Source organism: Corynebacterium sp. AOP40-9SA-29 (genome assembly GCF_052377405.1).
Taxonomy (GTDB): domain Bacteria; phylum Actinomycetota; class Actinomycetes; order Mycobacteriales; family Mycobacteriaceae; genus Corynebacterium.
Map to the genome: position 1 here is coordinate 226,863 of NZ_JBQSWR010000003.1, position 57,136 is coordinate 283,998.

Sequence of the window (57,136 nt, forward strand, 5' to 3'; positions counted from 1 at the left end):
GAGGACGCGGTGGCCAAGGCCGCCGAGATCGGGCTGCCGGTGATGGTCAAGGCCTCCAGCGGTGGCGGTGGCATTGGTATGCAGGCCTGCACCACCACCGAGGAGGTCGCCGGGGCCTTCGAAGCGGTGGAGAAGATCGCCGCGAAGAACTTCGGCTCCGGTGGGGTGTTCCTGGAACGTCTCGTGCGCCCGGCCCGCCACGTGGAAGTCCAGGTCTTTGGAGACGGTGCCGGCAAGGTTGCTGTCATCGGTGACCGTGACTGCTCGCTGCAGCGTCGCAATCAGAAGGTCATCGAGGAGGCCCCGGCGCCTGACCTCCCGGAGGAGGTGCGCCGCAGCATCCACGAGGCCGCACGGTCCCTGGCCGCCTCGGTGAACTACCGCTCCGCCGGCACCGTGGAGTTCATCTACGATCCTTCTCGCCAGGAGGCCTACTTCCTGGAGATGAATACCCGCCTGCAGGTCGAGCACCCCGTCACCGAGGAGGTCTACGGAGTGGACCTGGTCGACTGGATGCTCACTCTGGCACAGGGCCGGCTCAGCACCCAGGTCTTCGACAATGATCCGCAACCTACCGGCTGGGCGGTGGAGGCCCGCGTCTACGCCGAGGACCCGGCCAAGAACTGCGAACCCAGTCCCGGACTGGTCACCAATGCGGTCTTCCCGGAGCCCGGCGATGGTGTGCGCATCGACGGCTGGGTGGAGACCGGTCTGGAGATCCCGCACTTCTACGATCCGATGATCGCCAAGGTTATCGCCCACGGGGACGATCGCGACAGCGCCCTGGACCTGCTGCACAGCGCCCTGGGAGACACCCGCATCGACGGGGTTACCACCAACCTCGGGCTGCTGCGCCAGCTAACCGATAGCGCTACCAGTACCAGCGCCGACGACACAGACCCCGCCGCGCAGGTGCGCGCCGCGGCTCACTCCACGCTCACCCTGGCCACCACCGCCGACCCGGATCCGCGGATCGACGTCGTCGCCCCTGGCATGCTCACCACCGTGCAGGACTGGCCCGGACGCAAGGGCTACTGGCAGGTCGGCGTCCCGCCGTCGGGCCCGATGGACGACCTGTCCCTGCGCGAGGCCAACAAGGCCGTCGGCAACGCCGAGGGCGCCCCGGCGTTGGAGTGCACCTCGTCCGGCCCCACCCTGCGCTTCTCCGACCCCACCGTCGTCTGCCTCACTGGCGCGCCGGTCGACTGCACCGTCGACGGGGAACCCGTGGAGCAGTGGACGCCGGTCACCGTGGATGCCGGGCAGACCCTGCGCATCGGCACCGCCTCGGACGCCGGCCTGCGCGTCTACCTCGCCGTGCGCGGCGGATTCGACGTCCCCGACTACCTCGGCTCGGCGTCCACCTTCACTCTCGGTAACTTCGGCGGCCACGCCGGACGCGCCCTGCGCGCAGGGGACGTCCTGCGTCCGGCTCCCGTCGCCGCCGACGCTCCGGCACCGGCGGCGGTGCCCGCCGATCGGCGTCCGCACATCGCCACGCACTGGCGCATCGCGGTGACGGAGGGGCCGCACGAGGCCCCGGAGTTCTTCACCCGAGAGGACATCGACACCCTCTACGCCACCGACTACGCCGTCCACCACAACTCCGCGCGTACCGGGATCCGGCTGATCGGCCCGCGCCCCACCTGGGCCCGCGAGGACGGTGGCGAGGCGGGGCTGCACCCGTCGAATATCCACGACAACGCCTACGCCGTCGGTGCCCTGGACTTCACCGGCGACACTCCGATCATCCTTGGCCCCGACGGTCCCAGCCTCGGCGGATTCGTCTGTCCCGCTGTCGTCGCCAGCGGTGACCTGTGGAAGCTCGGGCAGCTGCGTCCCGGCGACACCCTGCGTTTCGTGCCGGTGCGAGAGTCGGATGCGGCGGGCACGGTGGCGTACTGCGCCGCGCCAGACGGTCCGGCTAGCGACGGCGGCGATGGCGGCGGCGACGGTGACCATGGCGTGCTCGCCCACGACGAGGCCACCGACGGTCGGCCGTCCGTGACCTACCGGCGTGCCGGTGACACCAACCTGCTCGTCGAATTCGGGGACATGGTCCTCGACATCGGGCTGCGCATGCGGGTGCACGCCCTGATGACCGAGATCGAGCAGCGCGATACCGCAGGGACGATCGACGGCGTGATCGACCTGACCCCGGGCATCCGGTCATTGCAGATCCATGTGGATCCGGCCGTCGTGCTGCCTGCCGACCTGGTGGCCACGGTGCGCGCCATCGAGGAGGTCATCCCGGACACCGAGGAACTCGAGGTTCCGTCGCGTCGGGTTCGCCTGCCGTTGTCGTGGGACGACCCGCAAACCCGCCTGGCCATCGAGCGCTACATGAACGGTGTGCGCGACGACGCCCCCTGGTGCCCCTGGAACATCGAGTTCATCCGCCGGATGAATGGGCTGGAGTCCGTTGAGGACGTCTACGACACCGTCTTCGACGCCAGCTACCTGGTGCTCGGCCTCGGTGATGTGTATCTCGGTGCCCCGGTGGCCACCCCGCTGGACCCCCGGCATCGCCTGGTCACCACTAAGTACAACCCGGCACGCACCTGGACCCCGGAGAACGCCGTGGGCATCGGTGGTGCCTACCTGTGCATCTACGGCATGGAGGGGCCGGGCGGCTACCAGTTCGTGGGCCGCACCACCCAGGTGTGGAACCGCTACCGCACCGGCGGGCTCTTCCAGGATCCTGGTACGCCCTGGGCACTGCGGTTCTTCGACCGTATCGAGTGGTACCCGGTCTCCCACGAGGAACTGATGCACATGCGCGCCGAGACCGATGCCGGACGAGGCATCGTCGACACCGAAGACGGCACCTTCTCGTATGCGGAGTACCGGCGCTTTCTCGACGAGAACGCCGACTCCATCGCCGACTTCCGTGCCACCCAGGCCACCGCCTTCGACGAGGAGAAGGAGCGCTGGCGCGCCTCCGGCGAGTTCGAGGTTCGCGATGAACCGGAGGTCATCGACGAGGCGGCGGAGATCGAGCTGCCCTCGGGTTCCGACGGAGTGTACGCGCCCCTGCCGTCGACCCTGTGGCAGCTTGTTGTCGCCGAGGGTGACACGGTCAAGGCCGGTGACCGGCTGGCCTCCTTGGAGGCGATGAAGATGGAGACCCCTGTGCTCGCCGCGACCGATGGGACCGTCTCCGGTGTCTTCGCCGGGGTGGGGGAACAGGTCGGGCAGGGCCAGGTGCTGGTGAGCATCAGTCCTGCGTGATTTGGTCTTGCGTGAGCGCGCCCACCGCGGTGCGGGCGACGGCGTGGGCCAGGGTGCGGGCCGCATCCTCGTCCGGGGGAGCAGACGAGGATTCCGCCCGCAGCCGGATCACCGACTCGACCATGTAGAAGGGCAGGTCAAGGTGTGCGTCCGGCAGGAGCGGTGCTGTGTGTGCTGAGGGCGCCGTCGCACCGCCGATGACCACGAGGCGGGCGAGGCTGCGGTAGCTCTCGCGTAGTTCCTGGCGCAGCGCGTGGAACTTCTCGAAGTAGTCATCCCGGATCTCCGGGGCCCCGTAGAGCGTCGCGAGGTTCCATTTGTCCGTTAACAGCAGGTAGGCGTCCTCGGACGCCAGGTGAAGCAGGGTGTCGGTGGGGGAGCCCGTGGGGGACTCGGATTCAGCATCCAGCAGCGAGCGTGACAGCTGCACCGAGGGCTCGACAGTCTGCAGCAACAAGGCCAGCAGCATCCCCTTCTTTCCGGGGAAGTAGTGGTAAATCGTGGCCTGTCGGATGCCGGCGGCTTCGGCGAGCTGTCGGGTGCTCACTGACCCGTAGCCCTCGGTGGTGAACAGTTCGGCCGCGGCGTCGAGCAGCTCGGCACCGGTGTCCGCGCCGTCCCAGCGTGGCGCGGAGGCACGCGGGCGCCCGGGCTTGCGCTGGGCAGGCTGGTCAGGCTGTGCAGTTTGTGCAGACGGTGCAACCGGGTCAGGCACGTCGGGGCTCCTCGTCGTTCAGGTCATCGGTGGCCGGGACACCGCCACACATCAACAATGATCCAACATACGTCGCAGGAGCGGGGCCCACGGCTCAGGGTCGGGAAAGCCCGGAACCTGCAACGACTCCGCCGAGGTGGCGTACCACTCGCCCGGCTGCACCGTGGACAACGCGCCGGGGGCGGTCAGCGACATCAGCACGGCCATGGCGGTGCGGCCGTTGCCGTCGCGGAATGGGTGGCACCACAGGTACTCCGCCAGGAAGCTGCACAGCGGATCCAGCGGGACACGTCCGGTAGCGGCGACCTGCTCCCGGCAGACCGCAAGGTCGGCGGCCGCTTTCTCCAGATGGTGGCTGATCGAAGGGACGGAGGCGAAGGCGATGCCCTGGCTCGACAGGTTCACGAAGCGCAGCTGCCCGGCCCACCCGAAGACGTCGCCGAACAGGGTGGCGTGCAGCCCCAGGAGCCCGTCGGACGTATCGACGGTCCTACCAGTAGCACCGGCAGCCATACGCAGGGCGCACAGTCGGCCGGTGAGGTCGTGGACCAGCGCCGGGGAGGTCAGCCCAGGCAGGTTGCGCAGTACCTGGTGGGCCGGTGCCTGGTAGGCGGGAGTTCCCAGCAGCCGGCGCCACCGTGGGACCCGCGGGAGGTCGAGGTCACGGTCGGCGTGCTGCACGGCCGCGATCTCTGCCGCCACCGCATCGTCCACGTCTGTGTAGCCTTCGTGAACCTGCCGCAGCACATCCACAAACGGCTCCGGGAAGATGCACCCCTCGATGCGTTGCGCGGTCAGGATGTCGTCGAGTCGCGCCGGGTTCACCGCTCACCGCCGGGGGCATCGACGCTGAAGGCCGAGATGGAGAGAAGGTAGCGCAGCGTCCGGACGGTGTGGCGCACGGTGGTGGCCGCCCCGCGCAGACGCCGCGCGGCGTCGTCCGGCAGCGCGGTCACCGTGATGCGTCCGAAGCGTTGGAAGACCTGGGTATCGGCGATGCCCAGATCCAGGTCGACCCGGAGCGCCACGGCATCGGCGAAAGCATCCTGCAGGTGCCGTGCGGTGGCGGGTTCCAGGTAGCGGGACTCCGCCGCGGCGAGGCGGGCCGCAGTCGAGGTCTCGGAGGACCCGGAGGCCAGAGCGGCCCACCGGGCGATCTTCACGATAGGGGTGAGCACTTCGGCCTTGAGGTCCACGGAGTTCTTGCGCCACAGACCGGTCAACCGGGGCGGGCAGGTGGAGACCGCGTCGCGCAGCATATCGGCCAGCATGGGGGAGTTGCTGAAGCCGTCCGCCGCGGCGGTGACGGTGCCGTCGCCGGGGACCGGCGGGGTGGCGTCGGCGAGGAGGCCGAGGCGCACCACCGCGGAATCGGCGTCCGGGCGGGCCATCCACCGGCGGGCGTCCTGCCGCCAGTTCTCTGCGGAGACAGGCAGGACGCCGCCGGTGGGGCGCACGCCGTTGGCGTCCGCGCGCACTCCCGCGGCGAGCAGTGCGTCGAAACCGGGGCTTGAGCCTGGGGCCAGGCGGATCACGTCCAGGTCGGAGGAGAAGATGGCTTCGCCGCGTCCGACGGAACCGGTGGCGGCGAGGTTGTCGTCCAGCCGGGCGCGGAGCCCCTGCGACCACTCGGCGGTGACCTCGAGTGCATCACGGCCCTGGGTGCGCTCGGTGTGCAGCCGGTCGACTAACGCGCGGAGGTGGTCATCGCGCAGAAGACTGTGCCGACGGCGGTGCGAGGGACGGGCCATGTCCGACATTGTGCCACCGCAGCCGCCACCGGAAGGCACCGGAAACCGAGATCCAACCTCGCAGACATCCAGGGGAAACATCCGACCCCTTGAATAGCTATCAAACGACAGAAACCCGATGCGAGGACTCCACGACTATGTCGACACACACCGCCACATCATCACCGCCGCCTGAACCGGCCTCGAACACCGCCAGCACCGCAAGCACCACCACCGAAGCTGCCAACTCCGACGCCGACGACCTGGGCTCCCTCGGCTATGACCAACAACTGCACCGCAACCTGGGCAGGTTCGCCTCTTTCGCCGCCGGATTCAGTTTCGTCTCGATCCTGACCACCATCTTCCAGCTCTTCGGACTGGGATTCGGATTCGGCGGCCCTGCCTTCTTCTGGACCTGGATCGTGGTCTTCATCGGCCAGTACATGGTCGCCCTGTGCTTCGCGGAACTCTCCGCACGCTACCCGGTCTCCGGGGCCATCTACCAGTGGTCACGGCGCATGGGCGGCGAGATCCTGGGCTGGTTCGGTGGCTGGTTCATGATCCTCGCCCAGGTCGTCACCGCCTCGGCGGCGGCGATCGCCATGCAGGTCGTCCTGCCGAACATCTGGGCCGGCTTCCAGGTCATCGGCGATGACCCGGCGCTCGCCTCGCCGTCCGGGGCGTCCAACGCCGTCCTGCTCGGCGCGATCCTGCTGGTCGTGACCACCACCATCAACTGCCTTGGCGTGCGGTGGATGAGCTACGTGACCACCATCGGGGTGATCTGCGAACTCGTCGGCGTCGTCGCGATCATCGGCGTACTGTTCACCCACGCCAACCGCGGCCCGGACGTGGTCTTCGACACCGGAGTCTCCGGTGGGGACGGCTATATCTGGGCATGGATCGCCTCCGGCCTGATGGCCGCCTACGTGATGGTCGGCTTCGGCAGCGCCGGCGAACTCGCCGAGGAGACGAAGAACCCGCGCCGGGTCGCACCGAAGACGATCCGCCAGGCGCTGACCCTGTCCGCACTTGGTGGTGGGCTGCTGATCATCGGGGCGTTGATGGCGGCACCGTCGTTGACCGACGGCCAACTCGCTGAACAGGGCCTACCGTACGTCCTCAACGCAGTGCTCTCCTCGCCGTGGGGCACCGTGCTGCTCATCGACGTGGCGATCGCGGTGCTGATCTGCACCCTGGCGATCCAGACCGCGGCATCGCGTCTGATGTTCTCCATGGCCCGTGACGGCCGGCTGCCGGCCTCCGAGCGCCTCGCGCACGTGAACCCGACGACCGGCACGCCGATCCTGCCGTCCATCCTGGTCGGCATCGGCTGCATGCTGGTGCTGCTGGTCAACGTGGGTAACGACGCCATCTTCGCCACCCTCACCAGCGTATGCATCATCTTGATCTACCTCGCCTACCTCATGGTCACCGCTCCGCTGCTGATCCAGCGGCTGAAGGGATGGCCGGCCAAGCGCGGACGGGAGACCGATGCGGAAGGCCGCCCCCTGTTCACCCTGGGCAAGGCCGGGTTCGTGGTCAACACCCTTGCCGTGGGATACGGGATGCTGATGGTGGTGAACCTCTCCTGGCCGCGCGCGGAGATCTACAACCCCTCCGGTGACATGCCCCTGATGCAGTGGGCAGGGCCGATCGCGGTGCTGGTCTGCATCCTGGCCGGACTCGCGGCCTTCCCCTGGAAGAAATCCCACCCGCGACCGGTGACGGTCGGAGAGTGAGCCTGATGAACGACGCACGAAACTTTCGCTCCCGCGATGAGGCGCACCGCGTCCTCGACGCCACCTATGAGGCACTGCAGGACGGTGTCGCGCCCGCCGCCTTCATCTCGCTGCTGAGTCGGGACGAGGCCGAACAGGCGCTGGACGCCGCCTTCGACGCCGTTCCCCACGGTCATCTCACCGGCATGATTCTGGCGGTCAAGGACAATATCGACGTGGCCGGCTTCGACACCACCGCAGCCTGCCCCGGCTTCGCCCACCGCCCGAACGCGGACGCGGACGTAGACACCGACGCGGACTGCGTCGCGGCGCTGCGGGCGTCCGGCGCGGTCGTTATCGGAAAGACCAACCTGGACCAGTTCGCCACCGGGCTCGTCGGCACCCGCTCGCCCTACGGCGCAGTCAGCGACGTGGCGGTGCCGGAGCGCATCTCCGGGGGATCGTCGTCGGGTTCGGCCGTTGCCGTGGCCGCCGGACTGGTGGACGCGGCCCTGGGCACCGACACCGCCGGTTCCGGCCGTGTACCTGCCGGACTCCAGGGGATTGTCGGCATCAAGCCGACCCTGGGGATCGTGTCGACCACCGGTGTTGTTCCGGCCTGCGAAAGCTACGACTGCGTGACGGTGTTCGCCCGGACGGAGGCGACCGCCGAGTCAGTCATGGAGGTCATGGCATCCACCGGTTCGCGCGCATGGCCGGCGGACGTGCGGTTCACCGCACCGCTGACACCGGTGGTCGGTGTTCCCGCCGAACTGCCGGCGCTGTCGGCGTCCTGGCGTGAGGCGTTCGACGCCGCGGTGGAACACCTGCGTGCGGCGGGGTGCGAGATCCGGGTTGTGGACCTGAACCCGGCGCTCGAGGCCGCCCGAATGCTGTACGACTCCGCGCTGGTCGCCGAGCGCGCCGAAGCGATAGGGGACGTGATCGCCGGGTTTGGACCAGAGGCCGAGGTGGATCCGACGGTCGGTGACATCGTCGCGAACGCCGGACGGTGGAGCGGGGTCGAGGTTCTTCGTGCCCGCCGGCAGTTGGACGCCCAGGCGCAGGTGGCGATGCGGGAGTGGGACGGCGTGGACGTGCTCCTGGTGCCGACCGCCCCCTTCCATCCGACGATCGCCGCGGTCCAGGCCGACCCGATTGGGGTGAACTCGGCGATGGGGACGTACACGAACTTCTGCAACCTCATGGACCTGAGCGCGGTGGCGGTGCCGTGGACGACGGTGATGGACAGTGGTCGTCCGCAGGACGGCGCCAGTGCCGGGCAGGCGGCCAACTTTGGTGTGACCGTCCTTGCTCGCGCATTCGAGGACGGGGTGGCTGCCGGTGTTGCTTCTCTGTTCGCTGGTGGGGAGGGTGATGGTCAGGGTGATGGTTCGCAGGCCGAGGCGCAGGCGCAGGTGCAGGCGCGGTCGTGGACGGCAGCGGTAGGTGCGCAGGCGACGATACCGTTGATCGTGTTTGGTGCTCACCTGCGCGGGCAGCCGTTGAACCGGGAATTGCGTTCCTTGGGTGCCTCATTCGTCGGTGACGTGGAGACCACCAGTGACTACCGCCTGTTTGCCCTGGATACTGTGCCGCCGAAGCCGGGGTTGACCGGCCCGGTGCAGCAGGGTGGTTCCGGCGAGGCCGGCGAGGCCGGCGCGCGGATCGCGGGGGAGGAGTGGCTGATCTCGCCAGCAGGGCTCGGCCGCTTCCTGGACGCACTCCCGGCGCCGATGGCCCTTGGTCAGGTGACGTTGGCTGATGGCCGGTCGGTCACCGGTTTCACCTGTCAGCCCGCCGCGGTGGAGGGGGCGGCGGACATCTCTGAGTTCGGCGGGTGGCGCGGGTATCTGGCGCGGAAGTGAGCGTCCGGCAGTGCTGTTCTCTTTGCCGCCGGAGCGCTATCCGTCAGAGTTCTGGAGTGCCACGGCACCTGCGTAGTGAAGGGAGCCGGTGAGAATGTCGTGCGGGAGGTACGGGTCGTCCGCCGGCGGCGGGTCGATGGCGTCGCATGCGGCCTTCAGCGCAATGGTCCATAACCCTTGCAGGCGCGGGCCAGCGGCGTGCGCATCTTCGATGATGGCGGGGCTGACCGTGCGATATACGGTCTGCCCATGTTCCTGGTCGCGATGTACGTCCTGATAGCCGAGCGCTGCCGTCAATTGCCGACCAGCCACCGCGGGATCCACGATCCTTTGCGGCGCGGGCGAGAAGGCGAAGGCCCGCTCAAAGGCCTGCCTCGCAAGGCCCGTGAGTTCGTCGAGTAGGGGACCATCGCTCGGCGACACATCGTTCTGCCATCGGTTGAGGAGGTCTTCGATGCGGGTGTAGAAGTCGGAGTACTCGTGGGGTACAGAATCAGTCTGAGAGGGGTGTTCGCTGGGCACCGCGGCTCCTTGATCATGTCGGGGGCTGTTTGGTGCTTACGTGCACTCAGTATTTTAGGGGACGCTGAGCCCCTGCGCGTCACGGTTTCTTGGAACCGTGCACCGCATGTGCCGGATGCTGGACCGCACCTGTTCGCGGTCGGCGCGGTCGGCAGGATGCTTGCGATGGTGTTCGCAATGATCCTGGGAGCGTTCTAAGAAGCATAGTTCGGTGAAGGTAGGATTAGCCCCGACCGACGACGTTTCACAAGCAGTGTCATGAGGATTCTTCCGTGCCTATCGCTCCAGAGCCCGACCGCGGGCCCACTTTCGACCAGACCCCGTCCGACAATTACGGTGGGCCACCCGAGCAGGACCATTGGGGGAGGAACGCCCCGTCATCGATGCCGGCACCGGGGCAGGCAGCCGAGCCGCGTCGGTTCGGTACCGGCGCTCTGATCGCGACTGGCGCGGCGTCCTTGGTCGTCGGCGTGGTGGCAACGTCGCTGGCTTTCACCCTCGTCGGGGCCCTCGGTTCTTCGGATGACGCCGCGGACAACCTGGCCTCGTCGCCTACCTCCGAGACCTTGGAGGACAACCTGGACGACCAGTTCTCTGGGGGAGGGGCCCAGGACGACGGGCAGGACGGAGGCATGTCGGACGACGTCATCGGCGTCGGCGATGGCTTCACCGTGACCACGTGGGACGGCATCGAGGTCGATACCTATGTCCACGAGTTCAGCGTTGACGAGGCGTGCAAGTACGGTCAGCCACGCTGGGAGCCGGAGAAGGCCGCGGAGTCGCGCATCGTGCAGCTCACCATTGACGTCGAGAACCTCGGCGACGACCGCTACTTCACCGATCAACTCACCGCGCTCTCGGACGAGGGTTACACCCAACCGGTGGAGTCGGCGTACATGTACTGCAATGAGCCGGACGACGGTGCCAACCGGTGGGGCGGCAGGGACAGGATCGAGCCTGGCGAAAAGAAGCTGCTCTACGGAGCCTTTGAGGTGCAGCCGGACGCGGATCAGCTGGTGCTTGTCTCCACCGGCAATGGCAAGATCCTGCTGGACATTCCGGGTACCTCGGGTGCCGATGACGATTCCGGCGAGGCAGATGGCTCCCCGGATCCGAATACCACTGCCGGGTAGTCCTCACTGCTTTCCGAGGAGGTGGGGTCGGTCCCTATATGTCGTGCCACACCGGAGCGGCCACACTGTCAGCTACGCACTCTAGAACCGGAAGAGTCACCGTACTTCCGTCGACGACGCCGGGCGGTCGCGCTGCGAAAGCCAAGCCGCGGTCGTTACACTCACCTGTGTTGAAGGAGACGACAGGACCGGGCCGCAACCGCCTACAGGAAGAGGAATATCAACGTGATCATCGAGGACATCGGAGCCGCAACCTCTCTGGTACTTCACCACCCGCACTTTTTCGATGCCAGCTACTGGCGTGGTTGGTCGGAGCGTACGAACTGCAACATCATCGCCGTCGATGCTCCTCACCACGGGGACAACGACACCGACCAGAGCTACCGTGACTTCGCCGTCGACACTGTCGCCGCGGCGCGCGAGGTGACCCGACCCCGCTGATCGTCGCCGGCGTCTCCCAGGGTGGCGTCATCGCCCAGGAATCCGCAGACCAGGACGGCGTGATCGGTGTCATCGGCATCAGCACCACCCGGGACGTCGCCCCTGCCGAAGAGATCGAATCGATGAACCAGCTCCTGGAGATTTGGGGCGAGGATGGCCCCGGCGACGAGGTCGCCGCCATGATCGCGGCGAACTCGGCCAACGGCATCGAGCCGTCCACCGCAGCCACCCGCGACGTGATCGCCAAATTCCCCAAGCGGCGTCTCCAGCGCAGCGTGCCCCTGCTGCTGAACCGGCGGGGCAACCTGGACCTTCCCGTGCCAGCGCAGTTCATCCACGGGACCGAAGACCAGACCTACAGTCACGAGGCATTGGCGGGGCACGGCGTGGACCTGGTGACCATTGAGGGCGGTAGCCACTCCGTCACGCTGCAGCGTCCGGACGAGGTCGCCGGGCTCATCAGGACGTTCGCACGGAGCCTTTGAGGTGCAGCCGGACGCAGACCAGCTCGTGCTCGTCTCAACCGGCAACGGCAAGGTCCTGTTGGACATCCCGGAGCCGAGTACCTCCGACGAGTAATCCGGAGCACTGCATACGGGGGAGTGGAGGCGTGAGCCCACGGGGGAAAGAATCGCGGTGAAACTAACCGGGCGCCTGCGCCGCCCGGTGGCGTAGCACCGTGGAGAACACCGCTGACGTGCCACATCGTCGCATCCACGGTGGCGTAATCCGCCCATGCCCGCCAGAGTCGTACCAGGACAAAGGGCGGGTTTACTTTACAGCGATTCGCGGCCCTGGCTTATCTGTAGGTGTCTGAACTGCACCGACGATAACCATGGAGCCCCTCATGATCACCACCCAACGCAGCCCGAACCACCACCGCGGGCACAAGGCGCGCAGCGTCGCCGACAACCTGCGACGCGAAGCCACCCGCGGCGCCTTCTCCGCCGGGGTGCCGCCGGAGGACGACCTCGCCGCCCAGTACGGGGTGTCACGCAACGTGGTGCGCGTGGCACTGCGCCAACTCAGCGCCGAAGGCCTGATCATCCGGCGTCCCGGCCACGGCACCAGCGTGACCCACCCCAAGGCCGAGTACCGCATCGACGAACTCCGCGGCCTCCAGGAGAGTTTCCACACCGGCAGCGTGGTCAACGACGTCCGCGAAGTCGCACTGATCCCCGCCCCGCCCGTGGTCGCCTGGCGCCTGGACGTGGAGCAGGGCAGCCCCGTGCTCTTCATCGAACGGCTGCGCACCATCGACGGGGCGCCCTACAGCCTCGACCGCACCTACCTGGTGCAGGACGCCGGCGAGGCCATCGAGCCCGGCGACCTCGGCGACACCGACATCTTCACCCTCCTGGAGAACGCCCTGGGCACCAGCCTCGGTGACTCCGAGTACCTCATCGAGGCCACCACGGCCGACGCACACTCCGCCGAGCTGCTGGACGTGCCCGCCGCCGCACCGCTGATCCTGATGGAACGCCTCACCAGCACCCGCGACGGACGCCCGGTGGACCTGGAGTTCATCAGCCTGCGCGGCGACCGTGCCTCCCTGCGTGCCCGCGGCACCCGCCCGGCGCACACCCGCTGAACCTTCCCAAAGAACCACACCCCTCCCGATTCGAAAGGACCCTCCCCATGAGCCTCATCGGCAACCAACGCCAGGACGTCCCCGTCACCATCGACGAATCACTGTGCATCAGCGGCTGCACCCTCTGCGTGGAGGCCTGCCCGCTGGACTCGCTGACCATCGACCCGAGCAGCGACAAGGCCTTCATGCACGTCGACGAGTGCTGGTACTGCGGCCCCTGCGCGGCACGCTGCCCCACCGGCGCGGTCACGATCAACATGCCTTACCTGCTGCGCTGAGCGGCACCTCCTACCAATAAGCCTCCAGACACCCCTCACCCCCTGACCTCCGGAAACCCGAGATGCGACCACCGACCTGCGCCACACCCACACGCTCCTGCACCCTTACCTCCACCCTCGCCACCTCAGTCACCGCGGCCCTGGTGCTCGGCACCGCCGCCTGCTCCGTCGACTCGCTCGCCGACGGCGGTGAGGTCGAGATCGTGGTCGGCTACCAGTCCAAGACCATCAACACCGCCACCGCCGGCACCCTGCTGCGCGCCCAGGGCTACCTCGAGGACGAACTCGACGAACTCGGGGAGACCACCGGCGAGACCTACCGGGTGCGCTGGCAGGACTACGACACCGGCGCCCCGATCACCGCCGGCATGATGGCCGGCAAGATCGACATCGGCTCCATGGGCGACTACCCGCTGCTCATCAACGGCTCCCGCAGCCGCGCCGATGCCCAGTCGACGACTTCCATGCTCTCGGTCACCGGCTACGACTCCGCCGGCGCGCTCAACGGCATCGTCGTCGACGAGGACTCACCCCTGCGCGAGGTCAAGGACCTGGAAGGCGCGGACGTCTCGGCCTCCGTCGGCTCCGCCGGCCACGGTCTGCTCGTGCGTGCGCTCGCCGACGCCGGGGTGGACCCGGGCGAGGTCAACGTGCAGAACCAGCAGCCGCAGATCGGGGCGTCCGCCCTGGAGTCCGGCCAGGTGGACGCACTGTCCCAGTTCGTCGCCTGGCCCGGCCTGCTCGTGCAGCAGGGTAGCGCGAAACTGCTCTACAACGGTGCCGACAGCGCCACGCCCACCCTGCACGGCGTCGTGGCGTCCGACGCGTTCACCGAGGACAACCCCGAGGTCACGCAGGCGTTCCTTCGCGCGCAGCTCGAGGCGTCCGACTTCCTGCGCGACAACCCGCTGGAGGCCGCGCAGATCGTCGGCGACAACGCCGACCTGCCGCCCGAGGTGGTGTACCTCTACAACGGGCCCGGCGGCACCGCCTTCGACCCGGCGCTGCGCGAGGACCTCGTCGAGCAGCTCGGCGACGACGTTCCCTACCTGGACTCCATCGGCGAGTTCGACGACCTCACCCCGGCCGACCTCGACGACTTCGTGGATCCGGAGCCACTGCGCTCGGTCTACGAGGACGAGGACCGGGCGTACTCGCAGGACCCGCAGGCCTCCGCCGACTGGTCGCCGATCCCCGGCGACGGTGCGCCGGCGGCCGGGGAGATCTGGGTGGAGGGGGAGGACGCCACGCGTCCCGTCGCCACCGCCGACGAGCTGCTGCGCGAAGTCGCACGCGCCGGTGGTGACGGCGCAGTGCGCGCGGCCTACGTACTGGACCACGACAACGGTGCCCGCTGGTACGCCGAACACTCCGTGTGGGTCCGCGACGGTGGACGTCACCTGCCGTTCAGCACCGCCGCGGGCGCCGACCGCTACGTGTCCGCCCACGCCGGGGCAAGCATCGTCGACTACGACACGGCCCTCAAGGAGGCAGCATGACCACCGCAACGCACGCAGCACCCGCAACACCCGCAGCGTCCCCAACTGTCGGACCCCAGGGCCCCCGGAAACCCACGCGCGCCCCGCGTACCTCAAGCAGCAACCCACGCAGCAACCTCCGCATCCGGCTGGCACGCCGCGCCGCGGCGGTCGTGGTGTTCCTGCTGGTGTGGCAGGGGCTCACCCAGTTCGGCGTGAACCTCGGCATCCGCTTCTCCTCGTTGCCCACCGTGGTGGAGATCGTGGAGCGCTTCGCCACCCAGCTCACCTCGCCCGGCTACTACCTCGACATCGTGCAGTCCCTGCTGCGCATCCTCACCGGTTTCGTCCTCGCCGCCGTCGCGGGCGTGGCCACCGGTGTGGCGTTGGGACGCTCCCGGCTCGCCGCGGACACCGTGGGCACCGTCGTGGAGATCATCCGCCCCATCCCCGCCATCGCCATGGTCCCGGTGGCCATCCTGATGTTCCCCACCGACGAGTCCGGCATCGTGTTCATCACCTTCCTCGCCGCCTTCTTCCCAGTGCTGGTCAGCACGCGTCACGCCGTGCACGCCCTGCCCACCCTGTGGGAGGACGCCGTGCGCACGCTCGGCGGCTCCCCGCGCGAGGTGCTGCGCTTCGTGGTGCTCCCCGGGATCCTGCCCGGTGTGTTCGGGGGCTTCTCGGTGGGCCTCGGCGTGGCCTGGATCTGCGTGGTCTCCGCCGAGATGATCTCCGGCAGCCTGGGCATCGGCTACCAGACGTGGCAGTCCTACACCATCGTCGACTACCCCGGCACCTTCGTCGGCATGATCACCATCGGCATCCTCGGCTCGGCGACCTCCGCCGGGGTGGAGGTCCTGGGACGCAGGGCCACCTCGTGGCTGCCCCGAGGGGAGCGTCAACAGTGAACGCACAGAGAACCACCCGCGGCAACGCCATGACCATCGAGGTCACCGACCTGCGCATCGACGTCGGCGGGAAGACGGTGATCCCCGGGCTGTCGTTGAACATCGCGCCGGGGGAGATCCTGGTGCTCACCGGACCGTCCGGCTGCGGCAAGTCCACGCTCCTGCGCGCCGTCGCCGGGCTGAGTACACCGGTTGCCGGGACCATCGTCGCCGACGGCGAGCCGGTGACCACCACCTCGCGCGACCGGGCGATGGTCTTCCAGGAGGACGTCCTACTGCCGTGGCGCAGCGTGCGCGCCAACGTGGACCTGGCGCTGCGCCTGCGCGGCGTGCCACGAAGGCGGCGCCCTGCACAGATCGACACCTGGCTCACCGAGGTCGGCCTCGCCGACGCCGGTGACCACCTGCCCCGCTCGTTGTCCGGCGGCATGAGACAACGCGTGCAACTGGCCCGCGGCCTGGCCGGCGCACCACGCGCGGTGCTGATGGACGAACCCTTCGGCGCGCTCGACACCCAGACCCGCGTGGCCATGCAGTCGCTGCTGGTGCGCACCCTCGAGGCGCACCCGACCACCGTCGTCTTCGTGACCCACGACGTGGACGAGGCGCTCGTCCTCGGCGACCGGGTGGTGGTGCTCTCCGCCGCCGGACGCATCCGCGACGACATCGCTGTGCCGGCGGGGCCGGACGCGCCGGACGCACCGAACGCCGCAGCGCTCGCCGCTGCCCGCGCGCGGATCCTGACCGCACTGACGACACCGGAAGACCCCGAAGACACCACACAAGAGAGGACGTTGACATGCCAGTGAACTCCACGGCCGCCGTGAACGGCGCCAACCGCACCAGCACCACCGTCACCGACACTGACGCCGCACCTACCGTCCCCGCGGTCGGGGACGCCGAACGTCTGGACTGCGATGTCCTCGTCATCGGTGGCGGCACCGCCGGGGTGATGGCCGCACTCACCGCCGCGCAGGAGGGCGCGGACGTCCTGCTGCTGGAGAAGGCCCACGTCCGGCACTCCGGCGCGCTGGCCATGGGCATGGACGGGGTGAACAACGCGGTGATCCCAGGCAAGGCGGTGCCGGAGGACTACGTCGCCGAGATCACCCGCGCCAACGACGGCATCGTGGACCAACGCACCGTGATGCAGACCGCCACCCGCGGGTTCTCCATGGTCAAGCGCCTGGAGAGCTACGGCGTGAAGTTCGAGAAGGACGAGTACGGTGACTACGCCGTGCGCCGAGTGCACCGCTCCGGCTCGTACGTGCTGCCGATGCCGGAGGGTAAGGACATCAAGAAGGCGCTCTACCGGCAGCTGCGTCGCAAGGAGAACCGCCGGCACATCCGCATCGAGAACCGGTTCATGCCGGTGCGCGTGCTCGTCGGTGAGGACGGTCGGGCCTGCGGGGCGGCGGCCTTCAACACCCGCACCGGCGAGTTCGTGACCGTCGGCGCCAAGAGCGTGATCCTGGCGACCGGGCCGTGCGGACGCCTGGGGCTGCCGGCGTCCGGCTACCTCTACGGCACCTACGAGAACCCCACGAACGCCGGCGACGGCTACTCCATGGCCTACCACGCCGGCGCCGAACTCAGCGGCATCGAGTGCTTCCAGATCAACCCGCTGATCAAGGACTACAACGGTCCGGCCTGCGCCTACGTGGCCAATCCCTTCGGCGGCTACCAGGTCAACGCCGACGGCGACCGGTTCGTGGACTCCGACTACTGGTCCGGCCAGATGATCAAGGAGGTCGCCGGCGAGATCGAGTCGGCGAAGGGACCGATCTACCTGAAGGTCTCGCACCTGCCGGAGGAGACGGTGTCCGAGCTCGAGTCGATCCTGCACAGCACCGAACGCCCCACCCGCAGCACCTTCCACGCCAACCGCGGCCACGACTACCGCACCCACGACATCGAGATGCACGTCTCGGAGATCGGACTGTGTAGCGGGCACTCGGCCTCCGGCGTGGCGGTGGACGACCACGGCCGCACGACCGTGCCCGGGCTCTACGCCGCCGGCGACTTGGCGTGCGTGCCGCACAACTACATGATCGGCGCCTTCGTCTACGGCGAGCTCACCGGACGCGACGCCGCGTTGACCCGCGGGGACGTCGAGGCACCGGGCGACTTGCCCGCCGAGCAGGTGCGTGAGGCCCACGAGCTGATCTACCGGCCGTACCTGCACCCGGACGGCCCGCCGCAGCCGCAGGTCGAGTACAAGCTGCGGCGTTTCGTGAACGACTACGTGGCACCGCCGAAGACCTCCAACAAGCTGGAACTCGCCGTGGAGACCTTCGAGCGTATGCGCCTGGAGATCGAGGCGATGGGTGGGCGCACCCCGCACGAGCTGATGCGCTGTGCGGAGGTGAGTTTCATCCGCGACTGCGCGGAGATGGCGGCGCGCAGTTCGCTGACCAGGCAGGAGTCGCGGTGGGGTCTGTACCACGAGCGTGCCGACCTGCCCGGTGGGCAGCGCGACGAGGAGTGGGGTTTCCACCTGAACCTGTTCAAGGACGGGGCAGGCGAGATGTCGTTCCTCAAGAGGCCGGTGCACCCCTACTTGGTGCCGGTCGAGGAGTTCGACCACATCCCCTCGCCGGACGACACGGCGGTGCCGGTCGCTTCCCCGGTGGTGCGCACGCCCTTCGACGCCGGTGCGGTGCGCGGGCGGGCCGTCGCCCGCTCGACCGAGGGGGCGGGTGCCCAGCGGATCCTGGAACTGCTGGCGATCGAGGATCCGCAGGCCGAAGAGCTTGCGGTGTTCCTCGATGATCCGGAGCCACGGGTGCGCACCGCGGCGATCGCCTCGGCGACGGAGAACACCCCGGACGGGTTCGGTCGGGTGCTGCTCGCGGCGCTGGGTGATTCCGATGCGGAGGTGCGCCGGCAGTCGGTGAAGGCGTTGCGCGAACTCGTGGAGATCCTGCCGCGCGTCGAGGACGCCGGGGTTCATCTGGAGGCGCCTGATCCTGCGGTCCGCACCATCGCGCTGCACCTGATGCGGGTGCAGGGCACTGGTTCCCCGTCGGTGTACCGCGATGCCTTGGCGGACACTGACCTGCGGGTGCGCTTGGAGGCGGTGGCGGCGTTGACCTCGGTCGACGATGCCGCCGGTGTGTCGTTGGCATGCGGTGATGCTGAGCGTGAGGTGCGTGTGGTCGCCGCGAAGGCGCTCGGCACGATCGCATCCGCCGACAGTGAGCCGGTGCTTCTTGAACTCGGTGGCGATGTGGACCCGCTGGTGCAGGAGGCGGCGTTGGCTGCGCTGGGTCCTGTGGGGCGGGCTGGTGGTGGAGCCGGGGCAGGGGGCGGGGCAGGCAACGGCGCAGGGGAGGAATCCGCGCGTGCCCGGCTGCTCGCGGAGTCGCTGGGGCACCCGTCGTGGCGTGTGCGTGTCGGTTCGGTGAGGGGGGCGGCCTCGTTGGACGCCGGGACCGCGGTTGCGCTGTTGCGGCGGGGTCTGTCCGATGAGAACGCCGATGTGCGCAAGGCCGTGGTCACGACCGCGGCGACGTGGCCGGGTGACCCCTCGGTACGCGAGGTCCTGGTCGCCGCGCAGGGGGACTCGGACGCCGATGTCCGTGCCTACGCGCGGATCCACCTGGAGGCAGGGGAGGAGGTGGAGGCTGGGGCGGAGGTGTAGGCAGGCGTGGAAATGTAGGGAGAGGCACGACCTCGATTCGCATTCCGTCCCCGGTGTGCCCCCGAGTTGGGCCTGGAAGGAATGACCGCGCGGGGTACTGAATTTGAGGTACACGGCCGGAAGAGCTCCGGCGAGATTACTCGGCCTCGTCGGAGACCACGAGGACCGAGGTCAGGGGAATCGCTCGTCGCCAGCGCTCAGGAAGTTGCGCGTAGTTGTCGATGATGAGCGAGACGATGTCTTCGCCGGATAAGAGCCGAATTCCGGATCGCTGTCGCTCGATCGCGATCGCATCTCTGCTGTAGGAACCCAGGGTGAAGAACAGGCAAAGTTCACCATCCCCCTGCGTGCCGATGAGCTGATTGACCTCGGGGGAGCCAATGGTGCTTACTCGCTGTTTGCATTGGGCCTTGATAAGAGGTGGCTCGATGCCCAAGGGATCCTTGTGGGCAACAACGTCGATGCCACCGTCCTGTGAATATTGGGTGACACGCGCTTGGTAGCCGATCGCTCGGAGAAGGTCCGCAGACAGCTCCTCGAATTCCCGGGGGTTGATGGCGCTCGTGAGTACTTCGAGGATGAAGTCTCGTGTGTGCCTTTCGATCCTGGAAGCGCGGGGTTCGTCCGATTCCGGGGCGTCGGCTTCTTCGTCGAGGTTCCGGGTCTTTGTAAGTGCGTCGACGGTGTCGGCAATGGCGTCAGCGTCATTTGTTTTCGCATGAAGGACGGCGAATACCTCGTCAGTATGCCGACTGACCTTGAATAGGGTTAGAGCTGAACCCAGTTCATAAAGTGCGGACTGTGAGAATACTGCTCGGGGAAGGCCTGTCTTAATCCATCGGACACGGTGACGGTGCCGGTGGGTTGGAGCGTCTTCCTCGAAATAATACTCGCTGTCGACTTTCCCGATATTGATTGTGCTGTCTGGTCTGTATGGGGCGACGATGATGTCACCGACGGATACTTCGCGGGCGAACCTGTACAGGACGCCGGCTTGTCCGGCGATGCTGTTCGTCTTGGCATTAGGGTGTTTCTCGGCGAGAGTTTTCTTGATGCTATCGCGGCCGGAGGAGAATTTCGATAGATCTCCGACTTCGTCCCACCCGATGCTGACGAACCCCTCGTCAACCAGCTGGTCGGTCACGGTGTCGTTGTGAATGCCCCAGATTTGTTCCGACATGTCGTCCTGTCTGTCCTTGGCGGTCGCTTCGAAGACAATGCTACTGATGGGCTGGTGCGCTCGGACCTCCGGGAGGTTCGGCCATTGCGCCGTCAGCTTCGGAGCGTCTCGCCAAGTCGGATCTTGATGATCGACTCCCGGTCCACTCCGATACGCCGTGCTTCAGCATCGAGGGCCTTGACCATCCACGCAGGAAGGTCGAGGGCTACCTGGTGCAGTTCTTCTCCAGGGCGCGCACGGAATCGAGGTCGAGGCGCTCGGAGATGTCTTCGCCAAGGTCACGGCATGATTCCGTACCCAGGATATACCCGGCAGCGCCCGTGCTACCGTGAACCGATGTCGAGGAGTGCAGCGCCGAACAAGCATGGACGGGTGGATAAGGCCGACTCCTGGAAAATGGCGCTGCTGGTCAGCTCCGTCGCCGTTTCCTTCCTGGTCATGCTGGTCATGTGCCTCGCCGGAGTTTTTCCGCTCGCGTCGCCACGTGGGGCAGTTCTCCTGACACTGGGCGGGTTCACCTCGGTCGGACTCAGCGTCGCTTCCGTCTTCGACCGGTGGGACGGGCGGCCGAGCCAGGTCATACCCAACCTCGCGCGCTGGCTCTGTTTCGTCGTCGCAGCGGCACTGTGGGCGGCGGCGCCGGTGGTTCTTCTCGTCGCCGGGTACGACTGGACCGATACCTTCGGCGGCCGCCGGAGTTCTCTGCCGTTGTGGTTGATCGCGGCTGTCGCCTGGGGTCTCGCACTGTTTACTCTGGCCCTCCCCGCCCGTGATCTGCGGGGATCCGCGCGGACGTGAAGGCACAGGTGGAGCCCAGCCCGCCTACACCCCAAGCACCAACTGATCCTCCGCAAGCATCACCGTCGAACGCTCCACCACATGGGCGATGGTCTCCTTCGGGAACGGCGAGAACTCGGCGATCATGTCCACCGCGTTGGCGAGCGCGCGTGCCCAGGCGGCGTTCGCCGAGATCACGGAACTGCACAGGGCACGTTCCATGCGCTCCACCAGCCGGGGCTGCGTCGGGGCGGTGAGTATCTCGATGCCCGGCAGGTTCAGCTCGCGCTCGTCGTCGGTGAAGATCCGTACCGTCACCCCGCGGGCATCCATGGCGATACCGCTGACCAGGCCTTCGTCGCCGAACTCGCGCAGCGCCTCGCCGACCAGGCCGATGGCCAGCCCCTCCAGGGAGTCGGCCACCTCCTTGTCGGCGATACTGGGCATCCCCTCCCATCGGTCGCGCACCTCCTGCACGGCGAGTTCGTGAGCGGTGGTGTCCACGATCTTGAACGTCACCCCGTGCGGACACCGGATCCGGCCAGACGCATCGGGGAACGGAAAGTTCATATTCGTCGCCTTCGACAGCACCACGACGTCCTCCACGGACCTACGCCCGCCGGCCCTCTCCAGTGGTGCTCCGCCGCGGGCGATGAGGCCCGCCGCCGTCTCCTGCAATGCCTCGACCCACCAGCCCTGCAACGTCCCGGGATCCCGCCGACGCAATTCGTCAATACGAGCCAACGCGTCCTGGTCCTGGTCGAAGACGTCGAAGGTGCGGAAATGCACCGGTGCGCTCAGCCCGCTGGAGCCGTCAAGGCTGTCGTCGGTGTCCAGGCAGGTCACGGACAGCGCGCGGAGCCCCGGCTCAAACGGGTCATCAATGACACCGAGGTCGAAAACGCGGTCATGTCTGTCATCGCTGAACACCGCCTGGAACGCGGAGAGCGCGCCCATCTGCAGGACGCTCCACACCGCATCCGGGACCGCATCGAGGTCCAGGGCCTCCCAGCTTTGGACGCGCCGGTAGGCGTCCATCGCCTCGAACCTTTCGACGGCAAGCGCGCTGGACGCGCCGGACGCCGCTTCGTGCCGGGCGCGCTCGGCGTCCTCTATCTCTATCTGCGCGCCGACGGCGGCGATCACGGCTTCGCCGTACTCGCGCAGATCCGGTGATTCCCCCGTGCACAGCGTATTGAATAGTTTCTTTGCCCGGCCCCCATCGGGGCCGGAGAATATTAGTTTTTCCCCCATACCCGGCGATGCTAGCAGGGAAGCCGGCCTACCGTCGCTGCATGGATGTACCAATCACTGCGCCGATTTCTGTACCGATAATGCGACGGGCAGTGGTGGCCGCGTCGATCATTCCGGCGAGGAAGAGGAACGGGTGAACCATGCCGGCGAAGCGCAGCGTGGTCACCGGCACGCCGGACGCGGCGAGGGCGGCCGCGTAGGCCTCGCCGTCGTCGCGGACCGGGTCGTATTCGGCGGTGATCACCGTGGCAGGGGCAAGTCCGTGCAGGTCAGGATTGAGTGCGGGGGAGACCATCGGATCGGTGACATCGTGACCGACAGTGTAGTTCTCCACGAAGTAGCGCATATCGCGGGCGGTGAGGAAGTAACCGTCGGCGAACTCCGCGTAGCTCGGGTACGGCGCCTCGCGTAGGTCCGTGACCGGGTACACCAGCACCTGGTGGACCAGCGGCGGTTCGTGGTCGCGCAGCCGCTGGGCGGCGACGGCGGCGAGATTACCGCCGGCGCTGTCGCCGGCCACGGTGATCCGCGTGGGGTCCACCGCCAACCCGGACGTGCCCTCCAGTAGCGAGGTGACCACGCCCAGGACGTCCTGCACCGCGGCGGGGAAGGGGTTTTCCGGGGCGAGGCGGTAGTCCACGCTGACCACCACGGCATCCGCGGCGGCAGCGATATCGCGGGCGGTGGTGTCTGCCAGGTCCAGGTCGCCGAGTACCCAGCCGCCGCCGTGCAGGTAGACCACCGCGCCGAGGGTGGCGTCGATCGCGCGGGGTGCGTAGACCCTGGTCGGCACGCCTGCCACGGTCAGGTCATAGACCACCGGCAGCGGACGTGGCTCGCCGATGATTTTCTTGGCTTCATCCTGGTCAGCCCGGTTCTGTGCGGGAGTCTGCGTGTCGAGTGGTGGCGCGCCGGCGACGGAGTCGAGGAAGGCTTGGGCCTGAGGGTGGACGGGCAACGTGGTGCTCCTTGGGGGAGAGGTGGCGCGGCAAGCGCGGGAGTGTCGCCAAAAGGCTACGCGCGTGCGGGGATTGGCAACCGTGCTCGCTCGGGTTCTTTCTGTCGAACGAACGTTCACCTCTCCTACGTTCCCGGCATTTCATGTCCGTGCCGGCCGATACCGTGTGGGGCATGCTCACCATTGACGACACCTTCGCCGCCCCCGCGCTCGGGCTCGACGTTCCCGACCGCCGTCTCCTGCCCGTTGCTGCCAGTACGGCCCGTCGCTCACCAGACCGACGTATCCCGGACACTGTGCGCTGCTACGACGATGCGTCCGGAATGCGGCTGACCTGGATCTCCGGTTATGAGGAGACCTGCGCCCGCGCCACTGTGCGGCCCCGCACCTCCGATCCGCGGCAGGGACTCACCGCGTCCCTCGTGCGCATCGAGGGCAGCGTGGTCCAGGCCGATCTGTGCGGGAGCGACGGAGACGTTGTCACCCGCGTCCTCGCCGACTGCGATGACGTGTGGACGGTGCCGGACGCCTGCTGGTTCGGCACGCGTCTGGACGAGTCGGCGACCGCGACGCGTGAGGACGTCGCCCTCACTGCTGTCGCGCTGGACGTGGAGGTCGACGTGGAGTTCGGCGCTGGGACGGACGCCGACGGCGGCGACACCGACGGCGGACACGTGCCGTCTCTTCTGTCGGCCCCGCTGCCGCAGGTCAGCGAGGATGTCCTCGATGCTGCACCGCACGCGGTGATCGTCGGACGCATCCTGTCCGCTGAACTCGTGACCAATGAGCTCACCGGTCGGGCCTGGTACCGCACGGTGGTGGACGCGTCGCTACCCCTCCCGCTCGCCCTGCCATCAGACGTCGAACCGCAGGTCGGCGCGTGGGTCACCGGCTACGTCCGGCTTGCCGTGTCCACCGGAATCTGGGACACGAAGGGCACCGTCACCAGTGCCCTGGACCTGCCGGCCGGGTGGCACGGGGACATTGCCGACGCCGCGGGTGAGGATGTGATTGCGCGAGCCGCAGAGCGCCTAGATACCGTCACCGAACTGCGGGTCGAGGGCCGGTACGCCACTGCTCAGGTGTTCGGGGAGCAGGATCGGCAGGTGGTCGTTGACCTCGCGAGTCCGGCGGAGGCTTCGTGGTGCAGCTGCCACGCCCCGGAGGTGCTGTGCACGCACGTGGTGGCTACCGCGCTGTTGCTGGGAGCGCGGACGGCAGAGGGAGAAGGCTCAGCGGTTGGTGCGTAGGGCTCCGCTAGCCGGCGACCGGCAGGGCGGACGGCCCCCGCGACGCTCTTACATCAACGCTCACGGCTGATGAGGGCACGGACGGCCTCGACGCCGGTTCGGTGAAGCCCGTCCAGAGGCGGCGGGTTGGCCCCGTCCACGTCATCACCCCACATCATGATGACACTGCCGGCGCGGACCCCCAGCGCGGACGACACGACGTAGGTCGCGGCCGTCTCCATTTCGGAACAGATTGCCCCGGCACGGGCCCAGAGATCCAGACGCGCCCTCAGCTCGGTCGCCATAGGAAGTCTCTCAGGCTCCGTCTCGCCATAGAACGCGTCCTTTGAGTGGACGATTCCCAGATGCCGGCGCGCGCCCACCGTGTCAGCGCCCTCGCGTAGTGCAGTCAGGACATCGAAATCCCCGGCCGCTGGGAACTCCGGTGGCATGTAGTTCCGGCTGGTTCCCTCGTCCCTGACCGCGGCGGTGGCGATTGCGAGATCACCGGTTCGCACGTACGGCTGCATGGTCAGGGAGGTTCCGAGCCGGATGAATGTGTGCACTCCCGTCTTCGCGAGCTCTTCGATCGCCAACGCGGTCGAGGGGCCGCCGACACCCGTAGAGGTGACGACAACAGGAGTGTCGTCGACAAAGCCCCGCCAGGTCTCGAATTCACGGTTCTGGGCCACCAGCTGTGGACGGTCAAGGTGGCTGGCGACGATCTTAGAATGCGCCGGGTCATTCGGAAGCAGCGCATAGGGTGCGCTGTCCACGTCGGCGAGATGGATGTGGTGCTGTAGTCCTTCACGGGCCATTGTGACTCCTTGGAATGGGGACGATGATCAGATGATGATCAGAGGGCGTTCGTTCGTGTGAGCTTTCCGTCGCGCGCGACGATCCGCCCGGCCTTGAGGACCAGTGAGCGAGGCGGGGGCAGGACGACGAGTTCCCCGATGACCTCACCCGGCAAGACGACGAGATCGGCCGGTGCGCCGACCTCGACGCCGAACGGCTCGATGCCGAACACCTTGCGTCCGAGCCGGTTGCCGATGGACGCCGCGAACTCCAGGTCCCGGTCTGTCCGCCAGTACTTCTTGTAGGCGAGGAACTGCGCTCGTGCGAGGATGTCACCTTCGCCCCACGGTGACCACAGGCTGCGGGCTGAGTCCGACCCCAGGCACAGGAGGACCCCGTCATCGTGGAGCCGATTGATGTCCGGGACCGGCAACAGTCCGTGCACGCCGACGGTGATCGAGATGCCGGCGTCGGCGAGAGTGCTGCTGAGGTGGGTTAACTGTTCGGGGGTCGGCTCGGCGAGGCTGAAGACGTCACACATGCTGACCTTGCCCTGCATGTTCAGCGATTTCGTCCGCTCAGCAATACGGTCCACAAGCCAGACACCTAGTTCGCCGTCCTCGTGGGCGTGGAAGTCGACGGGAACCTGGTACTTCTCGGCGAGACCGAAGACGGTGTCCAGAGCGGCATTGGCGTCCTTGTCCTGCCCTGCGGGATCCAGTCCGCCGACGGCGTCCGCGCCGTCGGCAAGAGCGGCGTCGAGGAGATCGGCGGTACCAGGCTTACGAATGATGCCAAGTTGGGGGAACGCCACCACGGAGAGATCGATTTCCTCCGCGAGTTCCTCTTTCAGTTCGAGCATCGCGTGTACGCCGTCGAGGCCGATCTCGGGCGCGACATCAGCGAAGACCCGCATCGTCGTCGTACCGTATTCGATGCATCGATCGATGAACCTACGTGCGCGAATCTTCACAGGTGACTGGGGGAGCTTCCACTGCTCGATCATGTCGTCGAACATTTGGTCCATGGAGATTTCGTCGGCGGTGCGTCGCACCCACTTCTCTCCCCACATGCTCTTGTCCGCGTGTGAGTGGCCGTCGACGAAAGACGGCATCACGATCTGGCTTTTGACGTCCTCCACCTGATCCTCCGGAAGGGGGGTGAAGTCTCCTTCCGGCAGTACTTCAGTGATGACTCCACCGTCGATGACGATGATGCTCTCGGCTTCCGCTCCGTCGATACGGGCGTGCCTCAGGATGGTGCGCATGTCAATGGTCCTTTCCGCATTCTTTGCGGGTTAATTCGGTGAATGTTTTCAGTGGGGTTACGACAAGCGGTGCAGCGCGATTGACTCAAGTTTCGCGGCGACAAGATAGACCAGGAGAGAGATACAGAGCACCGCGGCTACCCCGGCCCAGACGAAGTTGTAGTCGGAGAGTGTCGCGGCGACCGTCATCGTCGCGCCGAGCCCCTCGCCGGTGGCAAGCCATTCCGCGACCATTGCGGCACCGATCGACAGCGGCAGTGCGATTTTCACTGACGCAAGCAAGGCCGGGATGGCGTAGGGAAGATGCAGGCTCATCGTCGTCCGGATACCGCCGGCACCGTAGGCGGTGAAAACGTCGGATGCCGAAGGCGGAACCTGTCGCATGGCGAGCAGCAGGTTCACGAGCGTCGGAAAGAACGTCATGATGGTGACGAGCACAGTGACGGCCAGCAGGCCGCGTCCGAAGATGAGCGCGAGCAACGGCATCGCCGCGACGATGGGAACAGAACGCAGCGTGATCGAGATCGGCATGAGGGCTTGCTCCGCGATGGGCCAGTGGAAGGCGAGCACCGCCATCAGGATCGCTGCGACGAGGCCGACGACAAACCCGATCCCGGCATTGACCAGAGTGATCGACAGGGAGTCGATGAGGTAGTTGACTGCCAGCTGTTCCTCGCTGTTGCCGCTCGTGACGAGCTGTGTGTACTCGTTGAAGAGATATGGAAGGACGTCCCCTGGCCCACGGGCAACTGCGCCTCCGCCGGGGAGCGCCTGTGCGGCGATCCACCAGACGATGAGGACGCCGATAATGGTCACGAGGACCGCACCGAGGAACTGCAGGATCCCTCGGAGCTTCGAGGAGTGGGTGGCGAACTCGTCGGCCCGCGAGCCGAGCTGAGTCGTCGCCGTCGTCATCCGGGGAAAGAGAAGCTTCGCGACTAGCGGGATGACAGCGTAGGCAACTGCGGCGACGGCCGCGGTGACGATGGCCAGCCCCCAGGCGCGGGGGACGTTGAAGCTGCCCTGGGCCTGGATCATCGCGACCCCGAGTCCACGGACGCCGCCCATGTACTCACCGATGATGGCACCGAGGATCGCGCTCGGTGCTGCCACCTGCAGGCCAGTGATGATTGAGGGGACCGCGGCGGGTAGCCGGACCTTGCGCAGCGCAGTCCAGGCGGAGCCGCCGGCGGCGATGACAACCTCGACCGAGGCCCGGTCGGCGGAACGGAGACCGAGGATCGCCGCGACAGTCGTCGGGAACAGGGACGCTTGTGCTGCGAGTATGACGCTGGGTGTGTCGCCGTTGAACGCGATGGTGAGCAGGGGTGCCACGGCGATAAGGGGCAGTGCGACTGCTCCGACGGCCAGGCGCTCGACGAGTGCCTGTAATCGCCGGAATGGAAGCGTCAATGCCACGAGCAGCAGCGCGATTCCATTGCCCCAGAGGAATCCCTGGCCCGCACTGAGCATCGTCGCCGACACATTTCGTGGGTAGTAGCTCACGTCGGATGCCATCTGTTGGACCACGACGAGTGGCGAGGGAACTACGGCCTCCAGGCGAGGTACGGCTGACAGCGCTGTCCAGAGAAGAATCAGGAGGACCGAGGAGATCAGCGGCACCGCCCACCGCTGGTGACCTGACAACACTCTCATGGCGTCCCCGAACCGGACGCCGTGAAGAGCATCCTGCTGATCTCGCCGCAGAGGTCGTGGAAGTGTGCGTCCCGTAACGTTTCGGCATTGCGCGGGCGCTCCAGGTCGATGGTGATGATTCCTTCGATCCGTCCTGGCCGGGGCGTCATGACGATGACCTTGTCCGAGAGCAGGACGGCCTCGGAGATGCTGTGGGTCACCAGGACTGTCGTTGTCTCGCGCTCACTCCAAATGCGCTGCAACTCGAAGTTGAGCCGCTGTCGCGTGATGTCGTCAAGGGCACCGAACGGCTCGTCGAGCAGAAGTAGGTCAGGATTGAGGACGAGGGACCGCGCCAGGGAGACGCGCTGCCTCATCCCTCCCGACAGCTGCGACGGGCGTGAATCCCCGAAGCCGCTGAGGCCGACTAGATCGATGAGGTTGCGGACGGCTTCAGGGTCTTTGTCGCCAGTCACCTCCAACGGCAGTCGGATGTTGGCTTCCACCGTCCGCCACGGCAGCAACGCGGAATCCTGGAAAGCCACGCCGATCCTGCTGGAAAGGCGGAGTGACGAGGGGGACTGTCCGTCGACTAACACCTTTCCGGATGAAGGCTGATCGAGGTCGGCGAGCATACGCAGAATCGTCGACTTCCCGCAGCCAGACAGCCCCACGATGCTGACGAATTCCCCAGGCTCGGCGGTATACGAGACATCATCTAGCGCGACCACCTCGTCTGACCCTGTTCCGAAGGACTTGTTCACGTTGATAAGTTCGAAACCGGTGGTGCGGCCTGCGGGTTCTGTGAGTAGCGCGTCCTGTGTCATGAGAGCAGCTCATTGGTGAACATGGTGGGATCCGCCTGGATTCCGATTGAACCGAGGCTGTCTATGGTTTCCTGGATGAGGGCGTCGGACATCCAGAAGGCCGATTTGTCCGTGTCCGTCTCGCGAGTCATGTAGGGGACCATCGCTTCCAGGACAGCTGTTTGTTCTTCGAGAACCAGGCCCAAGTCCTGGCCGTACATGTCGACGGTGGTTTGCGCCCCAAGCCCGGGATCGCCCAGTGCCGCGGCCCACCCTTCTTCCGAGGACTTGAGGAAGGTTCGCATCGTCTCGGCAGACTCTTCGTCTGAAAGGGTGTCTTCATGCACCATGATGACGTTCTGCATGCGATTGAAGCCGTATTCTCCCAACGGCATCACGTGAGTCGAATGGCCGGCGAGCTCCAGAGTCACGGGCTGGTTGGTCGCCAAGCCCCACAACGCATCGACTTCGTTGGAGATGAGGGGGGCCGGGTCGAATTGGATGGGGACCAATTCGACCTTTGAGACATCGACGTTGTTGCTCTCCATGAAGACAATCGCGGTGTTCCGCCCGGCGAGCGTGATGCCGAGTCGCTTCCCCTCAATGTCCTTCGGTTCCTTCACCGGGCTGTCCGCCAGCGAAACCCAGCACTCGGGGCTTCGCTGGAAGAGCGACCCGACGATCTTGATCTTGTCCCCGGCGTTGATAGCGTTGACCGCGTTCTCCGGGATAGCTTCGATGCCGCCGAGAGCCCGTTTTCCTGTGATCAGGGGAATAGTCGCGGAGTTTGGCCCTCCAGAGATGAACGTCGGTTCGATGTCGGTGCTCTCGTAGTCACCTTCTTGTTGGGCCTGAAAGAACCCGGCGTACTCGGCATTCGGTATCCAGGCGAGTTTGAATTCGAATTCTCCCGCACCGCCCATGCCGCCGGAGTCATCGCCGCATGAAGTCAATAGTGGAGATGCCGCTATCGTTCCGGCGATGAGGGGGATGGCGCGGAGGAAATTCCGGCGGGATATCTGGCGACGCTGGGGTGAGGGAAATGTAGACGGTTGTAACGGCATGGCGTTCCAATCTGAGATGGCACGATCAGGAAAGTTACGGCAGTACGGCTGGGGGTGTTGCGGACGTTCTGGTTCTCGGTCGACCGGGGTCGGTAATCCGAAAGCGTGTACTTTCGGGCACCCTGAATTCGTCATGCTGACGGGAGGGATGAGAGATCACCGGTCGCGGGCTCCACACGATGGAGACGCGTACCTGTGGTGCGACGAGGCTTCTACGATGCGGAGCTGGCCTACGCCGGTCAACCGGGTCGGGGCCGTCTAGAGCGCAGGGGTGGCTGGCGGGCCGATGTTCCCGCCGTTCCCAGGACAAGGCTGCAACGTACTTGAGCTCCGTGCGCCGTCCCAGCGGAAGCTGGCGGGGGCCTTGTTCACGGAACGGGGTATCGCCGTGACCCTGTCGATTCGCTGCATATCGATTGTCATGGTGCCCCTCCGTTCCGCGTTAGTAGTTATTGGCAAATGTAAGTGAGGTCCGGCAGGGTGTCAACAGGTAGTTTCTGGTACTTCGTGGGCCATTTCGCCGTGCGAAACCTTGTTTTTTTAGCAAAACTGCAGGTTATGATGGGTGCTGGCTGACTGATGGTGTGGCTAGCGGTACCAGGAGTTCGTCAGATTTTTACAATCGGGTAATATTCTGGACGCGTAGGGTAAGGTTCCCCTATCTAGATCGTCCGCTCTAGGGCCCAAGTTTCTTGACCTGGCGTGACTGACTACTGCCGGCTCGGCTTCGATCTCGCGAGCGTAGACGATGAGCCCGAGTTACGGGTGGTGCATCGCGTGAGGCTTCGTCAGCGGGGCCCGATTCTCGGTAGCTAGGCCTCTGCAGGCTCTTCTACCGGCTGAAATGGCAGTTCGCGGAAGCGCTCGCCGCGACCGGGCGGCATTGCTGAAGCTCGATGGGGCCCGGCGGACCTGAGCGGGGCGTTCTTGAGTCTCTTGGAGTCTGATCTGGTGGGGTAGTCGGCGATCATGGCCTCGAGGGCCTTCTTGGCGTAGTTTCTCAACCGGGTAAGGACGCTCTTTTCGCCGGATTTTTTCTGTTTCGTTGGTCCGGCGTAGCGGATCAGCAGGCCCAGCACGAATGCTCGTTGGATAACCTCACAATCGAAGACGCGCTAGATGCTCAGGTAGTTCTGCACCAGGATGCTACGAAGCGGGTTGAGCGTGCGGGTGTAATCATGCGCGATGCCATCATCGAGTCTGGACAGCATTTTTAGCGCGGAGAACACCTCAGCGCTGCGGTAGACCGCATGCAGCGTACGTTGCGCGTTGTGCGCGTTGTGTGCGTTGAGGGCAAGCGGTGATGAACGCGTCCTGCGGATTGCTTTTCGCTTGCACGGGGTACAGGTCAGCGACGTTTTCGTATTGCCAGGCCGGGCAGGTCGGACACACCGCAGTCGGTGGCGCGGGCCATGGCGATCAACGGGACTCTCCCGCGGGCTGCGAGATGCCCTGGTGAGCCGCGTCGCTACTAGCCGTCTACGTGCCTCCTGATGACTCAGCGGCAACACCCCGGGACACTCATCCTGGAAAAAGGCGTGAATCGGCCGTGCCGAGGCCATTGTGTTTAGAGGGGGCTTTTGGTAGCAGCGATGAACGCATCCGATAGCTCGAATGTAAGGATCTGGTAGCGCCGATCCCGGAAGATGTCAGGTACCCGAACCACTCGCAGCGGGTACTCCTAGACCTCTGGAAGAGCCACCATGGCCTACTACCGCCAGACTGACCCCGGCCCCATGGCCCGATGAACCGGTAGCTAAGCCGCTACCGGTTCGGCGCATCTCCACTACCGGATACGTTCATCGCCGCTACCAAATTCCTCATCCCAACACATTGACCTGCTCCCGGATTTACGGGGACACCATCAAGGCAACGGGAAGTCCTAAATACTCCAGGCCCTGCAGATTGCGCGAGGATGTACCTCCGTGGGCAACAGGAAGACTGCGATGAGCAAGATTATCGGCCGAAGGCCGGTGGCGCTAAAACTCGTGTTTGTCACCCCTGGCCAATTGGATAGCGCTCTCGGACAACTGGAGGTGTCGGCAGCTGGCTACCGTTTCCAACACGAACGTTGTTGAGTGGGGCGTTGGATCGAAGGTATTCAGTGCTCCTCCTCGAAAAGACGGAGGTCACAGGAGAACATGGACGAAACCGGGTACATCGTCGTCGGTGCAGGGTCCGCCGGGTGTGTTGTCGCTCGACGGCTCATCGATGCAGGTAAGAAGGTCACAGTCGTAGAAGCGGGAGGGTATGACGAGAATCCACTGATCGAGACCGTCTGGTCGTCGGTGCAGCTGTGGCATGGGCCGGAAGACTGGAATTTTACAACGGTGCCCCAGGAACACTGCGCGGGGAGGCGGCTGCACCTGCCTCGGGGCAAGGTCACAGGTGGGTCGCACGCACTCAACGGGACTATCTGGTGTCGTGGCTCGAAGGAGGACTACGACACGTGGTCCTATCTGGGGTGCCCAGGCTGGAGCTGGAATGATGTCCTGCCGACATTCCGAAGCATCGAGAACTTTGATGGTGGAGGATCCGACCTCCGGGGAGAGGACGGGCTGCTAGATGTGTCGCAGGGGTACACCGCCAACCCGATCCAGGAAAGCATCCTCCGTGCGGGAGTGGAGATCGGCCTTCCGCTGGACAAGGACTACAACGATGGTGCGCCTGACGGCATCTCGAGGATGCAGCTCAATGTCCGGGACGGTAAGCGGTTCAACACCTGGCACGCTTACCTGACACCGATTCTCGGGCATGAAAACCTCACCGTCATCACTGGTGCGGAGGTCGACCGTCTGATCATCGATGCCGGCGCGGTGATCGGTATCGAGTACATTCGGGACGGACGGCGGAGCACACTCTACGGCGAAGAGACCGTTCTCGCCACGGGGGCACTGGGGTCGCCGGCGATCCTCCTGCGATCAGGTATCGGGCCGGCCGACGAACTGTTGTCGGCGGGCGTACAGCCAGTGTTCGATCTGCCGGGAGTGGGGAAGAACCTTCAGGACCACCTTCTGGTCCCCGTAGTCTTCACGACCTCGACACCGGTCCCTCCGCCAAGTACAGGTGTGGCCGAAACCCACCACTTCTGGCGGAGCCGACCAGACCTCGCGGTGCCGGACACCCAGCCCATCCACTTCTCCATCCCGATGTATCTCGATGATATGGCGGGCCCGGAGAACGGATTCTCCCTCGTGGCAGGGTTGATCCGACCACAATCCAGGGGGTCGGTGACACTCTCGGGGCCGGATGTGTCCGATGAGCTGTTGATCGACCTCGCAGCGCTCGACAACAACGTCGACCTCAATGCTCTCGTTGCCTCTGTGCGTCAGTGCCGTCGTATGGGCCGCGCGGCATCACTCGCGGAGTGGGGCGCGCACGAGATATATCCGGGAGACGATGTCGGGGACGACGATGATGCCCTCGAGAAATACGTGCGCTCGCACGTCAGCACCTACCACCACCAGGTAGGGACGTGCCGAATGGGAGTGGGCGAGGGATCCGTCGTCGACCCCCGGACGCTCGCTGTCCACGGTGTCACCGGTCTCCGGGTGGCGGATGCCTCAGTCATGCCCTTGGTGACGACAGGAAATACCAATGCCGCCGCGGTTCTCATCGGAGAACGCGCAGCGGAGTTCATCGTCGGGGATTCAACACCCGACGTGAAGTCCGCATCTGACACGATAGGAGAAATGGTGTGACTACCTTGAGACAACCTCTGACCAGTAGGGCGGTGATCGCACTCTGCATGGTCGTCGTGGTGATGGAGGGTTACAACCTGATCACTTTCGGAGTGACTGTCCCCCTACTTCTGGACGACCCGGGACTGGCCATCGATCCTGCCACCACCGGATTGATCGGTGGTGTCGTCTACGCCGGCGGCTTGACAGGCATTCTGATCAGCGGTCCCCTGGCGGACAGGTGGGGCCGCCACCGACTGATGTCTGCCGCCGTCGGTGTTTTTGCAGTCGGCTCGGTGCTTGTCGCGGTGGCTCCGAACGCTACAGTCATCGGTGTTGCCAGGGTGATCACCGGCATCGGCATCGGCGCGGCGTTTACCTCGGCAATGACGCTGGCGCGGAACCATGCTGCGATGAACCGGGCGAGCCTGGTCATCACACTGACCACTGCGGGCGTACCGGTCGGCGGTGTCCTGGCGTCCCTGTTCGGCATCTTCCTCATGCCACACTGGGGGTGGCGGTCAAACTACTGGGCGGGTGCCATCCTGACACTGGTCATTCTGGTTGTGTCACTCATGGGGCGGATTAGGGAGCCCGACGAGGTACAGAACTCGGCGCTGGCACCCTTCCGCCGTTTGACGGCACTCTTTCAACCGACGACACGCGTTCTCGTCCTATTTGTTGCACTCGCCAGCGTCATGAACCTCGTGACCTGGCTGGGGCTCAATGCCTGGCTCGCTGAAGCGATGCGGAGCAGCGGGTTCACCTTGACTCAGGCCCTCACCTTGACTTTCGTCCTCACCGGCGCAGCGGTGATCGGCTCATGGTTTACCGCAACTGCCGGTGACCGTTTCGGTCCGGCCCGCATTGCGGTCCTCTGTGCTGCCCTGACACTGGTCGGACTGATGGGTTTGATGTCCGGGCCCACCGCGATGGCCGGGGCGGTCGTGTTCGTCGCTTTACTGGGAATCGGGGGGCATTCGACACAGAACCTCATCAGTGCAGCGGCAACCAACCACGTGGCTCCTCCGCTCCGAGGGACGGTTATCGCGATCACCAACGCTATGGCGTACGTCGGTTCATTTCTCGGTCCGGTTGTCGGCGGCGCTGTTTTCGGTGCGGGAGGCGCGACGAGACTGTTCAGCGTCTATGCAGTCTTCGCAGCTGTCTGTCTTGTCACCTGTGTAGGTATCGTGGTCGGTGGACGTCGGGGCCGTACTGTCGTGGAGTAGCTGGGGTGAAAAGTGGTCGTGGAAGGAGAATTCGGCAAGGCCGACTTGGGCAAGCGCCGGCGTGACCTCGTCACATCCCTTCAGCTCCTTCGTCGACTTGTTCCTTACGACGCAGCGCAGGTCCTGCGAAGCGAGAATGGGACGAAGCCCTCGGAAATCTGTCGGACGGGCTACTCAGCCAATACCGCATGGGCCCTGGCTCATATGTTTCCAGCCGTAGACACGCGCCGATTCACGTACGAAATGAGTGACAGCGCGCCCCTGCCCCCGACAATTTCCACTGCAGGTGTGGGCAGCGGCTTCACCTCGTCCCGACTTTTCCGGGACCATCTCGCCAGGGAAGGTTACGCGGAGGGAATGTCCCTAGTTCTGCACCACGTGGACGGGCCGGTGGGAATGGCTCACTTCTCGAGCAGGACGGAGGGAGCGTTTGACGGTAACCCACGAGAAGCCGCACTGGCGGTGTCCGGCTTGTTGGGAAGTATTGTTGCGATATTCCCTGGTGGCGAGGAACTCCCGCGTGATGATGCCCATTCTGCTGCTGAACAGTGGCTATTGGAGGATGCTCACTTCGTGAGGCATCTTCGCGAGTTCTGCCGGAGCCACCTCACGTCCATCGACCACTTGTGGGATCTCGACGGCATGTTGATCAGCGTCGATATTGTTCAGCCGGGACGGGTTGTCGCGCGTCCGGCCGATGCCACAGCCACGCGTGGGCTTACTCGACAGGAACTACAGGTGCTCAGTGCGCTGTGCTGCGGGGTAGGGAATGCGGAGATAGCATCGCGCCTACATTTGGGGCGTCGGACCGTGGAAACATATCTCGGTTCACTCCGGCAGAAGTTGGGAGCGGCGAGCAGGCTCGAGGCAGTCCTCATCGCACTCGGGGCCGGACTTTACGTACCGCACCCGGAGCGCGCACCGCTCGGACAGATCATCCGTGGTTCGTCTGGATGAGCCTCGATCAGGGGGTTGGGACGTTCTTCACGAGTTCCTGCGCTTTCGCGACCGCGAGGCGTTGATGGTCGTAAAGGTCATCCACGCCCTGGGGATCGAGAACCGGCGAATAAGGGTCGCCGAAACCTGTTTCGACGCTCGTGAGGACCTCCAGAACCCCGAGCCCGCACACGGGGACGTAGTACGGGCTGTAGCCGCCCTCCTGGATGAAGACGACCTTGCCCTCACACAGGGAGTCTGCAGCATCCAGGATTAGACGGGTCAGAGTCTTGAATCCTTGCTGGGTGACCATCTGACGCGCGAGCGGATCCATCGCAGCGGCATCGAATCCGCTGGCGACAAGGATTAATTCCGGCTGGAACGCTTCAAGTGCGGGAACGACGACATCGCGCATGGCCAGCTCGTAGACGGCATTGCCACTGCCCGGAGGAAGGGGCACATTGAGTGCCGCTCCTGATCCTGCTCCAGCTCCGTTGTCCTCCCGGAATCCTGACTCCGGCGGAAAACACCGATCCTGGTGCATCGAGATAGTGAGGACACTGGGGTCGTCCCACCAGATGTCCTGGGTGCCATTTCCGTGGTGGACGTCCCAGTCGACGACGGCGACTCGTGATATACCGAGGACGTCCCGTGCGTATGCGGCGGCGACAGAGACATTGTTGAACAGGCAGAAACCCATTCCACGTGCTCGTTCTGCATGGTGTCCGGGCGGATTGATCAGCGCGTATGCGGTGTCGACCTCTCCTTCCACCACGGCGCGCACGGCCTCGATCGCGCCACCGGAGGACCGTTGCGCGATCTCGTACCCACCTCGACCGAATGGACTGGCTCCATCACCGGCGTCGCCACCTTTAGCGTTCTCCGACTGGGACCGGATGTGTTCCACGTGCTCAGCGGTGTGGACCCGGTGCAAGTCCTCAAGCTGGGCCGGAGTGGCTTTCAACGGTGTCAGGACGTCAGCCAGCGGCGAGATCTGGACAGCTTCATGGAACCGGCGCTTGGTGTCTGCGTGGGCGATATGGTGGCTGATGGGTTGGAGGCCGAGGGAAGGATCAGCAGGCGTGAACCCGCCGCTTCCACTGTCCACCCATCCGTAGAGGGTGTCCCAGAGATATCCGACCTGTCGATGTGGTGCCATGATGATGCTCCTGGTCTGATGGTGTGTGTTGATGGAGAGTGCCGTTCACACTATTTCCTCGAGGAATGGAACTGGTACCGGGAAAGTACGGTATCTGTGTCACCCGGCCATGAGTTGCGGCAGGAACGTCACTAGCCACGGCAGCAGGCAGAGAATGAGGATGACGACCAGGTCAGAAATGATCCAGGGGATCGCAGCCCGGTAAATCGTGAACAGTGGTAGCCAGGGTGCCGTGGACTTCATGACGAAGAGACCCATGCCGAAGGGCGGAGAGATATTCCCGATCTGCAGGGTGACGAGAACGATGATGGAGAACCATACGGGGTCCCAGCCGAACTGCGTCACGATCGGCATGAGCAGTGGTGCTGTGATCAACATGATCGATGCCTGGTCGATAAAACATGAGAGGACGACTAGGAGCAGGACGATGAGCAACATCATCAGGGCTCCGTTGGTGATGCTGCCGGATACCCACTGGACGAGGCCCGCGGTAGCGCCCATGTAGGCCATGATCTGTGAGTACAGGGTGGAAGCCATGACGAGGATGAAGATCGTACCCGTGATGCGAATGCTGCCGACCCCTGCTCCTAGGAGTTCCTTCAGCGAGAATCGACCGCTGGCAAAGGCGAGAACGATGGATGCGAGCGCTCCGAAGGCAGCTGCCTCGGTGGGAGTTGCAATCCCTGTAAAAATCACCACGAGCACCGTGATCGCGATGATTCCTGGCAGCAAGAGATTGCTAAGGAAGCCTCGCGCGATCTCTGCAAGGGAACGTCGTGGAGGAAGATTCTGTGCGGAGTCAGGAGATGATTCGCCGACTGCGGCCTTCCTGCTCTTCCACAGGACGATGGTCACGTAGCCGAGGGCCATGAGGATGCCGGGCACGATTCCTGCGATCAGGAGAGGCCCGATGGAAACATTGGCGACACCGCCCCAGAGGATCGCCAACGCGCTCGGGGGGAACACCATCGCCAGTCCGCCCGCCGCGAGAATGGAGCCCGCGGAAAGACGGGTGTCGTATCCTGCAGACTTCATCTGGGGCAGCAATGTGCGACTGAGCAGTGCTGTGTTGGCCAGCGATGAGCCGGACAGGATGCCGAAGGCACTGCCGCCGGCAACCGCCACCATGGGCAGACGCCCAGGAACGCGGCGGAGCAGTTTCGCGATTTCGACGATGGCGTCCTGGGCGATGCGTGCCCGGAACAACACGTCGCCCATGAGGATGAACAGCGGAATTGCAGTGAACGTGAAGCTGTTGACAGAACTGATCACGCTTAGACTCAGGAGGCGGGACGTGACTTCGATGTCACCGAAGATCAGGAGTGAGGCCACGATTCCCACGGCGAAGATGCCGAAGGCGACGGGGATCCGCAGGAACAGAACGAGGATGAGGGCCAGTATGTAGACCGGCAGAAAGATGTACCACTCCATGACCTAGGCTTCCTCTCGCTGAACTCGGGTGGATGCGGCCTCGGGCCGTCTGGATGCGCGAGCAGTTCTTATCGACCGGATGAGGTAGAAGACTGTGGCATGGAGCAATACGGCGAACCCCACGAACACCGCCAGTGACAGCCAGTACCGGTGAATGGCAAGTTCCCCTGCCATGGTCGTCTTCGTGTTCCAGTCGTTGACGAGCAGTTCCAGTGCGCTGAATGTCAGGAACAGGGCCACGACAAGCTGCACGACAGCTCCGATCAGCTGGCCGACGACAACCAGGAGCGGACGGTTAAACATGTCGAGAATCTCGACCTTGAAATTGTCGTCCGCTGCGGTGGCAGCCGGGACCACCAGGACGGTAATCAGTACCATCGCCAGGGCAGAGAGCTCGACTGCACCGAGAACTCCGTGCCCGGTGAAGCGCATCACCACGGTGACGGCGATGAAAACGGCCAGGACAAGTATGACGCCGGCCCCGAGGTACTCGAGGGCACGTTCCGGCAACCAGGTGCGCGCGGAGATGTCCGTGGTGTCGTTGACCGAGTCGGGAAGTGCTTCAAGCACCACTTCCGCGCTGTCCGTCGGCACGACCGGACCGTCAGTACGGGGAGTCTGCGAATTCATTGCGTGTCCTCCTGAAGTTCCTCGGTGTCAGCGATGAAGGCACCGCCGGGAACTCGGTCGTAGCCGCGACCTTCAAGCGGAATGTCGTAAGCGTCGCGGAGGTCAGCGGCAGCCGGGGAGGTGGTCAGAATCCGATCCCAATCCAGGTCTTCCCAGCCGTCGACGTAGGCGAGTTCAAGCAGAGCCTCGGAGTCATCGTCGTTGAGTCGGGTCTCACGGACACCGGCGTCATGCCATTGCTGCGTCTCTTCCACCGTACGTTCGAGGTAGTGATTGAAAATTTCGGGCTCAGTCTCAGCAAGGGTGTCGGTTAGCGCCGCCTGCGTGCGTGCATCGAGTCGGTCCCATGCCCCTTCGTTCATCAGGAGGTTGGCCACAGACTCGTAGAACCGCGGTGCCAGGTCGTAGTTCACCACCCCTTCCAGTCCCAGGCTCGATGGGCCGACGGAGGCCCAGGTTGCGCCGGAGACGACGTTGCGCTCCAATGCTGTGTAGACCTCGCCGCCAGGAAGGTCGACGGGCACACCGTGCATACGACTGACCATGCCGGAGGTCGCCGACGATGTACGGTACGAGGCTCCATGAAGGTCGAGCCCCTCGATTTCGCCGCTGCTTAAGATGACCTGTGGCATCCCGGCAACTGCGCGCCCGAGGTACGTGACCCCGAGTTGTTCCCGGTGGATCTCGTCGTAGATTTCCACGACACCGTTGTCGCGCTCCTCCATCGGTGTGAATGGCGTGAACCGTGCGAGCTCCATGGCAGGAACCTGGTCGACGTAATAGTCACCGGGCATGATGCCCATGTCGAATACTCCAGCAGACACTCCTTCGATGAGGAGGTTTGGGGCCATCACTTCCGGCCCGCCTTTGAAATCGATGGTGATCCAAGGCGCTGTCTCCTTCAGTTTGTCGATGAACATGAAGACACCCTCATTATTGGAGTGGTTCTTCGCGAAACCACTCGCGAGGGTAATAGTCACGTCGCCGCTTGCCTCGTCAGCGGCGGAAGAACAACCGGCGACGAGAAAAGGCACGAGAAGTATCGCCAACAACCTTTTCTTGAATAAGACGAGCATGCTGCCTCCTGCAGTCATTTCATCGGGATCTGCGGTGTCTACCGGGAAGATGAGCCATCCCTCGTGGGGTAGGTGTAAAAACGCGGGGCTCCCAGCAGTTGGTGCTGTCTATCGGACGAGCACGGACTGCGTGGGATAACTCCCGGCGAAATTGTCGGGGAGATCAGAGATGAAGACGTTTTCCGTTCGGGTCCGAGTCACTCGCCATACTCCGTCTTCCTTTCGGAAGGCGTTGTTGAGGCGGCTTGAGCGGAGAAGAGAAGTACCGTCTGAGAAGAGCCAGGGCTGCATGTGTATCCACGCGCCCTCTGCGATGTCTCCGCCGACAGCAATTTGCTCCGACGTCAGGTAGTGTGCGTTGAGAATGAGTTTGGGGTTCTGATCCTCGGGCCAGAAACGGTTGAAGTGGGCGCGGATTGCTTCTTTCCCCTCGGCTCGGCCAAACTGACCGGTGTAGTACTCGCCAACTCCTTCCCATACTGCATCATCTGTGTAAAGGTCTAGGATGAGTTCGATTCGCTCTTTGTCGCTCACCGGAGGATAGACGGGGCAGGGGGTGTCGCACAGCAGCATGTAGCGTGCTTGAACACGACGAATTTCTGCTTCGGATTCTAGCGTCTCGACTCGTGCGGTCAGTTTTTCGATGACGTGATTAGTGTCTTCATGCATTGTGGTGCTCCTTGGGCTGAAGGAAGGGAAATGGATGGCTGTTAGTGATTTTCGATGCGTCGGACGACAGCCTGCGCTTGGGCGATCCATTCGCTGACGTTTCGTCCAACGACGTCCTGGGGAAGTTGGGCCAGACGTAAGGTCATCGTGTGCTCGCCGGCAGGGTCTCGGACTGGGAAGACGATCGACCCGACGTTGTAGCGTTCGTCGCACGTGATCTCCCGCTGGGCGTAGTCGACGGTGGTGCTCCCGATCAGCTCGCGTATGGTTTTTTCGGCGAACGGAGTAAGTGGACCTTCCAGATACTCCTTGGTCGCTTCGATCATCTGTTCATAAGCGGCACTTCCTTCCTCAGGAAGATGGGAGATGACGTAGCCGTTGTCGTTGAGCATCTCGAGGCGGCGGCAGTGGTTTTTCCGAACTTCATCGGATGGATGGCCGAGTTTGCCGAGCCAACGCTCGCGGACTTCCTCAGGCTTGTCGAAGAGGTAGGTGTCTCCAATAGGAGGAACGATCGGGACGCGGCTTGCGAAACGGTGCTCGGGAGACACACCTGGTCCGAGCGCGGAGTAGACCGTTGCGAACTCATCCTCGCTGAGCGCGGCGTAGACGATGACTTCGCAGCCGATTGACTTCGCAAGAGATTCGAGATCGTCGTCGGCACTGTGTGCGGCGTGGATGGCGGGAAGTGAATCGTGCCTGAGGCGTCCCATCATTGTAGATCCGACGAAACTCCCGTATCCGCCCTGGAAAAACAATAGCGGAGCGACCGCGTTCGTCACCTCCAGATCATGGACGCGGCATAAGACGATCCAGTGATCACCAGCCTCGATTGTCTCTGAGATTGTTGTGTCGATCCAGGCGATTGAGTTCTTGAGAATCGGGTCGCCCGCGGGAGAGGGGTACCATTCGATTCCGTCTAGTTTGTTCTTCCACCGTTGGGCGATGGATAACATCTCGGATTCTTGTTCGCCGCCGAAGATATTGATGCACAGTGAGGAGCACTCTTGCATTTTCTGGAAGGTCTTCGACGTCTTCATTGGCATGAATGAAACCAATGGAGGATCGAGGGAGACCGACGAGAACGTGCCGACTACCATGGCGAGTAGTTCCCCGTCTGCGGCGCGTCCGGTGACGACGGCAACTCCGGTGGGATAATGTCCCATCGTGTGCCTGAATGCGCGCGGGTCAAACTCGGTGGAGAGGGGATATTCATTCACTTTGATTGCTCCTTTTATTGCGGGCACAATTGTGGTGGTGGACGTTCAGTCAGGGGTTCCGGGCGGTTAAGAAACAAAGCTAGGGCAGGGCTGACTTACGGCACCACGCGGGAAACCTTTAGATCCCGTGTCGAGGCCGTGGGTATGGCGGTGAACGACGGGAAGGGCAGAGACGACCAGATAAATAAGGGGAGGGTACCCTTAAGTTTCGACTCCGGGTTTCCTTTAGTCGGTAAAACTGGGCACTTCGCGGTTCGGTATATTAACCTTGGCACTCAAAAGATCATTGGGTGATCGGCATCATGTTCACGCATGGGAGTGCTGCTGGTCACGGGTTTAGATCCTCGAAGGAAGGATTCATCATGACGCTCGCGCACCGCACACAGTCGGTGGAGCACCGGGTGAGAGACGTTCGCGACGGCCACACCTCCGCCCGGGAGTGTGCAGATCAGCACCGCCGAGAAATCATCCGGTACGAACCGCGTCTGAAGGCATGGGTCGAGTTCGCTGACCTCGACAAGGATGACAACGTGCCTTTACACGGTCCTTTGGCCGGACTGTCTGTGGGGGTCAAAGACATCATCGACGTTCGGGGGTACGCCACGCGGTGTGGGTCTCCGACGTCTGATCCGAAGCCGAAGGAAGCCGACGCAGCGTGTGTCGCCCGTCTGCGGGAGCTCGGCGCAACCGTTCAGGGGAAGACAGTCACCACGGAGTATGGCTATTTTTCACCCGGCCCCACGACCAACCCCTTTAGTGAGACCGCAAGTCCGGGAGGGTCCTCGAGCGGATCAGCGGCTTCGGTGGGTGCCGGTACTGTTCCCTTCGCATTGGGCACCCAGACCGCCGGGTCTCTTACCCGGCCGGCGTCTTTCTGCGGTGCAGCGGGTCTGGTCTTGACTCGGGGTGCGACATCCCTAGCGGGTGTTACCGGATTGAGCGAGTCGCTAGACTCCCTTGGCTTCCTTGCTCGCTCGGTGGAGGACTTGGGCTTCGTTCACCGAGCCTTCTTCGATTTACCGGAGGAGGGGGCCGTTGGTCGAGACTCTTTCCCCGATGTCAACGCGCTCCTCTGGGACGGTTCCGGAATGTTGAACCTCGACTGCACCATGATGCAACTTCTACACGCGCTTCCGCATCTGTTGGAGGAGCTGGGTATCGCATCTTCGCCGCTGGATTGGGACGACCACATACGATCGTTGGTCGACGATCACCGGACGGTCATGGCCTATGAAGCTGCTGCCGGCCTCGGTCAAACGTTGGGGTCTCTGCGAGGGGAAGTATCCGACCAGTTGGGCCAGTTGTTCAGCGATGGAGAGGTCATCGAGGAGCAGCACGTCAACGAGGCCCTGTTCCGGCGAGACGTTTCGCTGACGGCACTAACACGTTGTCTGGGGAAGACCGGGCTGGTGATCGGGCCGGCAGCGAAAGGGCCGGCTCCGATGATGAGCACCGGTACCGGTTCTCCCGAGCTCAGTCGACCGTGGCAGTTACTCGGGCTGCCCGTGATCACCGTGCCCGGTGCCCGTACGGGCGCGGGAATGCCTCTGGGTATTCAGATCATCGGGCCGAAAGGCAGTGAGTCGATGCTCTTGGAGATCGGAGCGTCACTGGAGCCCTTGCTCCGAGATCTTCCCTCATTCAGTGAGGTAGACGGAGTCCCCACTCTCAAGGAGATGAAATGGTAAACAGCTCGGACACTCTTATCCGCCCTCGTCCAATAAACCATTACCGCATGTTCCTCACCTGCTACGGAGATAAGTTCACCTACGGTTGGCACCATGTAGACCTGTTTGTTCACGATGAGCTCGGTCGAGAAGTCAACTGGGTGCACTGGACCGTCGAGGCGGATGGTCCGGAGGCGGCAGATGTTTCTGTGCGGAAGGAGGAGCCGGACTTGGTTCGCACCACGCCGTGGGAGCACAATGTCAGTGAATTCGGCATGCACTACTGGACTGCAGAAGCCGCGTGGGACTGATGGAGAACGTTCCAGTCGTCTATATCGTCGACGATGATCCCGATCTCTGTGATTCGGTCGCTTGGCTTTTGGATAGTGCTTGTATTGAAAGTGTCGTATGCCACAGTGCCGCAGAGTTCCTCGGGCGTTTCGATCGGACCCGTCCGGCCTGTATGGTGCTGGATGTCCGGATGCCGGAGATGAGTGGCCCACGTCTCCAGGAAAAGTTGACGGACATGGCACCATACGTGTCGATCATATTCGTGTCCGCCCACGGGGATATCCGGATGTCGGTCGACACCATAAAGGCCGGGGCACAAGACTTCCTGGAGAAGCCGTATGATCCTCAGAAGCTTCTCGACGCGGTGCAACTCGGGGTGGAGAATGCCCAGGGGAACTTTGAGCATTATAGGAGAAAGGCAGATGTGGCCCGCAAAGTCGAGATGCTTACTCCGCGAGAGCGTGAGGTAATTGCGATGGTAGTGGAGGGGCTTCCGAGCAAGTCGATCGGTCGGCGTCTGGGAATGAGTGTCAAGACTGTCGATGTCCATCGGACCCGAATAAAGACGAAGACAGGCGCCGAGAGTATCGGCACATTCGTTCGGGATATCTTGCGCTACGGTACGCCACTCTAAATTGAACAGCCGGAAATCCCCGTGCAGGTGCACTGGGGAGAGCCGGTGGATCCATCAGTCGACGTCAGAAGTAGTCTAAGACAAGCCTTGGCGTCTTCGATCGCGAGATGCACACCGCCATAGTTTCGTTGGCATCCCGTTCTGATGATGTCAGAACATTGTCCCGGTGATCGGGAGTCCCCTCGAGTACCTCCATGATGCAGGTTCCGCAGATCCCTTCCCTGCAGGACGTGTCGATCTCTGCGCCGTTGTCGTTGAGGATATCGACGATGCTCCGGTCCGCGGGGATGTCAAATTCTTCGCCCTCGAGCTCAACGACGAAAGCGGTGTTTTCTGAGTCGTCCACCGGGTCGCCGGCATGGAAGTTCTCGAAGTGGATATCGCTGTCGGTGAACCTTTCCGAGACAACGCCGGTGACCTTGTTCATGAATCCCTGTGGGCCGCACATGTATACGTGACTTCCCTGAGGGGCGTCATCACGCAGACGTTCAAGTATTTTTGTCTGATCGTCTCTGGAGATGCCTAGGTGAGCATGAAGTTTCTCCGGGCATTTCTCCTGGAGGATCGGAAGAAAAGCCGCATCCTCCTCGGAAGAAGCAAAATAGTGGAGTTCGAAACTGATGTCGCGGACGTCCATGTATCGAGCCAGGCTGTGCATGGGGGTGATCCCGATGCCTCCGGCGATGAGGATATGATGAGTGGCTTCTTCCGCGAGGCCGATGAGATTACGTGGTTCGGAGATTTTCAGATGATCACCGACCTTTAGCGAATGCAGCGCGGCGGACCCGCCTCGGGACTCATCCTCGCGTTTGACCGCCACCACATACGCATCGTCACCGTCTGGCCGGCCACACAGAGAATACTGTCTCGTGATGGCCGTCGGGCCTTCGACATCGATGTGTGCCCCCGGCGTGTAGTGCCCTATCGGGGTACCGTCCGGCATGCTCAGGTAGATGGAGATGATGGTGGGTGTCTCGTGGACGATATTCGCCACGACAACTTCCTTGAGTCCCATTGTTGTTCCCTGTCGTGAGTGTGCGTTGGAACGAAGACCTTCTAACGGAGGTACAGGCCTCCGTTGATGTCCCAGCAGGCGCCGGTGACGAAGTAGGCGTTCGGCTGTGTCAGCAGTGACACGGTGTCGGCGATGAATTGCGGGTTGCCCAACCTGTGGACTGGGATTCCATCAACGATCTGTTCCATCTTGTGCCCAACCGTGTCGTGAACGATTGAAACGTCGTGGGGCCCTGGGGAGATCGCGTTGACGGTGACTCCGGACGAAGCAAGCTCTTTGGCGAAGATCTTCGTCGTCGTCAGGATCGCGCCTTTAGAGGCGGCGTAGTGTGCACCGGTAGCGGTACCACCGTTCTGCCCGGCGAGTGATGCCTGATTGACGATACGTCCATAGCCCTGTTGGGCCATCGCCGGACCAAAGACTTGGCAGCCGAAGAAGATACTGTTGGCATTGGTCGTGAGAACTTCGTCGAATTCATCGGTGTCCAACTCAAAGACATCTGCGGCTCGGGTGACCGCTGCATTGTTAACCAGGATGGTCGGCGTTCCCCAGTGGTCGGTGATCCGGTCGAGGGCATTGGTGAACCCCTCCTTGCGGGAGACGTCCAGTTCCAGAGCGAGGGCGGAAGAGCCATCGGGCGAGAGCTCCTCCGCAAGGGCTGCCGTCTTTTCCATGTTGCGTCCGGTGACGACAACCTTGTGTCCGTCAGCGTGGAGTCGGCGGGTGATGAAGCTGCCGAGGCCACCGGCGGCACCAGTTACGACGGCTAGTCCGGATTGCGGCTGTGATGCTGGTTTGGTCATGTCTGCCAATTCCTTTCTAGATGAGGAAGCCAGCGGCGCCGATGGCGTCCTGACAGTCGATGAGACGGGCGACTTTCTGGACGATGAGGTCGCTGGCACCGTCGCCTTCTGCGGTGAGCCGGATTCGATGGGTGAGTTCGGCACCCAGGTTTCGGGTTTCGCTACGTTTGTGGGCGGTAATGATCTGTGCGGAACGGACCACCACCTCACTCTCCGAGAGTTCTACGATCTCAAACCGGGAAACAGTTCGGATGGTCGTGGCCGCGGCGACTGCACTGGGGGAGAAACCCTGGATGAGTCGCTCGACCCGGAGGTGCCGCATACGGGAGTCGTCATAGATCATGTTGAGCGAGTTTTCGAAATCCTCGGTCTCCGGGTCGACCGGCACGATGTAGTAACCGTCCTCGCTGAACAGTTTCTCCCACGCGGGGTAGTCCTTCCGGTCCAGGAGCGCAGCCTCGTACCAAATAAGCTCTATTGCACGCTGGATGCGCGTATCCGAGAGAAACGGCGTCACGGTACGCGTCACCGGATCAGACATCTGCGTTGCCGGCGTTGTCTGCGTCGTCATTGCTCATCATCCTCTTCCACATGTAATACGCCTCACGCATCCCCGTTTCATCGGTGACGTGCGAGGTCGGCCAGTTCTCGTCCTCGGTGGTGTATTCGCGGCCGAGACCACGGTTGATCATGATCGGCATCGACGGGTTGCCGCCTGACCCGATCTGAACGCGGTCCCACCCTTCGGAATCATCAGGACTGCCGAACCCGAATGGCCCCTGGAAGTGTTCGTGGATCCGGAGTCGCTCACGGTTGACAGACTCCGGCCCGCCGTCCATGCCTAAGGCCATATGCCATATCTCCGTCTCGTTGACGGAGATCGGGATGAGGACCCGGAAGAATGCCGAGGACATGGCGATGTTCGGGAACATGTTCAGGTTGAATCCGCATCCGTGCATCGAGCGCATGTAGCGTCTGACCATCTCGGGACTCTCACCGGCGTCTTCGAGCTCCTTGACGATGTGATTGAATCGCGGCTGGATTTCCTCGGAACCGTCGTCGTCGTCGAGGTCCATGTGGGCGGTAGCCATGATGCTCACGCTATGTCCGTGGCCCAACGCATGTGTTTCTGCCGCCGGGTCGTCCATGAAAGACATCATGTCGGCCGTCTCGGAGTCGACGGAGGCCATCCACGACTTGTGGACCATGGGGAAGTGGTAGCCGTCTGTTGTGTTCTCGAGCTGGATCTTCCAGTTGCCCTTGAAACGGAACTTATGGGTGCCGATGACCTTGCAGGGGTAGCCGTTGGTCTGCTTGAAGAAGCGGTCCATCCAGATTTTCGCGTCCCCAAGGTGATCATCAAGGGGCTCAATGTCATCGTTGAACGTGGCGAAGATCATCCCGAGGTAGCTCTCGGTGCGAAGCTTCTGCAGCCCGAAATCCTTCTTGTCGATCAGCCCCTCGTAACCGTCAGGGTAGGGGATGCCCCGCAACCGTCCATCGTGGGTGTACGACCAGTTGTGGTAAGGACAGGTGAAGCCGTTCGCTTTGCCACTACGCTGGTCACAGACCGTCGCACCCCGATGCCTGCATCTGTTAAGCAGAGTATTGAAATTGCCCTTACGGTCGCGGTTGACGATTACCGGCTGGTCTCCCACCCAGGTGGTCTTGAACGACCCAGACTCAGGTATCTCGCTCTCGTGGGCCACCCACACCCAGGTGCGGTAGAAGATTCTCTTCATCTCCTCCTGGAAAATATTTTGGTCGGTGTATAGCTGTCCGGCCACTCGGTCGTCGTCGACCAGGTTGGCGAAGTTGCTACGCGAGCTGCTGGGTATCCGTGTAGGGATTGTCATTGGTCAGTTCCTCTCTCTGGCGTGATCAGAGCGCGACATCATCGCGGATGGTCAGTTCTCTGCCCATGCGAGCTTCGATGGTGAAGTATCGCCACAGGGCATGTTCGTCGACCATGATGGTGCGAAGGAGGTTGCAGGCCTCTTGGACGGTCGGTTGATTGCGGACATCGGCGAGAAGGTAGAAGGTCCAGGGCCACCCGGTGGACGGGCCGACCATGTGGGCGTCATCGTCGAACGTGCCGATGATGTCTACGCCGTCCATGTCCCGGAGTCTGGTCAGGAACGTCTGGGTCGCGATCCATACTTTGCCGATGTCGTCTTTCGGCAGGTCGAAGAAGTTCTGGTTGTTTCCTACGCAGAACAATGTGCGAAGTGGTGAATCAGTCATGGTCTCTCTTCTCGATTTCGGTGGGACAGTCAGGGGAAACTGGGAATGGTCGGTTCCAGTCCTAGGAGGAGCGCTCCGCCGGCTTCAAACGTGTTCTCCTGGAGCATCGCGTGTTGGGCTGGAACGAGGCCGTCCTGCACGAACCGCTGCAACGGGTGGCTGTTGAAGATGGCGCCGGTGCCAGCCAGGTCAAATGCTGTCAGCACGACCTTTCGTCCAACCTGGGCTGCATGCGATGCGGCTATCCGCAGCATCGCTTTGTCGTCGGCGGTGATTTCCTCACCCGATATTGCTTTGTCCCAGACCGCTTCGGTGGTCTCGTAGAAGAACGCCCGGGCGGAACGGAGGTCGGCTTCGGCGTGAGCGAGGCCGAGTTTGTAAACGGGACGGTTACCCTTGGCAGCTCCGCCAGTCACGGACGCACTGGCGGAGCCAGTGTCGCGGAGGTAGTCGAGTGCACCTCGGCCTGCTCCGAGCGCAGTCACCGCCAGTACCTGGGCGGCGTAAGCGAGCGCCGGATACCTGGTGATCGGCTCGTCGATTGTCGGGGTTCCGCCTCGGATAAAGGTCAGTTCTTCGGGGATAAACAGGTCGGTGACCCGGACATTGTGGGAACCCGTGGATTTCATCCCCGCCACATCCCAGTTCTCGATGATCTCGACATCACCAGGATGGACGAGCGCAGTCAGCGGGCGGCCTGCAGTCTCTGGCCCTCCCCGCAGGCCGATGCCGAGAATGTCGGCACCCTTGCATCCCGAAGCGAAGAACCAGGTGCCATTGGCGACCCAGCCTCCCTCGACCTTCTCCGCCTCGATCATGGGAAACATGCCGCCGGCGAAAACAACGTCAACACTGTCTGCGTAGAGCTTCTCTTGCGTGTCGCGTGGAAGCGCAGAAAAATAGGTCAGCGCTGAGCCGAAGCTGGCCACCCAACCGGTGGAGGGGTCGATGGCCGAGATCTGTTCGATCTGGCGCATGAACTCGGCGGGGGGTTGTGGTTCTCCGCCGAAAGTAGCCGGCGTAGCCGCCCGGTACAGTCCCGCCTCGACCAGGAGGTTGACGTAGTCCTTGGGAACATGCCCGAGAAGGGTGAACTCATCCCTCCGCTCACGGAGGACCGATAGCGCATGGTCGAAGGCCGCCTGTCGTTCCGTGCCCATCGGCGCGGCCTCGGTTGTGAATCGAACTTGGTCGAGTAGCACTAGTCCTCCAGATGGCTTGGTGAATTATCCACATACGACGTTATGTTTCTGGGCAGGGCGCTGACTATCGGGAAATCCCGTCCCGTTGGTACAGGAATCTTTAGTGCCAACTGATCGTCTGGGTCTTCCTGCAGTTTTTTCTTGCACCTATAGTGGGCACCATGGAATTTGAGGCAGAGACCTTCCGGCTTCTGGCGGACAGTTCATCCAACGGATGGCTGGTTCACGACGCGAAGTCGAAGAGTATTCTCTGGGCGAATCGGACAGCATGCGCGGAGTTCGGCTACTCGGTGGAGGAGTTGCGCTCGCTGAAGGCCCACCACATGAGCTCGCGGGACCCGCGCTACAGACGTGCGATGGGGACGGCGTGGCTGCAGGCGGCGGTGGTCTACGGGAGCAACAAGCGGCTGTGGAAGTACGCGAACCGCGACGGTGGTGAGTTCATGACGGATGCCGTCGCCACTTTGGTCAGCATTCCCGGTGGTATAGGCACCGGGAACGAACCGTTGGACGTCATTCTCGTGGAGTTCCGGGTGATTCGTGAGGCTGAGGTGGTTCCGGACTCCAGCAAGTGGGTAGAGGATTCCCTGGACCGTCTTATGCTCCACACCTCCTCAGGGATGATGCTCTTGGACAGGGACTATCGTGTCGAGGATGTATCGCCTTTCGCGGCGAAGTTGGTCGGGTCCTCGGTGGAAGACCTACTGGGACAACGACTTGACGAACTCGCGGACATCGACACGCCGCTGGATGGCATGCTCGTCATGGCAGAGATGAGCAAGCCGGGCGGGGCCGTGACGGTCAGGATGAAAGTCTCGAGCGACACCGGCGAGGTGCGCTGGCTTGCGGGGATTCTGGACAACGTGGTTCTCGACGGCAGCTGTATCCGAGTGCTGACCGTGAGAGATATTTCCAGCAAGGTCGAGTGGGAGCACCGCAACGCGTACCAAGAAAAGAACCTGCAGTATATGAGCAGGTACAACGCTATGGGGGACATGGCGATGATTCTCGCCCACGACTTAGGACAACCCATCGCGGCAGCGACCAACTATCTCGATGGGGTACGGCGGAGACTGGGGCAGCACAGCGTTCCCACAGAGTCCCTCGACTACGGCCTGACCCAGGCTCGGTCGCAGTTAGAGCGTGTCGCTGACATCGTGACTTCAGTGAAGAAATACGTTCGTCGTATCGAGAACGTCAGCACCGTAGTCGACCTCAATGAAGTGGTTGAGGAGAGCCTCTATTTCGTCCGGTTGCGTGCTGAAGACAAGGGAATCGAGGTCATTGCCGATGCGTGTAGCACGCCACCGAAGATTTTCGGTGAGAGCGTGTTGATCGGGCAGGTCATCATCAACATCTGTGTCAACGCCATTGACGAGGTGTGCTTGCCTACGACGGACGAGAAATACATGGTCGTCTCCACGGAACTGACGGCAGAGACGGCATCGGTGGTCGTGCGCGACCGTGGGAGAGGTATGTCCCAGGAACCCGCGAACATGCTTGCGGCCGGTGCGTTCTCGTCGAAGAGTGACGGCTCGGGTATCGGGCTGGTGATCTGTGAGCATATCGTCCAACGACACGGTGGGACGATCACCTATGAACCCAATGAACCGAACGGGACTGCGGTTCGCATCAGTTTCCCGTTGAGTGAGGGGGCTGTTCAGGGGTAGGGGATTCCTCGTAGCGGCTAAAGGTGAGTCGTCCATCTGTTGTGGCTGTGAAAGTAAAGGTCCACAGTGGTTGTCACCTGCACCTTCCGAAGGAGGCTTGAATGCCATATAACGATGAGACCACGCTCGCCTTTGAGCATGTGACGCTGGGCCAACGGGTGTTGTTCGGTCGCGGACGGGCCCGGTCCAACCTCGCTGAAGAGGTCAGTCGCCTGAAAGCCCGACGAATCATGGTGATCGTCTCGGAAAGGGAGCTACAACTGGCGCGCGAAGTCGTCGGCAACATCGGCGTCGCTGTGTGGCACACCAGCGTCGTGATGCATGTCCCGGTAGAGACCGCAGAGGTTGCGCGCGATGCGGCCCGTGCTGCGGATGTCGATCTGATCGTGTGCGTCGGCGGTGGCTCCACGACGGGGTTAGCGAAGGCTGTGGCACTAACAGGTGGCCAGCCCATCATCGCGGTTCCGACGACCTATGCAGGATCTGAGGCGACGAACGTGTGGGGTCTGACCGAGGGGAAACGCAAGACGACTGGTGTGTCTGACTCAGTTCTCCCGGTGACGGTGATCTATGACGCACACCTCACCGTATCGCTTCCCGTGGAGATGTCGGTCGCCTCCGGACTTAACGGGTTGGCTCACTGCGTGGATTCTCTCTGGGCACCCCGGGCGGACCCAATCAATGCGGCGTTGGCTACTGAGGGCATCCGTGTCCTCGGTGAAGGACTGCCGATGATCGTCGAGGACTCGGAGTCCGTGGCGGGTAGGGACCGTGTGCTATACGGCGCGTACTTGTCCGCAGTTGCCTTCGCCTCCGCTGGCTCAGGTCTGCACCACAAGATTTGCCATGTACTCGGGGGGACGTTCAATCTTCCCCACGCGCAGACTCATGCTGTCGTGCTGCCGTATGTGCTGGCCTTTAATGCCCCGTTCGCCGCTGATGCGGAGGCGAGGATCGCGCACGCCTTGGGGGCAGCGAACGCGTCGGCTGGCCTGGCTCAATTGAGGGAACGAATCGGGGCTCCCAAAAAGCTGTCCGACTACGGATTCTGCGCCGCCGACGTGCCGACCGCCGTCGACATCATCCGAGGACTTGTGCCGGTAGGAAACCCACGGCCTGTCACTGAGAACGCACTGACCACACTGCTCCACGCCGCCATGGACGGCCGCGACCCCCGGCACCTGACTATTGAGGATGAGACACCATGAGTAAAAATCAACACCGGTCTGGGAGCACCACAGATGACCGTCAGACTGCGGTTGAAGAAGATCTGCTCTGCCGGGTGCTTGAGTCGTTTTCTGGTTGTACCGACCCAAGGTTGCGCGAGATCATGGAGGGGGTAGTCAGCCATCTCCATGCGCTTGTCCGCGAAGTTAGATTGACTGAGACAGAGTGGAAGTACGCTATCGATTTCCTTACCGCCGTCGGCCACATTACGGACGACACACGGCAGGAGTTCATTCTGCTTTCCGACACTCTCGGCGTGTCGATGCAGACGATTGCAGTCAACAACGAGGCTTACCGGAACGCGACAGAAGCCACAGTCTTCGGACCATTCTTCGTTGAAGATGCCCCCGAAATTCCGCTTGGTGGGGATATCGCTGCCGGTGCTGTCGGTGAGCCGGCGTGGATCGAGGGGACGGTCACTGACACTGATGGACATCCGGTAGCAGGGGCCAGGATCGAGGTATGGGAATGTGATGAAGACGGACTGTATGACGTGCAGTACAGCGACGGTCGAATGACGGGACGGGCCTGCCTCTACAGCGACGAGGACGGAAGTTTCAGGTTCTGGGGGCTTACGCCTGTTCCGTATCCGATCCCGCACGACGGTCCGGTGGGGAAGATGCTCAGCGCAGTCGGGCGGTCTCCGGTACGCGCCGCACACCTGCATTTCATGGTGACGGCACCGGGTCTCCGCACTTTGGTGACGCATATTTTTGTTGAGGGTGACCCTCAACTCGAGATCGGAGACTCGGTATTCGGGGTGAAGAACTCTCTCATCAGGCCTTTCTGCAAGCAATCGGCAGAGGAGCCGACGCCTGACGGACGGCAACTTGCGGGCAGCGAATGGAGCCGTTCGCGGTTCGATATTGTTCTCGCGCCAGAAGAGATCAAGGAGTGATTCCCCTGGCAGGGTATCCGTTACGGGGGTGGATAAACCTTTATCAACATGAGAGATCCGTGTAGTCCGAAGCGATGTGTGGTGTACTTATTTTGGGAACACGACGAGGATATCAGTGTCGTGACCTGCTGATATGCCGTCACGTTCCATGGTTTCAGGACGGTAGGCGAGTCTGGCTATACGGGGTTACTTTCATTGACGAACGCTGTGTCCTGGACCACAGTAGACATTGTTCGATTCACAACCACCGCACCACGAGGAGAGATCATGACTACGGGTACTGACAACCCCACCGCGCACGGATCCGGAAATGCCGCGACGGACAAGTTCAAGAAGAACAGGTTGAGCGCGGACACCTCCCGAGAGCGCGCAAATGCCATCTACAAGGACCTCCTTGCTGCGATCGGTGACGTCGCTCGTAAGCACGAGGTCACCTACGATGAGTACCGGGTCGTCAAACAGTGGATGATCGACGTCGGTGAGTACGGCGAGTGGCCGCTGTGGCTCGATGTCTTCGTCGAGCATGATATCGAGGAGATCAACTACAACCGGCACGCGTACACCGGGACCAAAGGGTCCATTGAGGGTCCTTACTATGTACCGGACGCTCCGGAGCTTCCGTCTCACTGCGAAATGCCGATGCGAGACAAAGACAAGGCTGCGACCCCGTTGATTTTCCGGGGCCAGGTCACCGACGTCGATGGAAAGGGCTTGGCAGGAGCCCACTTGGAGTTGTGGCACGCCGATGAGGACGGCTACTACTCGCAATTCGCGCCTGATATCCCCGAGTGGAACCTCCGGGGCACGATCGTCGCTGACGAAGACGGGAAGTACGAGATCACGACGCTCCAGCCTGCCCCCTACATGATTCCCCACGATGGGCCGACCGGGTGGTTCGTCGAGTCTTACGGAGGTCACCCGTGGCGTCCCGCGCATCTGCATCTGCGGGTCACTCAGCCCGGTTACCGGGAGATCACCACCCAACTGTATTTCAAGGGTGGTAAATGGATCGAGAATGATGTCGCCACGGCCGTGAAGCCGGAGCTCTTGCTGGATCCGGCGACCGAGGGTGACATGAATGTCGTCGACTACAGCTTCGCCCTCGACAAGGAGGACTGAGATAGTGTCGTCGGCCGGACTGACCATCGAGCGGGTAGACACACGGATCCTTGATGTGCCGTTGATCCGGCCGCACGGATTCGCCACCACCACGGCCACCGAACAGGCCATCCTTTTGGTGACTGTTACCACTGCGGATGGAGTTACCGGCTTCGGCGAAGGTGTCGTGCCCGGTGGACCCTGGTGGGGCGGCGAATGTGTTGAGACGATGAAGCCATTGGTGGACCGTTACCTTGCACCGGTCATGGTCGGACGGCGGGTCGATGAACTCGTCGGCATCCTTGCCGATATGGAAAAGGTTGTGGCCAACGCACGGTTCGCGAAGGCTGCCTGCGACGTCGCCATGCACGATGCGTGGGCGCGGTCGTTGGGTATCCCGGTGCACGATCTTCTGGGCGGGCGGTGTCGTGATTCAGTCGATGTCACCTGGGCACTCGGAGTGCTGCCGGTGGATGAAGCGGTCGCTGAGATCGAGGAACGCATCGTCTCCCACGGCCACCGAAGCTTCAAGTTGAAGATGGGTGCTGGTGATCCCCGCCGCGACGTTGACCGTCTCGTCGCACTCGCCGGCGAGGTCGGCCACAAGGTGTCGCTACGCATCGATGTGAACGCCCGATGGGACCGAATCACGGCGCTGACTCACCTGCCGCGCTTGGCGGAGGTAGGGTTCGATCTCTTTGAGCAGCCGACCCCCGCCCATGATTTGGCGACGCTCCGGGAGATCACCCGTCGTACCGGCGTGCCTGTCATGGCGGACGAATCGGTGTGCAGTCCTGCTGATGCGTTGGCTGTCATTAGAGCAGAGGCGGCGGACGTCATCGCGGTGAAGACGACGAAGCTAGGCGGATTGCGTGAGTCCTTGAAGACTGCCGCAGTAGCAGAGGCGGCAGGTCTGGCGTGTCACGGTGCCACCAGCCTGGAGGGGCCGTTCGGCACGGCAGCATCGCTGCATTTCGCCTGTGCCGTGCCGGCGGTGACCTGGGGAACTGAACTCTTCGGCCCGATGCTGCTGCGAGAATCCTATACGACCTCGGACCTGGTCTACGCCGATGGGCAGGTCAGTCTTCCGGACGGCCCTGGTCTCGGTCTGGAACCCGACTGGTCGACCGTCGACCGATTCACCCGTGAATGAGAAGTACAACTAGATGACTAGGAGGCCGACTATGGCCCTGTTTCTCGTCCGTATGGACGTGTCGATCCCGAACGACCTTGATCCGGACGTCGCAGCAGAGACGATTTCCCGGGAGAAGGAGTACTCCCAGGACCTGCAGCGCCGAGGGATATGGCGCAGCATCTGGAGGATCGCCGGGGAGTACTCGAACTACTCGGTTTTCGATGTGTCTGACGCTGATGAGCTACATGAAATCCTGTGGAATCTTCCGTTGTTCCGGTACATGACCTGTACCGTGACTGCGTTGGCGCACCATCCTTCAGACATCATGCCCCTCACAAACACTGGGGACGCGGAATGACCGCCGGCGCGCAGCAACCGCTGTTTCCGTTTTCTGCGGTCGTCGGGCAGGACGCTCTCCGCCTCTCTCTGGTCCTCACTGCGATCTCACCACGTATCGGGGGTGTGGTCGTTAGAGGGGAAAAGGGGACTGCCAAAACTACTACGGTCCGCGCTTTCGCATCGCTGCTGGGAGACGCCCCCCTGGTGAACCTTCCCGTCGGTGCCACGGAAGACCGTGTCGTCGGTTCCCTCGACATGGAGACGGTTCTCACCACAGGTCGGGCTGAGTATCGTCCTGGGCTCCTCTCTCAGGCAGACGGCGGAGTCCTCTACGTCGACGAAGTGAATCTCCTTGCCGACCATCTCGTCGATGCGCTGCTTGACGCAGCTGCATCGGGCAGGGTGACAGTCGAACGGGACGGGATCTCCCACAGTTCGTCAGCGAGTTTTGTCCTTGTCGGAACGATGAACCCGGAAGAAGGAGAGTTACGCCCCCAGCTGCTGGACCGGTTTGGTCTTGCTGTCGATGTTGCCGCCTCCACTCGCCCCGAGACGCGGGTGGAGATCATCCGCCGTCGCCTCGCATTCGAGGACGATCCGCATGCGATGGCGGCACAGTGGCAGGTGGAAGACCGTCGGATCGCGGAGAG

The 57,136-nt window shown here is 63.5% G+C and carries 52 protein-coding genes (2 of these 52 only partly in view); 27 read left to right on the forward strand and 25 right to left on the reverse strand.

Annotated elements, in window-relative coordinates:
• Positions 1–3,231, forward strand: partial view of an urea carboxylase gene (gene uca / locus ACT3SZ_RS07650; RefSeq protein ID WP_444617946.1) — the 3' portion only. The gene continues 432 nt to the left of window position 1, outside the view; the window shows 3,231 of its 3,663 coding nt (coding positions 433–3,663); its start codon lies beyond the left edge, outside the window; the stop codon is at positions 3,229–3,231.
• Here the strand turns inward: uca and ACT3SZ_RS07655 are convergent.
• From ACT3SZ_RS07655 to ACT3SZ_RS07665, 3 genes are read right to left on the reverse strand one after another with little or no spacing between them, the layout of a single operon-like run.
• A complete protein-coding gene (locus ACT3SZ_RS07655) occupies positions 3,218–3,946 on the reverse strand; it encodes a TetR/AcrR family transcriptional regulator (protein WP_444617947.1) in 729 nt (242 codons plus the stop codon). The two genes, uca and ACT3SZ_RS07655, sit on opposite strands and share 14 nt — an antisense overlap.
• Before the next feature lie 51 nt (positions 3,947–3,997).
• A complete protein-coding gene (locus ACT3SZ_RS07660) occupies positions 3,998–4,771 on the reverse strand; it encodes a Fic family protein (protein WP_444617948.1) in 774 nt (257 codons plus the stop codon).
• On the reverse strand, positions 4,768–5,697 hold the full coding sequence (locus tag ACT3SZ_RS07665; RefSeq protein ID WP_444617949.1) for a putative nucleotidyltransferase substrate binding domain-containing protein: 930 nt from the start codon (positions 5,695–5,697) through the stop codon (positions 4,768–4,770). Before ACT3SZ_RS07665 ends, ACT3SZ_RS07660 begins: the two co-directional genes overlap by 4 nt.
• A gap of 137 nt (positions 5,698–5,834) precedes the next feature.
• Here ACT3SZ_RS07665 and ACT3SZ_RS07670 point away from each other — a divergent pair, with 137 nt between their 5' ends.
• Positions 5,835–7,418, forward strand: coding sequence for an amino acid permease (locus tag ACT3SZ_RS07670; RefSeq protein WP_444617950.1), 1,584 nt, complete (start codon positions 5,835–5,837; stop codon positions 7,416–7,418).
• A 5-nt stretch (positions 7,419–7,423) separates the two neighbouring features.
• A complete protein-coding gene (gene atzF / locus ACT3SZ_RS07675; RefSeq protein WP_444617951.1) occupies positions 7,424–9,265 on the forward strand; it encodes an allophanate hydrolase in 1,842 nt (613 codons plus the stop codon).
• Between the two features lie 36 nt (positions 9,266–9,301).
• Here the strand turns inward: atzF and ACT3SZ_RS07680 are convergent, their stop codons facing one another.
• Positions 9,302–9,787, reverse strand: coding sequence for a hypothetical protein (locus ACT3SZ_RS07680; RefSeq protein ID WP_444617952.1), 486 nt, complete (start codon positions 9,785–9,787; stop codon positions 9,302–9,304).
• Positions 9,788–10,059: 272 nt separating this feature from the next.
• Between ACT3SZ_RS07680 and ACT3SZ_RS07685 the strand changes: the two genes are divergently transcribed.
• From ACT3SZ_RS07685 to ACT3SZ_RS07725, 9 genes are all read left to right on the forward strand, one after another.
• Complete coding sequence (locus tag ACT3SZ_RS07685) at positions 10,060–10,920, forward strand: hypothetical protein (protein ID WP_444617953.1); 861 nt, start codon at positions 10,060–10,062, stop codon at positions 10,918–10,920.
• 225 nt (positions 10,921–11,145) lie between these two features.
• Positions 11,146–11,361 (forward strand): hypothetical protein, encoded by a 216-nt coding sequence (locus tag ACT3SZ_RS07690; protein WP_444617954.1) that lies wholly within the window; start codon positions 11,146–11,148, stop codon positions 11,359–11,361.
• Positions 11,362–11,390: 29 nt separating this feature from the next.
• Positions 11,391–11,846 carry an alpha/beta fold hydrolase gene (locus tag ACT3SZ_RS07695; protein ID WP_444618067.1) on the forward strand — a complete coding sequence of 152 codons (456 nt, stop codon included), beginning with the start codon at positions 11,391–11,393 and terminating at the stop codon, positions 11,844–11,846.
• A gap of 362 nt (positions 11,847–12,208) precedes the next feature.
• Positions 12,209–12,952 carry a GntR family transcriptional regulator gene (locus ACT3SZ_RS07700; RefSeq protein ID WP_444617955.1) on the forward strand — a complete coding sequence of 248 codons (744 nt, stop codon included), beginning with the start codon at positions 12,209–12,211 and terminating at the stop codon, positions 12,950–12,952.
• A 47-nt stretch (positions 12,953–12,999) separates the two neighbouring features.
• On the forward strand, positions 13,000–13,230 hold the full coding sequence (locus ACT3SZ_RS07705; protein ID WP_444617956.1) for a 4Fe-4S dicluster domain-containing protein: 231 nt from the start codon (positions 13,000–13,002) through the stop codon (positions 13,228–13,230).
• 62 nt (positions 13,231–13,292) lie between these two features.
• Positions 13,293–14,729, forward strand: a complete 1,437-nt coding sequence (locus ACT3SZ_RS07710; RefSeq protein WP_444617957.1) for an ABC transporter substrate-binding protein — start codon at positions 13,293–13,295, stop codon at positions 14,727–14,729.
• Complete coding sequence (locus ACT3SZ_RS07715; RefSeq protein ID WP_444617958.1) at positions 14,726–15,619, forward strand: ABC transporter permease; 894 nt, start codon at positions 14,726–14,728, stop codon at positions 15,617–15,619. Before ACT3SZ_RS07710 ends, ACT3SZ_RS07715 begins: the two co-directional genes overlap by 4 nt.
• Positions 15,620–15,648: 29 nt before the next feature.
• Positions 15,649–16,428 (forward strand): ABC transporter ATP-binding protein, encoded by a 780-nt coding sequence (locus ACT3SZ_RS07720; protein ID WP_444618068.1) that lies wholly within the window; start codon positions 15,649–15,651, stop codon positions 16,426–16,428.
• The gene (locus ACT3SZ_RS07725; RefSeq protein ID WP_444617959.1) at positions 16,419–19,262 is read left to right on the forward strand and encodes a fumarate reductase/succinate dehydrogenase flavoprotein subunit; all 2,844 of its coding nucleotides are present in this window, start codon (positions 16,419–16,421) and stop codon (positions 19,260–19,262) included. The genes ACT3SZ_RS07720 and ACT3SZ_RS07725 overlap by 10 nt, the downstream gene beginning before the upstream one ends.
• A gap of 136 nt (positions 19,263–19,398) precedes the next feature.
• Here ACT3SZ_RS07725 and ACT3SZ_RS07730 read toward each other — a convergent pair whose 3' ends face one another.
• The gene (locus ACT3SZ_RS07730) at positions 19,399–20,442 is read right to left on the reverse strand and encodes a restriction endonuclease (RefSeq protein ID WP_444617960.1); all 1,044 of its coding nucleotides are present in this window, start codon (positions 20,440–20,442) and stop codon (positions 19,399–19,401) included.
• A 336-nt stretch (positions 20,443–20,778) separates the two neighbouring features.
• Between ACT3SZ_RS07730 and ACT3SZ_RS07735 the strand changes: the two genes are divergently transcribed.
• Positions 20,779–21,240 (forward strand): hypothetical protein, encoded by a 462-nt coding sequence (locus ACT3SZ_RS07735; RefSeq protein WP_444617961.1) that lies wholly within the window; start codon positions 20,779–20,781, stop codon positions 21,238–21,240.
• Positions 21,241–21,264: 24 nt separating this feature from the next.
• On the opposite strand, the gene ACT3SZ_RS07740 is transcribed toward ACT3SZ_RS07735, so the two are convergent.
• Both ACT3SZ_RS07740 and ACT3SZ_RS07745 read right to left on the reverse strand, forming a co-directional pair.
• Positions 21,265–22,473: a hypothetical protein gene (locus ACT3SZ_RS07740; RefSeq protein ID WP_444617962.1), complete on the reverse strand. Its 1,209-nt coding sequence runs from the start codon at positions 22,471–22,473 to the stop codon at positions 21,265–21,267.
• 28 nt (positions 22,474–22,501) lie between these two features.
• On the reverse strand, positions 22,502–23,431 hold the full coding sequence (locus ACT3SZ_RS07745; protein ID WP_444617963.1) for an alpha/beta hydrolase: 930 nt from the start codon (positions 23,429–23,431) through the stop codon (positions 22,502–22,504).
• A gap of 173 nt (positions 23,432–23,604) precedes the next feature.
• Between ACT3SZ_RS07745 and ACT3SZ_RS07750 the strand changes: the two genes are divergently transcribed.
• On the forward strand, positions 23,605–24,681 hold the full coding sequence (locus tag ACT3SZ_RS07750; RefSeq protein ID WP_444617964.1) for a hypothetical protein: 1,077 nt from the start codon (positions 23,605–23,607) through the stop codon (positions 24,679–24,681).
• 53 nt (positions 24,682–24,734) lie between these two features.
• On the opposite strand, the gene ACT3SZ_RS07755 is transcribed toward ACT3SZ_RS07750, so the two are convergent.
• From ACT3SZ_RS07755 to ACT3SZ_RS07780, 6 genes are all read right to left on the reverse strand, one after another.
• Positions 24,735–25,478, reverse strand: coding sequence for a nucleoside phosphorylase (locus tag ACT3SZ_RS07755; RefSeq protein ID WP_444617965.1), 744 nt, complete (start codon positions 25,476–25,478; stop codon positions 24,735–24,737).
• Positions 25,479–25,516: 38 nt separating this feature from the next.
• Positions 25,517–26,725, reverse strand: a complete 1,209-nt coding sequence (locus ACT3SZ_RS07760; RefSeq protein ID WP_444617966.1) for an amidohydrolase family protein — start codon at positions 26,723–26,725, stop codon at positions 25,517–25,519.
• A 57-nt stretch (positions 26,726–26,782) separates the two neighbouring features.
• A complete protein-coding gene (locus ACT3SZ_RS07765; RefSeq protein WP_444617967.1) occupies positions 26,783–28,243 on the reverse strand; it encodes an ABC transporter permease in 1,461 nt (486 codons plus the stop codon).
• Positions 28,244–28,377: 134 nt separating this feature from the next.
• A complete protein-coding gene (locus tag ACT3SZ_RS07770; protein ID WP_444617968.1) occupies positions 28,378–29,187 on the reverse strand; it encodes an ABC transporter ATP-binding protein in 810 nt (269 codons plus the stop codon).
• Positions 29,184–30,230, reverse strand: coding sequence for an ABC transporter substrate-binding protein (locus ACT3SZ_RS07775; RefSeq protein WP_444617969.1), 1,047 nt, complete (start codon positions 30,228–30,230; stop codon positions 29,184–29,186). The genes ACT3SZ_RS07770 and ACT3SZ_RS07775 overlap by 4 nt, the downstream gene beginning before the upstream one ends.
• Before the next feature lie 812 nt (positions 30,231–31,042).
• Positions 31,043–31,309: a hypothetical protein gene (locus ACT3SZ_RS07780; RefSeq protein WP_444617970.1), complete on the reverse strand. Its 267-nt coding sequence runs from the start codon at positions 31,307–31,309 to the stop codon at positions 31,043–31,045.
• A 1,062-nt stretch (positions 31,310–32,371) separates the two neighbouring features.
• Here ACT3SZ_RS07780 and ACT3SZ_RS07785 point away from each other — a divergent pair.
• The 3 genes from ACT3SZ_RS07785 (at position 32,372) to ACT3SZ_RS07795 (ending at position 36,099) form a co-directional block, all read left to right on the forward strand.
• Positions 32,372–33,931, forward strand: a complete 1,560-nt coding sequence (locus tag ACT3SZ_RS07785) for a GMC family oxidoreductase (protein WP_444617971.1) — start codon at positions 32,372–32,374, stop codon at positions 33,929–33,931.
• On the forward strand, positions 33,928–35,142 hold the full coding sequence (locus ACT3SZ_RS07790; RefSeq protein ID WP_444617972.1) for an MFS transporter: 1,215 nt from the start codon (positions 33,928–33,930) through the stop codon (positions 35,140–35,142). The genes ACT3SZ_RS07785 and ACT3SZ_RS07790 overlap by 4 nt, the downstream gene beginning before the upstream one ends.
• A gap of 642 nt (positions 35,143–35,784) precedes the next feature.
• Positions 35,785–36,099: a response regulator transcription factor gene (locus ACT3SZ_RS07795; protein WP_444618069.1), complete on the forward strand. Its 315-nt coding sequence runs from the start codon at positions 35,785–35,787 to the stop codon at positions 36,097–36,099.
• A 7-nt stretch (positions 36,100–36,106) separates the two neighbouring features.
• Here ACT3SZ_RS07795 and ACT3SZ_RS07800 read toward each other — a convergent pair whose 3' ends face one another.
• From ACT3SZ_RS07800 to ACT3SZ_RS07825, 6 genes are all read right to left on the reverse strand, one after another.
• Complete coding sequence (locus ACT3SZ_RS07800) at positions 36,107–37,237, reverse strand: class II histone deacetylase (protein ID WP_444617973.1); 1,131 nt, start codon at positions 37,235–37,237, stop codon at positions 36,107–36,109.
• 99 nt (positions 37,238–37,336) lie between these two features.
• Positions 37,337–38,668: a TRAP transporter large permease gene (locus ACT3SZ_RS07805; protein WP_444617974.1), complete on the reverse strand. Its 1,332-nt coding sequence runs from the start codon at positions 38,666–38,668 to the stop codon at positions 37,337–37,339.
• Between the two features lie 3 nt (positions 38,669–38,671).
• Entirely contained in the window at positions 38,672–39,298 is a 627-nt protein-coding gene (locus ACT3SZ_RS07810) for a TRAP transporter small permease subunit (protein WP_444617975.1), read from the reverse strand.
• A complete protein-coding gene (dctP, locus tag ACT3SZ_RS07815) occupies positions 39,295–40,374 on the reverse strand; it encodes a TRAP transporter substrate-binding protein DctP (RefSeq protein WP_444617976.1) in 1,080 nt (359 codons plus the stop codon). The genes ACT3SZ_RS07810 and dctP overlap by 4 nt, the downstream gene beginning before the upstream one ends.
• 108 nt (positions 40,375–40,482) lie before the next feature.
• On the reverse strand, positions 40,483–41,043 hold the full coding sequence (locus tag ACT3SZ_RS07820; RefSeq protein WP_444617977.1) for a nuclear transport factor 2 family protein: 561 nt from the start codon (positions 41,041–41,043) through the stop codon (positions 40,483–40,485).
• 41 nt (positions 41,044–41,084) lie between these two features.
• Complete coding sequence (locus ACT3SZ_RS07825; protein WP_444618070.1) at positions 41,085–42,209, reverse strand: flavin reductase family protein; 1,125 nt, start codon at positions 42,207–42,209, stop codon at positions 41,085–41,087.
• A gap of 416 nt (positions 42,210–42,625) precedes the next feature.
• Here ACT3SZ_RS07825 and ACT3SZ_RS07830 point away from each other — a divergent pair, with 416 nt between their 5' ends.
• Genes ACT3SZ_RS07830 through ACT3SZ_RS07840 form a run of 3 tightly spaced genes read left to right on the forward strand, consistent with a single transcriptional unit; the run spans position 42,626 to position 44,855 of the window.
• Positions 42,626–43,951 carry an amidase gene (locus ACT3SZ_RS07830; protein WP_444617978.1) on the forward strand — a complete coding sequence of 442 codons (1,326 nt, stop codon included), beginning with the start codon at positions 42,626–42,628 and terminating at the stop codon, positions 43,949–43,951.
• Complete coding sequence (locus tag ACT3SZ_RS07835; RefSeq protein ID WP_444617979.1) at positions 43,945–44,241, forward strand: hypothetical protein; 297 nt, start codon at positions 43,945–43,947, stop codon at positions 44,239–44,241. The genes ACT3SZ_RS07830 and ACT3SZ_RS07835 overlap by 7 nt, the downstream gene beginning before the upstream one ends.
• Positions 44,241–44,855, forward strand: a complete 615-nt coding sequence (locus ACT3SZ_RS07840) for a response regulator transcription factor (protein WP_444618071.1) — start codon at positions 44,241–44,243, stop codon at positions 44,853–44,855. The genes ACT3SZ_RS07835 and ACT3SZ_RS07840 overlap by 1 nt, the downstream gene beginning before the upstream one ends.
• Positions 44,856–44,919: 64 nt before the next feature.
• Here the strand turns inward: ACT3SZ_RS07840 and ACT3SZ_RS07845 are convergent, their stop codons facing one another.
• From ACT3SZ_RS07845 to ACT3SZ_RS07870, 6 genes are read right to left on the reverse strand one after another with little or no spacing between them, the layout of a single operon-like run.
• A complete protein-coding gene (locus ACT3SZ_RS07845) occupies positions 44,920–45,870 on the reverse strand; it encodes a PDR/VanB family oxidoreductase (RefSeq protein ID WP_444617980.1) in 951 nt (316 codons plus the stop codon).
• Positions 45,871–45,911: 41 nt separating this feature from the next.
• A complete protein-coding gene (locus ACT3SZ_RS07850) occupies positions 45,912–46,673 on the reverse strand; it encodes an SDR family NAD(P)-dependent oxidoreductase (RefSeq protein WP_444617981.1) in 762 nt (253 codons plus the stop codon).
• Between the two features lie 16 nt (positions 46,674–46,689).
• On the reverse strand, positions 46,690–47,214 hold the full coding sequence (locus ACT3SZ_RS07855; protein ID WP_444618072.1) for an aromatic-ring-hydroxylating dioxygenase subunit beta: 525 nt from the start codon (positions 47,212–47,214) through the stop codon (positions 46,690–46,692).
• Complete coding sequence (locus ACT3SZ_RS07860) at positions 47,207–48,529, reverse strand: aromatic ring-hydroxylating oxygenase subunit alpha (protein ID WP_444617982.1); 1,323 nt, start codon at positions 48,527–48,529, stop codon at positions 47,207–47,209. The genes ACT3SZ_RS07855 and ACT3SZ_RS07860 overlap by 8 nt, the downstream gene beginning before the upstream one ends.
• 25 nt (positions 48,530–48,554) lie before the next feature.
• Positions 48,555–48,917 (reverse strand): hypothetical protein, encoded by a 363-nt coding sequence (locus tag ACT3SZ_RS07865; protein ID WP_444617983.1) that lies wholly within the window; start codon positions 48,915–48,917, stop codon positions 48,555–48,557.
• A gap of 29 nt (positions 48,918–48,946) precedes the next feature.
• Complete coding sequence (locus ACT3SZ_RS07870) at positions 48,947–50,077, reverse strand: flavin-dependent monooxygenase (RefSeq protein WP_444617984.1); 1,131 nt, start codon at positions 50,075–50,077, stop codon at positions 48,947–48,949.
• Positions 50,078–50,280: 203 nt separating this feature from the next.
• Here ACT3SZ_RS07870 and ACT3SZ_RS07875 point away from each other — a divergent pair, with 203 nt between their 5' ends.
• The 7 genes from ACT3SZ_RS07875 to ACT3SZ_RS07905 form a co-directional block, all read left to right on the forward strand.
• The gene (locus tag ACT3SZ_RS07875; protein WP_444617985.1) at positions 50,281–51,789 is read left to right on the forward strand and encodes an ATP-binding protein; all 1,509 of its coding nucleotides are present in this window, start codon (positions 50,281–50,283) and stop codon (positions 51,787–51,789) included.
• Between the two features lie 101 nt (positions 51,790–51,890).
• Complete coding sequence (locus tag ACT3SZ_RS07880; RefSeq protein ID WP_444617986.1) at positions 51,891–52,997, forward strand: maleylacetate reductase; 1,107 nt, start codon at positions 51,891–51,893, stop codon at positions 52,995–52,997.
• Entirely contained in the window at positions 52,994–53,914 is a 921-nt protein-coding gene (locus ACT3SZ_RS07885) for a dioxygenase family protein (protein ID WP_444617987.1), read from the forward strand. The genes ACT3SZ_RS07880 and ACT3SZ_RS07885 overlap by 4 nt, the downstream gene beginning before the upstream one ends.
• 267 nt (positions 53,915–54,181) lie before the next feature.
• The gene (catA, locus tag ACT3SZ_RS07890) at positions 54,182–55,033 is read left to right on the forward strand and encodes a catechol 1,2-dioxygenase (protein ID WP_444617988.1); all 852 of its coding nucleotides are present in this window, start codon (positions 54,182–54,184) and stop codon (positions 55,031–55,033) included.
• On the forward strand, positions 54,993–56,165 hold the full coding sequence (locus tag ACT3SZ_RS07895; protein ID WP_444617989.1) for a muconate/chloromuconate family cycloisomerase: 1,173 nt from the start codon (positions 54,993–54,995) through the stop codon (positions 56,163–56,165). Before catA ends, ACT3SZ_RS07895 begins: the two co-directional genes overlap by 41 nt.
• A 31-nt stretch (positions 56,166–56,196) precedes the next feature.
• The gene (gene catC / locus ACT3SZ_RS07900; RefSeq protein ID WP_444617990.1) at positions 56,197–56,505 is read left to right on the forward strand and encodes a muconolactone Delta-isomerase; all 309 of its coding nucleotides are present in this window, start codon (positions 56,197–56,199) and stop codon (positions 56,503–56,505) included.
• Positions 56,502–57,136: the 5' portion of an ATP-binding protein gene (locus ACT3SZ_RS07905; protein ID WP_444617991.1), read on the forward strand. 469 nt of this gene lie beyond the right edge of the window; only the first 635 of its 1,104 coding nucleotides appear in the window; it begins with the start codon at positions 56,502–56,504; the stop codon falls past the right edge of the window. Before catC ends, ACT3SZ_RS07905 begins: the two co-directional genes overlap by 4 nt.

What these genes read in the sequence shown, in the direction of transcription:
- ACT3SZ_RS07665 (WP_444617949.1), bottom strand. Translation starts at nt 5,697, where the DNA reads ATGGCCCGTCCCTCGCACCGCCGTCGGCACAGTCTTCTGCGCGATGAC.
- ACT3SZ_RS07670 (WP_444617950.1), top strand. Translation starts at nt 5,835, where the DNA reads ATGTCGACACACACCGCCACATCATCACCGCCGCCTGAACCGGCCTCG.
- atzF (WP_444617951.1), top strand. Translation starts at nt 7,424, where the DNA reads ATGAACGACGCACGAAACTTTCGCTCCCGCGATGAGGCGCACCGCGTC.
- ACT3SZ_RS07700 (WP_444617955.1), top strand. Translation starts at nt 12,209, where the DNA reads ATGATCACCACCCAACGCAGCCCGAACCACCACCGCGGGCACAAGGCG.
- ACT3SZ_RS07705 (WP_444617956.1), top strand. Translation starts at nt 13,000, where the DNA reads ATGAGCCTCATCGGCAACCAACGCCAGGACGTCCCCGTCACCATCGAC.
- ACT3SZ_RS07710 (WP_444617957.1), top strand. Translation starts at nt 13,293, where the DNA reads ATGCGACCACCGACCTGCGCCACACCCACACGCTCCTGCACCCTTACC.
- ACT3SZ_RS07715 (WP_444617958.1), top strand. Translation starts at nt 14,726, where the DNA reads ATGACCACCGCAACGCACGCAGCACCCGCAACACCCGCAGCGTCCCCA.
- ACT3SZ_RS07720 (WP_444618068.1), top strand. Translation starts at nt 15,649, where the DNA reads ATGACCATCGAGGTCACCGACCTGCGCATCGACGTCGGCGGGAAGACG.
- ACT3SZ_RS07725 (WP_444617959.1), top strand. Translation starts at nt 16,419, where the DNA reads ATGCCAGTGAACTCCACGGCCGCCGTGAACGGCGCCAACCGCACCAGC.
- ACT3SZ_RS07730 (WP_444617960.1), bottom strand. Translation starts at nt 20,442, where the DNA reads ATGTCGGAACAAATCTGGGGCATTCACAACGACACCGTGACCGACCAG.
- ACT3SZ_RS07735 (WP_444617961.1), top strand. Translation starts at nt 20,779, where the DNA reads ATGTCGAGGAGTGCAGCGCCGAACAAGCATGGACGGGTGGATAAGGCC.
- ACT3SZ_RS07740 (WP_444617962.1), bottom strand. Translation starts at nt 22,473, where the DNA reads ATGGGGGAAAAACTAATATTCTCCGGCCCCGATGGGGGCCGGGCAAAG.
- ACT3SZ_RS07750 (WP_444617964.1), top strand. Translation starts at nt 23,605, where the DNA reads ATGCTCACCATTGACGACACCTTCGCCGCCCCCGCGCTCGGGCTCGAC.
- ACT3SZ_RS07755 (WP_444617965.1), bottom strand. Translation starts at nt 25,478, where the DNA reads ATGGCCCGTGAAGGACTACAGCACCACATCCATCTCGCCGACGTGGAC.
- ACT3SZ_RS07760 (WP_444617966.1), bottom strand. Translation starts at nt 26,725, where the DNA reads ATGCGCACCATCCTGAGGCACGCCCGTATCGACGGAGCGGAAGCCGAG.
- ACT3SZ_RS07765 (WP_444617967.1), bottom strand. Translation starts at nt 28,243, where the DNA reads ATGGCATCCGACGTGAGCTACTACCCACGAAATGTGTCGGCGACGATG.
- ACT3SZ_RS07770 (WP_444617968.1), bottom strand. Translation starts at nt 29,187, where the DNA reads ATGACACAGGACGCGCTACTCACAGAACCCGCAGGCCGCACCACCGGT.
- ACT3SZ_RS07775 (WP_444617969.1), bottom strand. Translation starts at nt 30,230, where the DNA reads ATGCCGTTACAACCGTCTACATTTCCCTCACCCCAGCGTCGCCAGATA.
- ACT3SZ_RS07785 (WP_444617971.1), top strand. Translation starts at nt 32,372, where the DNA reads ATGGACGAAACCGGGTACATCGTCGTCGGTGCAGGGTCCGCCGGGTGT.
- ACT3SZ_RS07795 (WP_444618069.1), top strand. Translation starts at nt 35,785, where the DNA reads ATGTTGATCAGCGTCGATATTGTTCAGCCGGGACGGGTTGTCGCGCGT.
- ACT3SZ_RS07800 (WP_444617973.1), bottom strand. Translation starts at nt 37,237, where the DNA reads ATGGCACCACATCGACAGGTCGGATATCTCTGGGACACCCTCTACGGA.
- ACT3SZ_RS07805 (WP_444617974.1), bottom strand. Translation starts at nt 38,668, where the DNA reads ATGGAGTGGTACATCTTTCTGCCGGTCTACATACTGGCCCTCATCCTC.
- ACT3SZ_RS07810 (WP_444617975.1), bottom strand. Translation starts at nt 39,298, where the DNA reads ATGAATTCGCAGACTCCCCGTACTGACGGTCCGGTCGTGCCGACGGAC.
- dctP (WP_444617976.1), bottom strand. Translation starts at nt 40,374, where the DNA reads ATGCTCGTCTTATTCAAGAAAAGGTTGTTGGCGATACTTCTCGTGCCT.
- ACT3SZ_RS07820 (WP_444617977.1), bottom strand. Translation starts at nt 41,043, where the DNA reads ATGCATGAAGACACTAATCACGTCATCGAAAAACTGACCGCACGAGTC.
- ACT3SZ_RS07825 (WP_444618070.1), bottom strand. Translation starts at nt 42,209, where the DNA reads ATGGGACATTATCCCACCGGAGTTGCCGTCGTCACCGGACGCGCCGCA.
- ACT3SZ_RS07830 (WP_444617978.1), top strand. Translation starts at nt 42,626, where the DNA reads ATGACGCTCGCGCACCGCACACAGTCGGTGGAGCACCGGGTGAGAGAC.
- ACT3SZ_RS07835 (WP_444617979.1), top strand. Translation starts at nt 43,945, where the DNA reads ATGGTAAACAGCTCGGACACTCTTATCCGCCCTCGTCCAATAAACCAT.
- ACT3SZ_RS07840 (WP_444618071.1), top strand. Translation starts at nt 44,241, where the DNA reads ATGGAGAACGTTCCAGTCGTCTATATCGTCGACGATGATCCCGATCTC.
- ACT3SZ_RS07845 (WP_444617980.1), bottom strand. Translation starts at nt 45,870, where the DNA reads ATGGGACTCAAGGAAGTTGTCGTGGCGAATATCGTCCACGAGACACCC.
- ACT3SZ_RS07850 (WP_444617981.1), bottom strand. Translation starts at nt 46,673, where the DNA reads ATGACCAAACCAGCATCACAGCCGCAATCCGGACTAGCCGTCGTAACT.
- ACT3SZ_RS07855 (WP_444618072.1), bottom strand. Translation starts at nt 47,214, where the DNA reads ATGTCTGATCCGGTGACGCGTACCGTGACGCCGTTTCTCTCGGATACG.
- ACT3SZ_RS07860 (WP_444617982.1), bottom strand. Translation starts at nt 48,529, where the DNA reads ATGACAATCCCTACACGGATACCCAGCAGCTCGCGTAGCAACTTCGCC.
- ACT3SZ_RS07865 (WP_444617983.1), bottom strand. Translation starts at nt 48,917, where the DNA reads ATGACTGATTCACCACTTCGCACATTGTTCTGCGTAGGAAACAACCAG.
- ACT3SZ_RS07870 (WP_444617984.1), bottom strand. Translation starts at nt 50,077, where the DNA reads ATGGGCACGGAACGACAGGCGGCCTTCGACCATGCGCTATCGGTCCTC.
- ACT3SZ_RS07875 (WP_444617985.1), top strand. Translation starts at nt 50,281, where the DNA reads ATGGAATTTGAGGCAGAGACCTTCCGGCTTCTGGCGGACAGTTCATCC.
- ACT3SZ_RS07880 (WP_444617986.1), top strand. Translation starts at nt 51,891, where the DNA reads ATGCCATATAACGATGAGACCACGCTCGCCTTTGAGCATGTGACGCTG.
- ACT3SZ_RS07885 (WP_444617987.1), top strand. Translation starts at nt 52,994, where the DNA reads ATGAGTAAAAATCAACACCGGTCTGGGAGCACCACAGATGACCGTCAG.
- catA (WP_444617988.1), top strand. Translation starts at nt 54,182, where the DNA reads ATGACTACGGGTACTGACAACCCCACCGCGCACGGATCCGGAAATGCC.
- ACT3SZ_RS07895 (WP_444617989.1), top strand. Translation starts at nt 54,993, where the DNA reads ATGTCGTCGACTACAGCTTCGCCCTCGACAAGGAGGACTGAGATAGTG.
- catC (WP_444617990.1), top strand. Translation starts at nt 56,197, where the DNA reads ATGGCCCTGTTTCTCGTCCGTATGGACGTGTCGATCCCGAACGACCTT.